Origin of the sequence: Corallococcus sp. CA041A (assembly GCF_003612075.1) — a bacterium.
Taxonomy (GTDB): Bacteria; Myxococcota; Myxococcia; order Myxococcales; family Myxococcaceae; genus Corallococcus; species Corallococcus exiguus.
On sequence record NZ_RAWF01000057.1, the window covers coordinates 1 to 40,401 of the forward strand.

Annotated in this window: 40 protein-coding genes and 1 pseudogene; 20 read left to right on the top strand and 21 right to left on the bottom strand. The window is 69.2% G+C overall.

The window, feature by feature from the left end; genetic code table 11:
• The 3 genes and pseudogenes from D7V77_RS12595 to D7V77_RS12605 all read left to right on the top strand — a co-directional run.
• Positions 1-232: pseudogene (locus tag D7V77_RS12595) on the top strand (hypothetical protein); the annotation flags it as partial.
• Position 233: 1 nt separating this feature from the next.
• Entirely contained in the window at positions 234-1,238 is a 1,005-nt protein-coding gene (locus D7V77_RS12600; protein WP_120576523.1) for a hypothetical protein, read from the top strand.
• Between the two features lie 11 nt (positions 1,239-1,249).
• Positions 1,250-2,842 (top strand): DUF1501 domain-containing protein, encoded by a 1,593-nt coding sequence (locus D7V77_RS12605; RefSeq protein ID WP_120576524.1) that lies wholly within the window; start codon positions 1,250-1,252, stop codon positions 2,840-2,842.
• Position 2,843: 1 nt separating this feature from the next.
• On the opposite strand, the gene D7V77_RS12610 is transcribed toward D7V77_RS12605, so the two are convergent.
• Positions 2,844-3,887, bottom strand: coding sequence for an NAD(P)-dependent alcohol dehydrogenase (locus D7V77_RS12610; RefSeq protein ID WP_120576525.1), 1,044 nt, complete (start codon positions 3,885-3,887; stop codon positions 2,844-2,846).
• A 146-nt stretch (positions 3,888-4,033) separates the two neighbouring features.
• Between D7V77_RS12610 and D7V77_RS12615 the strand changes: the two genes are divergently transcribed.
• A complete protein-coding gene (locus tag D7V77_RS12615; RefSeq protein WP_120576526.1) occupies positions 4,034-4,939 on the top strand; it encodes a LysR family transcriptional regulator in 906 nt (301 codons plus the stop codon).
• A 7-nt stretch (positions 4,940-4,946) separates the two neighbouring features.
• Here D7V77_RS12615 and D7V77_RS12620 read toward each other — a convergent pair whose 3' ends face one another.
• Positions 4,947-5,936, bottom strand: a complete 990-nt coding sequence (locus D7V77_RS12620) for an aldo/keto reductase (protein ID WP_120576527.1) — start codon at positions 5,934-5,936, stop codon at positions 4,947-4,949.
• 295 nt (positions 5,937-6,231) lie between these two features.
• Here D7V77_RS12620 and D7V77_RS12625 point away from each other — a divergent pair, with 295 nt between their 5' ends.
• Positions 6,232-6,528: a hypothetical protein gene (locus D7V77_RS12625; RefSeq protein ID WP_120576528.1), complete on the top strand. Its 297-nt coding sequence runs from the start codon at positions 6,232-6,234 to the stop codon at positions 6,526-6,528.
• A 46-nt stretch (positions 6,529-6,574) separates the two neighbouring features.
• On the opposite strand, the gene D7V77_RS12630 is transcribed toward D7V77_RS12625, so the two are convergent.
• The 5 genes from D7V77_RS12630 to D7V77_RS43260 form a co-directional block, all read right to left on the bottom strand.
• On the bottom strand, positions 6,575-7,258 hold the full coding sequence (locus D7V77_RS12630; RefSeq protein ID WP_120576529.1) for a tyrosine-protein phosphatase: 684 nt from the start codon (positions 7,256-7,258) through the stop codon (positions 6,575-6,577).
• Between the two features lie 66 nt (positions 7,259-7,324).
• On the bottom strand, positions 7,325-8,869 hold the full coding sequence (locus D7V77_RS12635; protein ID WP_120576530.1) for a kelch repeat-containing protein: 1,545 nt from the start codon (positions 8,867-8,869) through the stop codon (positions 7,325-7,327).
• A 137-nt stretch (positions 8,870-9,006) separates the two neighbouring features.
• Positions 9,007-9,627, bottom strand: coding sequence for a DUF1877 family protein (locus D7V77_RS12640; RefSeq protein WP_120576531.1), 621 nt, complete (start codon positions 9,625-9,627; stop codon positions 9,007-9,009).
• A gap of 37 nt (positions 9,628-9,664) precedes the next feature.
• Entirely contained in the window at positions 9,665-10,003 is a 339-nt protein-coding gene (locus D7V77_RS12645; RefSeq protein ID WP_120576532.1) for a hypothetical protein, read from the bottom strand.
• Positions 10,004-10,111: 108 nt separating this feature from the next.
• The gene (locus D7V77_RS43260; RefSeq protein WP_126932988.1) at positions 10,112-10,552 is read right to left on the bottom strand and encodes a hypothetical protein; all 441 of its coding nucleotides are present in this window, start codon (positions 10,550-10,552) and stop codon (positions 10,112-10,114) included.
• 136 nt (positions 10,553-10,688) lie between these two features.
• Here D7V77_RS43260 and D7V77_RS12655 point away from each other — a divergent pair, with 136 nt between their 5' ends.
• Entirely contained in the window at positions 10,689-11,735 is a 1,047-nt protein-coding gene (locus tag D7V77_RS12655; RefSeq protein ID WP_120576534.1) for an alpha/beta hydrolase, read from the top strand.
• On the opposite strand, the gene D7V77_RS12660 is transcribed toward D7V77_RS12655, so the two are convergent.
• Together D7V77_RS12660 and D7V77_RS12665 are read right to left on the bottom strand one after the other, a co-directional pair.
• A complete protein-coding gene (locus D7V77_RS12660; protein ID WP_120576535.1) occupies positions 11,736-12,158 on the bottom strand; it encodes a DUF4326 domain-containing protein in 423 nt (140 codons plus the stop codon). It abuts the gene before it with no gap.
• Positions 12,159-12,229: 71 nt separating this feature from the next.
• Entirely contained in the window at positions 12,230-12,619 is a 390-nt protein-coding gene (locus D7V77_RS12665; RefSeq protein ID WP_120576536.1) for a hypothetical protein, read from the bottom strand.
• A 219-nt stretch (positions 12,620-12,838) separates the two neighbouring features.
• On the opposite strand from D7V77_RS12665, the gene D7V77_RS12670 reads away from it, so the two are divergent.
• The 4 genes from D7V77_RS12670 to D7V77_RS12685 all read left to right on the top strand — a co-directional run bounded on the left by D7V77_RS12670 (position 12,839) and on the right by D7V77_RS12685 (position 16,747).
• Positions 12,839-14,104 carry a CCA tRNA nucleotidyltransferase gene (locus tag D7V77_RS12670; RefSeq protein WP_120576537.1) on the top strand — a complete coding sequence of 422 codons (1,266 nt, stop codon included), beginning with the start codon at positions 12,839-12,841 and terminating at the stop codon, positions 14,102-14,104.
• A 94-nt stretch (positions 14,105-14,198) separates the two neighbouring features.
• Positions 14,199-15,245 carry a tRNA 2-thiouridine(34) synthase MnmA gene (gene mnmA / locus D7V77_RS12675; protein ID WP_120566164.1) on the top strand — a complete coding sequence of 349 codons (1,047 nt, stop codon included), beginning with the start codon at positions 14,199-14,201 and terminating at the stop codon, positions 15,243-15,245.
• Positions 15,246-15,431: 186 nt separating this feature from the next.
• The gene (locus tag D7V77_RS12680) at positions 15,432-16,355 is read left to right on the top strand and encodes an SPOR domain-containing protein (protein ID WP_120576538.1); all 924 of its coding nucleotides are present in this window, start codon (positions 15,432-15,434) and stop codon (positions 16,353-16,355) included.
• A gap of 5 nt (positions 16,356-16,360) precedes the next feature.
• Positions 16,361-16,747 carry a cupin domain-containing protein gene (locus tag D7V77_RS12685; protein ID WP_223738386.1) on the top strand — a complete coding sequence of 129 codons (387 nt, stop codon included), beginning with the start codon at positions 16,361-16,363 and terminating at the stop codon, positions 16,745-16,747.
• Positions 16,748-16,804: 57 nt separating this feature from the next.
• On the opposite strand, the gene D7V77_RS12690 is transcribed toward D7V77_RS12685, so the two are convergent.
• A complete protein-coding gene (locus D7V77_RS12690) occupies positions 16,805-17,404 on the bottom strand; it encodes a hypothetical protein (protein WP_120576539.1) in 600 nt (199 codons plus the stop codon).
• A 93-nt stretch (positions 17,405-17,497) separates the two neighbouring features.
• Between D7V77_RS12690 and D7V77_RS12695 the strand changes: the two genes are divergently transcribed.
• The 9 genes from D7V77_RS12695 (at position 17,498) to D7V77_RS12735 (ending at position 26,991) form a co-directional block, all read left to right on the top strand.
• On the top strand, positions 17,498-17,680 hold the full coding sequence (locus D7V77_RS12695) for a ribbon-helix-helix domain-containing protein (RefSeq protein WP_120576540.1): 183 nt from the start codon (positions 17,498-17,500) through the stop codon (positions 17,678-17,680).
• A 24-nt stretch (positions 17,681-17,704) separates the two neighbouring features.
• Positions 17,705-18,664, top strand: a complete 960-nt coding sequence (locus D7V77_RS12700) for a UDP-glucuronic acid decarboxylase family protein (protein ID WP_014397341.1) — start codon at positions 17,705-17,707, stop codon at positions 18,662-18,664.
• Between the two features lie 71 nt (positions 18,665-18,735).
• On the top strand, positions 18,736-19,680 hold the full coding sequence (locus D7V77_RS12705; protein WP_120576541.1) for an NAD-dependent epimerase/dehydratase family protein: 945 nt from the start codon (positions 18,736-18,738) through the stop codon (positions 19,678-19,680).
• A gap of 166 nt (positions 19,681-19,846) precedes the next feature.
• Entirely contained in the window at positions 19,847-21,658 is a 1,812-nt protein-coding gene (gene lepA / locus D7V77_RS12710) for a translation elongation factor 4 (RefSeq protein ID WP_120576542.1), read from the top strand.
• A gap of 26 nt (positions 21,659-21,684) precedes the next feature.
• Entirely contained in the window at positions 21,685-22,911 is a 1,227-nt protein-coding gene (lepB, locus tag D7V77_RS12715) for a signal peptidase I (RefSeq protein ID WP_233596924.1), read from the top strand.
• Positions 22,912-22,987: 76 nt separating this feature from the next.
• Entirely contained in the window at positions 22,988-23,881 is an 894-nt protein-coding gene (locus D7V77_RS12720; protein WP_120576544.1) for an aspartate carbamoyltransferase catalytic subunit, read from the top strand.
• Positions 23,878-25,179, top strand: coding sequence for a dihydroorotase (locus D7V77_RS12725; protein WP_172809769.1), 1,302 nt, complete (start codon positions 23,878-23,880; stop codon positions 25,177-25,179). Before D7V77_RS12720 ends, D7V77_RS12725 begins: the two co-directional genes overlap by 4 nt.
• The gene (gene carA / locus D7V77_RS12730; RefSeq protein ID WP_120576545.1) at positions 25,179-26,306 is read left to right on the top strand and encodes a glutamine-hydrolyzing carbamoyl-phosphate synthase small subunit; all 1,128 of its coding nucleotides are present in this window, start codon (positions 25,179-25,181) and stop codon (positions 26,304-26,306) included. Before D7V77_RS12725 ends, carA begins: the two co-directional genes overlap by 1 nt.
• A 19-nt stretch (positions 26,307-26,325) precedes the next feature.
• Positions 26,326-26,991: a hypothetical protein gene (locus D7V77_RS12735; RefSeq protein ID WP_120576546.1), complete on the top strand. Its 666-nt coding sequence runs from the start codon at positions 26,326-26,328 to the stop codon at positions 26,989-26,991.
• A 34-nt stretch (positions 26,992-27,025) separates the two neighbouring features.
• Here the strand turns inward: D7V77_RS12735 and pyk are convergent, their stop codons facing one another.
• From pyk to D7V77_RS12750, 3 genes are all read right to left on the bottom strand, one after another.
• On the bottom strand, positions 27,026-28,426 hold the full coding sequence (gene pyk / locus D7V77_RS12740) for a pyruvate kinase (RefSeq protein WP_120576547.1): 1,401 nt from the start codon (positions 28,424-28,426) through the stop codon (positions 27,026-27,028).
• Between the two features lie 216 nt (positions 28,427-28,642).
• Entirely contained in the window at positions 28,643-29,437 is a 795-nt protein-coding gene (locus tag D7V77_RS12745; RefSeq protein WP_169820390.1) for a bifunctional nuclease family protein, read from the bottom strand.
• Between the two features lie 129 nt (positions 29,438-29,566).
• Entirely contained in the window at positions 29,567-29,932 is a 366-nt protein-coding gene (locus tag D7V77_RS12750) for a hypothetical protein (protein WP_172810996.1), read from the bottom strand.
• A gap of 95 nt (positions 29,933-30,027) precedes the next feature.
• On the opposite strand from D7V77_RS12750, the gene D7V77_RS12755 reads away from it, so the two are divergent.
• Entirely contained in the window at positions 30,028-31,848 is a 1,821-nt protein-coding gene (locus D7V77_RS12755) for a long-chain fatty acid--CoA ligase (RefSeq protein ID WP_172810997.1), read from the top strand.
• Positions 31,849-31,928: 80 nt separating this feature from the next.
• On the opposite strand, the gene D7V77_RS12760 is transcribed toward D7V77_RS12755, so the two are convergent.
• The 8 genes from D7V77_RS12760 to aroF all read right to left on the bottom strand — a co-directional run bounded on the left by D7V77_RS12760 (position 31,929) and on the right by aroF (position 40,107).
• On the bottom strand, positions 31,929-33,236 hold the full coding sequence (locus D7V77_RS12760; RefSeq protein ID WP_120576549.1) for a citrate synthase: 1,308 nt from the start codon (positions 33,234-33,236) through the stop codon (positions 31,929-31,931).
• Between the two features lie 86 nt (positions 33,237-33,322).
• Positions 33,323-34,618 (bottom strand): 3-phosphoshikimate 1-carboxyvinyltransferase, encoded by a 1,296-nt coding sequence (locus D7V77_RS12765; RefSeq protein ID WP_120576559.1) that lies wholly within the window; start codon positions 34,616-34,618, stop codon positions 33,323-33,325.
• On the bottom strand, positions 34,615-35,685 hold the full coding sequence (locus D7V77_RS12770) for a 3-dehydroquinate synthase family protein (protein ID WP_120576550.1): 1,071 nt from the start codon (positions 35,683-35,685) through the stop codon (positions 34,615-34,617). The genes D7V77_RS12765 and D7V77_RS12770 overlap by 4 nt, the downstream gene beginning before the upstream one ends.
• A complete protein-coding gene (aroC, locus tag D7V77_RS12775; RefSeq protein WP_120576551.1) occupies positions 35,682-36,701 on the bottom strand; it encodes a chorismate synthase in 1,020 nt (339 codons plus the stop codon). The genes D7V77_RS12770 and aroC overlap by 4 nt, the downstream gene beginning before the upstream one ends.
• The gene (locus tag D7V77_RS12780; RefSeq protein WP_120576552.1) at positions 36,698-37,948 is read right to left on the bottom strand and encodes a shikimate dehydrogenase; all 1,251 of its coding nucleotides are present in this window, start codon (positions 37,946-37,948) and stop codon (positions 36,698-36,700) included. Before D7V77_RS12780 ends, aroC begins: the two co-directional genes overlap by 4 nt.
• The gene (locus D7V77_RS12785; protein WP_233596925.1) at positions 37,945-38,421 is read right to left on the bottom strand and encodes a shikimate kinase; all 477 of its coding nucleotides are present in this window, start codon (positions 38,419-38,421) and stop codon (positions 37,945-37,947) included. Before D7V77_RS12785 ends, D7V77_RS12780 begins: the two co-directional genes overlap by 4 nt.
• A gap of 103 nt (positions 38,422-38,524) precedes the next feature.
• The gene (ubiE, locus tag D7V77_RS12790; RefSeq protein WP_120576554.1) at positions 38,525-39,214 is read right to left on the bottom strand and encodes a bifunctional demethylmenaquinone methyltransferase/2-methoxy-6-polyprenyl-1,4-benzoquinol methylase UbiE; all 690 of its coding nucleotides are present in this window, start codon (positions 39,212-39,214) and stop codon (positions 38,525-38,527) included.
• Positions 39,211-40,107, bottom strand: a complete 897-nt coding sequence (gene aroF / locus D7V77_RS12795; RefSeq protein WP_120576555.1) for a 3-deoxy-7-phosphoheptulonate synthase — start codon at positions 40,105-40,107, stop codon at positions 39,211-39,213. The genes ubiE and aroF overlap by 4 nt, the downstream gene beginning before the upstream one ends.
• Between the last annotated feature and the right edge of the window lie 294 nt (positions 40,108-40,401).

Consider the following 40,401-nt stretch of genomic DNA (forward strand, 5'->3'; position numbering starts at 1 on the left):
GGACGGGACGGTGGGCCCGCTCGGCTTCGCCAAGCTCATCGTCGCGGCGGGGGCGTTCGATCGCTGCGTGGTGCGGCACCTCCATGCGCAGGTGCTGGGACGCGACATCGACCCGGCGCGGGAGGCGGGCTACCTGGACGCGCAGGTGGCGCGCTTCATCGCGCAAGGCCGCAAGGTCCGCCCGTTCGTCAAATCCCTCACGCAGTCCAACCTCTTCCAGCGGGGGCGCTGACATGAACCGCTTCGCACTCCTCCTGCTCGTGCTTCCCGTGGCGCTCGCGTGCGGCAGGGACGGCACCGCGTCCAATCCCACCACCCAGGCCCAGAACGCCTGCGGCACCCCAGCCAGCTCCGAAACCGTGCGCATCATGCAGGGCCTCAAGCCGCACTGTGAGGGCTGCCACGCGCAGGGCGCGCGCGGGTACTTCGCTTCCACGGACGCGTTCCAGAGCCTCCTGGTCTCCGATGCCCGGCTGGTGAAGGCGGGCAGCCCGGATGACAGCGAGCTGATCCGCCTGCTGGAAGGCCGGGGCAATGCCGCCTTCAAGCAGATGCCCATCGGGGAGAAGTCCTACGCCCAGCTCGTCTCGGAAGGCACGGCGACGCTGACCGTGGCGGAGGTCCGCGCGTGGGTGCAGGGGCTCGCCGCGCAGCAGCGCGATGAGCGCCCCGACCCCGATGCGTCGCGCATCACCCGCATGAACGCGACCCAGGTGCAGCGGGCGCTGTACCAGCAGCTGGGACTCGGCCACGACGACTTCTTCAGCTCCGCGACGGAGTTCGGCATCCCGATGGCGGAGCAGCGCAGTGACGACCTCTACCCGCTGCAGCCGCCGGACGCCGTGCCGGCCCCGCGGCAGCAGCCCCCCGCCGAGCGCTTCTATGGGCTGGGCGGAGGCTCGGTGATGAACCAGACCTCGTCGGACCGGAGCGCCTCCCCCACGTTCGCGCTCACGCTGACGCAGGTGTCCCAGCGGTGGTGCCGTCTGGCGCTGGCCAAGACGGGCAACGTGGCGCTCTTCCCGGCGGGCACGCAGCGCACCGCGGACCCCGTGGAGGTGAAGGCCACGCTGCGCCGCTGGTCCCTGCACTTCCTGGGCGAGCGCTTCTCCGACGCGCAGGTGGACGCGCTCTACGCGGATGTCTTCGTGCCGCTCTCGACACCGACGGACACCGAGCCCGCCTGGGTGGGCGTGTGCTCGTACTTCATCCGTCACCCGCACTGGATCTTCTACTGAAGGGGCACCCCATGAAGCTCTCTCGCCGCAAGCTGTTCGAGCTGGCCCTCGGGGCCACGCAACTGGGACTCATGGCGCGCTTCGGGCTGTCCACGGCCTCGGCCGCGCCCGCTTCGGGACGCCCCACCAAGCTCCTAGGCATCTGGCTGGACGGAGGTCTGCACTGGGAGAGCTTCTTCTCCCCGCTGTCCCGCGCCGGCATCAACAAGTTCATTCCCCCCGCGCAGGGCGGCGTCATTCCCGTGGGCTACCTGCCGGAGCAGGTGGAGAACTTCGACCGCTCGCCGGTGGACCTGGATGCGCCCGGGCCGGTGCGCAGGCTGCGCGGGCCCATCTACTGGAACTGGGCGAACCCCGCCGACGCGCGGGGCACGAACCCTGTCGTGAACAACCAGCAGATCTACCGGCCGTGGGGCTATGCGTGGGCGGACCCCACGTACAAGCTCTATGAGAAGGCCGCGCTGCTCGTGGGCGCGGATCAGAACACGGCCGCGCACACGAGCGGCATCGTCGCCAGCATGTGCGGCGTGGCGGGCGCGAGCTTCCGAGCCCCGGCGGTGCAAGCCGTCATCGCGAACGCCATGGCTCAGCGCTTCCCGGACCGACCCATCCCCAACGTCAGCCTGGGCGGTCAACTTCCGAGCGCGTTGGGACTGCCCGCGCTGGCGAACCCGACGGTGCTGCGCTCCGCGGCGTCGGTGGAGCCGACGCTGTCCGACAAGCGCGACAGCGCCTGGAAGGGGCTCCGCGCCCGCAGCGATATGCCGGATGTGGCCTTCGACGGTTCGGCGCTTCCGGGGACGGTGCCTGTCACGGCGGTGGATGCGGCGCTCATGAAGGCGCTGCGCGCGGAGCGGGGCGTGTCCACGAGCGGCACGGACGCGATGCTCGAGGAGCTCTATGACACCTACAAGGGCGCGAGCCGGACGATCCGCCGCGACATCCTCTCCGTGCTGGGCAACACCCTGGCGTGGGAGAAGCTCAATGCGGACCCGAGCTACCCGGTGGATTGGACGGCGTGCATCGGCTACGCGGATGCCTGCGGCACGGGTCCGTCGATGGGATCCTATGACTTCGCCTTGCGGCTGCTGAAGTCCGACCTGGTCACGTCGGTGAACCTGCGGGCCACGAGCTTCAGCAACAACTCCTTCGACACCCACAGTGCGAACGGCGTGCAGATGCACACCAACCACCTGCGCATCGCGCTGGAGATGGTGGGTCGGCTGTGCATCGAGATGAGCCTCACCCCCAGCAGGTCCGACCCGTCCCGGTCGCTGCTGGATGAGACGCTCGTGTATGTCTACAGCGACTTCGGGCGGACGTTCCCGAAGCAGGGGAGCGATCACCATCCGGCGACCTGCGCGCTGCTCGTCGGCGGAGGCATCCAGGGCAACCAGATGCTCGGCGGCTACGACGAGACGATGAACGGCTCGCCGATGGGGGCACCGGTGGATCTGGTGGAGGAGGACGGGAGCCGCGGCTCCCGTGCGCCACGCTCGCAGGACATCGCGGCGACGGTGATGAACGCCTTCGGCCTGGAGCCAGGGAAGGACTTCTTCATCCCCGGCGGCTACGGCGTCTTCGACGGCGTCGTGAGGTCCTGAGCTACTTCAGCGTCGACGTGTCGATGACGAACCGGTACCGGACGTCGGAGGCGAGCACGCGCTCGTAGGCGTCGTTGATCTTGCTGGCGGGGATGACCTCGATGTCCGCGCCGATGTGGTGCTGGGCGCAGAAGTCCAACATCTCCTGCGTCTGGGGGATGCCGCCGATGAGCGACCCGGTGAACACGCGGCGGGGCATGAAGAGCGAGAACGCGTTGAGGGAGAGCGGCTCCGGAGGCGCGCCCACGCTGACCAGGGCGCCGTCCAGGGCCAGCAGGGACAGGTAGGCGTCCACGTCGATCTTCGCGCTCACCGTGTTCACGATGAGGTCGAACGTGCCCGCGAGCTTCTGGAACGTCTCCGGGTCCTTGGTGGCGTAGTAGTGGTGCGCGCCCAGCCGCAGGCCGTCTTCCTTCTTGCTCAGCGACTGCGACAGGACGGTCACCTCCGCGCCCATCGCGCGAGCGAGCTTCACGCCCATGTGCCCCAGGCCGCCCAGGCCCACGATGGCCACCTTCTTGCCCGGGCCCGCGCCCCAGCGGCGCAGCGGCGAGTACGTCGTGATGCCCGCGCACAGCAGCGGCGCGGCGGCGTCGAGCGGGATGCCCTCGGGAATCTTGAGGACGAAGTCCTCGGTCACGACGATGTGGGTGGAGTAGCCGCCCTGCGTGAGCTGGCCGTCCCGCCCGGTGGCGCCGTAGGTGCCGACCATGCCCTTGAGGCAGTGCTGCTCCTCTCCCTTGCGGCAGGACGAGCAGTCGCCGCACGAGTCCACCATGCAGCCCACGCCGACGCGGTCGCCGACGGCGTGCTTCTTCACCTCGGCGCCGACGCTGGCGACGATGCCGGCGATCTCATGGCCGGGGACCAGGGGGTAGGTCGCCGCGCCCCACTCGTCGCGGACGGTGTGGATGTCGGAGTGGCAGATGCCGCAGAACTTGATCTCGATGAGCACGTCGCGAGGGCCGAGCTCCCGGCGCTGGATGGCCAGGGGACCGAGCGGTGACTTCGCGGAGGTTGCGGCATAGGCGTGGGCGGTAGGCATGAGTCTTCTCTCCAGGAGCAATAGGGCCGGTGAGCCCCGTTCACGTGCGGAGAGAGATACGCGCCAGCCCCGTGCATGACTACGCGCGAGGAGCCAATAGGCTATTAACGCGTGCTTAACAGTGGCTTCGGATACGGTCCTCGCGAATGAATACGGCGCCCTTCACCCAGCTCCAGGTGTTCCTCGTCGTGGCGCGCCTGAGCAGCTTCAGCGGCGCGGCGCGCGAGCTGGGCGTCTCCACGGCGGCTGTGAGTCATTCGGTGCGGCAGCTGGAGGAGCAGCTGCGCGTGGTGCTGCTCACCCGCACGACTCGCAGCGTGGCGCTGACGGACGCGGGCCGGCGGCTCGTGGAGACCGCGGGACCCGCGATGGGGCAGGCGATCGCCGCGCTGGGGGAGGTGGCCGCGCGGCCGGGAGAGACGGTGGGCCGGGTCCGGCTGTCCGTGCCGCGGGCGGCGGTGCCCTACATCATCACCCCGGTGGTCCCCACCTTCCGCGCGCGTCACCCGCGCATCGAGGTGGAGGTCGTCATCGAGGAGCGCTTCGTGGACATCGTGGCGGAGGGCTACGACGCGGGTGTGCGGCTGAGCGAAGCTATCGAGCGCGACATGGTCCAGGTGCGCCTCACGGGAGAGTTCCGCTTCGTGGTGGTGGGCGCCCCCAGCTACCTCGAGCGCCACGGCACGCCCCAGCGCCCGGAGGATCTGCTGAAGCATGAGTGCATCACGTTCCGCATGCGCTCCACCGGGGCGCTCTACGCATGGGAGCTGGAGCGGGGCCGCAGGAACTGGCGCGTTCCGGTGCGAGGGGGCGTGGTCAGCAATGACAGTCACCTGACGTTGGACCTTGCGGAGCAGGGCCTGGGGCTGGCGTATGCCATGGAGCCCCTGGTGGCGGAGCGGCTCCGCACGCGACGGCTCGTGCGGGTGCTGGAGGCCTACGCGCCCACCGTGCCCGGCTTCTTCCTCTACTATCCCAGCCGTGCGCAGCGCTCCGCGCCGCTGCGACTCTTCGTCGAGGCGGCGCGCGAGCTGGCGCTCAAGGCCGTGTGAAAGCGAATCAGCGGCCAGTCAGCTTCTCCAGGGCCTCGGGATAGCGGGCTCCCTGCGCAGTGAGCTTCGCGGCGGCATCCGTGAGCTCGCGGACCTCGTCCGCCGTCAGCTCCACCCGGGCCGCGCCCAGGTTCTCCTCCAGCCGGTGCGGCTTCGTGGTTCCCGGGATGGGGACCATCCACGGCTTGCGCGCCAGGACCCAGGCGAGCGCGAGCTGCGCCGGCGTCACCTTCTTCCGGGCCGCGACGCTGCCCAGCAGATCGACGAAGACCTGGTTCGCCGTGCGTGCCTCCGGCGTGAAGCGCGGAAGGATGTTGCGGAAGTCGTTCTTGTCGAGCTGGGAGGTGTCGGGCAGCTTGCCCGTCAGGAAGCCCTTGCCCAGCGGGCTGAACGGAACGAACCCGATGCCCAGCTCTTCGAGGGTCGGGAGGATCTCCTTCTCCGGTTCACGCCACCACAGGGAGTATTCGCTCTGGAGGGCTGTCACGGGTTGGACCGCGTGCGCGCGGCGAATCGTCTTCGCGCCCGCTTCGGACAGGCCAAAGTGCCGGACCTTGCCTGCCTGGATGAGTTCCTTCACGGCGCCCGCGACGTCCTCGATGGGCACGTCCGGGTCCACGCGGTGCTGGTAGAACAGGTCGATGACGTCAGTCTTGAGCCGCTTGAGTGAGGCCTCGGCGACCTGCTTGATGTGCTCGGGCCGGCTGTCCAGGCCCTCCTGCTTGCCGTCGCTGCTCAGCTTGAAGCCGAACTTCGTGGCGATGACCACCTGAGCGCGAACCGGGGCGAGGGCCTCACCGACAAGCGCCTCGTTCGTCCAGGGGCCGTAGACCTCGGCGGTGTCGAAGAAGGTGACGCCCTGGTCCACGGCCGACCGGATGAGGGCAATCATCTCCGTCTTGTCCGCGGGAGGGCCGTAGCCATGGCTCATGCCCATGCAGCCGAGCCCGATGGCCGAGACCTCCAGGCTGCTGTTTCCGAGTCTGCGCTTCTGCATCGTGTTCTCTCCTTCGTGAAGTTCGTCGCACGAAGGAGATACGGCCCGGACCCGGATGGGACTAGACGCACTGGAGGCAACGGCCTGTTAAACCCACGTTGAAAGTGAAGGGTGGGCATGGGCATCGTGGATTGCCACGATTGACTCGCGTCAGACATGCACCGCTGGTGGGTGTAAGCGTTTGGTTGCCGACGGTCGTGGGCGTGGATGTCTGTTATGGGTGGCAGCCGTGGCGTCTGCTGACGGGCGTGCCTGCCTTTCGCGCGGGCACATCCCCCTCACACCAGGAGTGCTGATGAACGCGCTGAGGAAGTCCCTGATGGCCGTGTCCGCCGTCCTCGCCGTGGCCCCCGCCGCCGCGTTTGCCTATCCGCCGCAGTGCGATGAGGTCTGCCTGGTCCACTGCGCCGGACCCTGTTACGAGGGGACCTACCGCACCAGTTGTGAGGAGTCGGGCTGGTGCTTCGCGCCCGCGCCTTCCGAGGAGACCGCGTCCGTCTCCTCGGAGCAGAGCCAGCGGTCCGAGGACGCCGCGCCGGTCTGCGACTCCGCCCATCCGAACGTGGAGCAGACTCCGTCCGCGGAGAGCTGAGCAGTCCTGGGCATCCGCGGGGCCTGCCCTGTCCAGGCCTCGCGGTTCAGACGCTTCCGGAGCGGAGCGCCGCGGACAACGCGTCGAGCGCACGGTCCTGCAAGGCGGAGAGACGCACCCCGGGCCGAGCCTGACGTACCCGAGCGAGTGCCGCCTTCGCATCCGGAGCATCCCCCCGCGCCACGAGGAGCGCGGCGGCGATCATCCCGGTGCGCCCATGTCCCTGCGCGCAATGGACGTAGAGAGACCCGGGGAGGGCGGCCAGCTCGCGAAGAACCGGGACCACGTGCTCCACGGGCAACGTCGATGCGTCCAGGATGGGCAGGGACACGTACCGGCCAGCGGCGCGGATGGCTTCCGGTTCGATGAACTCGGAGGTCAGGTCCAGCACGGCCGTGACACCCGAGGGCAGCTCGCCGGCGAGCAATCGGCGTCCCACCAGGACCCCAGGCACCACTTCGTCAAAGGCTCGCTCCCGCGAGGAGCGCCGCGCCAGATGCCAGGTGCCCCACGTGAGCAGCAGATAGGGCAGGAGTGCGAACACGGCCCACGGCCGCATGCGTCCATCCGGCTGCTTCCCGAAGGCCCTCGCGCCTGGTCCGGCGTAGGCGAGCGCCACGACCGCGAAGCTCAGTGCGGGCCACATCAGCAGCCAGCCGAAGCCCTGGAGCCGCTGCGCCAGGAAGGTGAGGAGAGCCGCCGCGGTGGTGAAGACGAACGTGTATTTCATGCGCGGCGCAGCGTAGCGGAAACCCGGGTGGCCTCCATGCGGCGGAGGCCGACCCGGAAGTGGCGGCTACTGACTCACGACACAGCCCGGCTGCGCGATGGCACACCAGGAGGAGGCCTCGCTGACGCAGATGCTGTCCCAGGCCGTGGTGCAGCAGTACGGGTCGCGGTTGCACACCGAAAACGTGCAGGAGTTGCAGTCCTTGTTCATCGACGAGCCCGTCGTACAGACGTTGTGGGTGCACGCCGCGGCGGTACAGACGTTGCTGCTGGAGCAGGCCTGTCCGGCGCCGCAGGTACCGCAGGCGAGGGTGCCACCACAGCCGTCGGAGATGGTTCCGCAGGTCTTGCCCTGAGCCGCGCACGTCGTCGGGGTGCAGGCGGCGGTACAGACGTTGTTGCTGGAGCAGACCTGTCCGGCGCCACAGGTGCCGCAGGCGAGGGTGCCACCACAGCCGTCGGAGATGGTTCCGCAGGTCTTGCCCTGGGCCGCGCACGTCGTCGGGGTGCAGGTGGCGGAGGCGTCGAAGACCTCGATGCTCGCCACCGCCTGCATGTTGCCCTGGGCGTTGTAGGTCGTCCCTCCGAGGAACAGGACGCGGCCGTTCGGCAGCGCGACCGTGGGGTGGTCCACGCGGGACTGGGTCAGCATTCCCACCGTGCTCCAGGTGCTGGTCGTGGGGGAGAACAGCTCCACCTGCATCGTGTTGTAGGAGCCACCGGCCATCAGGATGGTGCCATCCGGCCGCGTCACTGACGGCGCGGAGAAGTGCTGGACGGCCGTGGCGCCAGTGTTCGTCCAGGTGTTGGCGGCCGGGTCATACAGCTCCGCCGCGGTGGCATAGCCCGTCAGCAGCACCTTGCCACTGGAGAGCAGCTGCAGGGTGTGGCCATTGCGGCCCGTGTTCATCGACGCGACGGTGGTCCACGTCCCCGTGGTGGGGCTCCAGATCTCCGCGTGGTTGCTGGAGGACGTCGTGCCATTGCTACCGCCCGCCACGAGCACGCGGCCGTCCGCGAGCCGCACCGCGGCCTGGCTCATCATCCCGGCGTTGAGCGAGCCCGTGGCCGCCCAGGTGTTCGTGGACGGCGTGTAGACATAGGTCGAGGTGACGATGCTCACGCCGCCCGCTACCAGCACGCGGCCGTCCGTGAGCAGCGTGGCGGTGTGGCCATAGCTGATGCGGGGCAGGGGAGCGGCGGCGCTCCAGGTGTTCGTGGTGGGGTCGTAGCGCTCGGCGGACGAGAGCACGCTCGAGTTGATGCCGCCCACGACCAGGACGCTGCCGTCCTGCAACCGCGTGGCGGTGTGAGCGCGGCGCGCGGTGAGCATCGACGGGCCGCTGACGGAAGTGGCCGTCGCCGGGTCATACAGCTCCGTGGAGGAGTACGAGCCAGAAGGCGTCCCTCCGCCCGCGACCAGCACCTTGCCGTTGGCGAGCAGCGTGGCGGTGTGCTGGTAGCGCGCGGACAGCATCGAACCACCGGACACGACGAGCGCGGACGACTGGGAGGACACGACGTCGTCCCCGGGTAGCTCACTCTCGGGACTGCACGCGAGACACAACAGCAGGGGGACGACGGCCAAGGACATCCAAGACGAGGTGCGCATGTGGGCTCCCGGGAAATGGGCCCGCGACCATGGCACGCGGTGTCTGGATTCCTTTCATGAAACATGAACACAAATCGGGTGTCTCAAGACACCCGGACTTGTCTCAGGAGACGGGAAAAGCCGGTCCTGAGCTGGAGTCAGTCCACGCAGACGAGGACGCCGTCTCCGCGTTTCGCGGCCGTGACGTAGAAGGCGCGGAAGCGGTCGAAGTGCTCGGTGAGCCACTGCCAGGCCTCGTCGATGGACTCCTCGTGCGGGCATTTGTAGACGCCCGCCTCGCTCATGCTTGCGAAGGTGAAGTGCAAACGAAGGGTGTCGAACCGCACGGCCTCCAGCATTCGGGCGATCCGCTCCACCGCCTCCGGCCGCGTGTAGCGCAGGGGCACGCCCTGACCCGCCACCACGTGCGGGGCGATCTTCGCCTCGCCATGGATTGCGATTCCGGCCAGGGAGTCGTCCTCGGCTCCCGGCTCGTTCCGGCGGCGGTCGGAGAGGACGAAGTGCAGATGATCCCACCTCCGGTCGAGCTCCACGTGTTGCATCACCAGGTCCGGGCGGGTGCGCAACAGCTCTTTCACGGCCCCCAGGAGCTGGAGTTCGCCGGGATCCGGGCCGCCCGGTGCCAGCCGCTCCTCTCGGGGATCCTGGAGCAACCGGGTGACGGAGCACAGCCATTCACCCACGCCGATGTTTTGCCGCGCCAGTTCCAGAAGCGGGGAACCGCTGGGAAGGGCCTGGTAGCTCGCATCGAGTCCCATGGGCCCCGTCCTAGCAGCTCCGACGCCAGCGCAGCAGCTAGCTCGCGCGGTTCACCTGTTCGGTGGTGACAGGCGGCACCGCTGCGAGCGCTGCCTCCGCGGCCCTCCGCGTATTGGCTTCCGTGGCGACCTGACACAGCGCCACCTGCGCTTGAAGCTGGAGCGCGAAGGCCCGGCCCCGGCCGAACATGACGCCGATCAACGCCGCAACCAGACCGCCGATCAGGACGAAGAGGCCTTGCGCGTTCATCGCCTTTGTCACCACCACACCCACGATGAAGGCCATGAAGCCCCACGCGAAGATGATGCCGGCGGCCCGGTCGTACAGCGCCTGGGCATGTTTCGTGATGATGCTGGGATCGTAATGCACTGCCATGGTGGCTCCGCGGTCGGGGGATGAAGGGCCCGTGGATCAGGCCCGCGCGGCTCCATCCCATTGCGCGAAGCGCCCGGGCATCCCCCATGAGAGGAATGCCCGGCGGCATCAGGCCCGTGCTACTTCGGCACCCAGACCGCGACCCAGTCGATCTGCACGTTGCCGGCGGCGCTGTTGCTCGGAGGCGTGCCGCTCAGGTCGGTCTCCGTCTGGATGACCCAGTTGCCCTTGCGGCGCGTTCGGGATGCCGCTCTGCGCGCCGTCCAACGAGTACATCGTCGCCGCCCCGCTGACCGTGACGCGCCCGACGTACTGCCCATCCGGAGCTCCGGTGCGCGCCTCCCGCGTCAGCGTTCCCTGCCAGCCGGACCAGCCGCGGGTGTTCGTCTCGAAGGACGTGTTGGTGATGACGGACGCCAGGTTCGACGTGGCCTGGACCGGAGCGTCGGCTTCAGGCTCCGGGTTGCATGCGGACGCCAGGGGGAGGGCCAGCAACAGCGCCAGGGCAGTGCGGAAGCGCGGCCTGCGAAGCACAGCGGACTCACTCATGACACTCTCTGTGAAAAACTAGAAATACCTGCATAATTGTAAATAGCAAATGCGGCGCATCGGACAAGCCCACCGTGTGCCTGCGTCTCCCACTCCTGTCGTGCATGGCCATTCTCGGCCCAGGAGGAGAGACGCCATGCCCACCGACACGAAGCAGCCTTCCGACTCCGGATTGGATCCCCACGCCCGTGCCTTCCTGGAGCAGCTGAAGAAGGCGGGCGGGCCCGCGCTCGAAACCCTGCCTCCCGCGGAGGCGCGCGCCGTGCTCCGGAGCGTGCAAGCAGGAAAGAGCGCGCGGAAGCCGGCCCGCATCGAGGACCGCTCCCTGCCGGTGGGCCCTGACGGCCAGGTCTCCGTCCGCATCGTGCGGCCCGCGGACGCGTCGGAGACGCTCCCGGTGGTGCTCTACCTCCACGGCGGTGGCTGGGTGCTGGGCGACAAGGACACGCACGACCGGTTGATCCGTGAGCTGGCCGTGGGCGCGCGGTGCGCGGTCGTGTTCGTCAACTACACGCCTGCTCCGGAAGGGCAGTACCCCACGCAGATCGAACAGGCCTACGCCGCGCTGCAATGGGTCGCGAAGAACGGCGGCGAAGCGGACCTGGATGGACAGCGGATCGCCGTGGTGGGAGACAGCGCTGGCGGGACCCTGGCGGCGGCGCTCACGCTGGTGGCGAAGGAACGCGGCGGTCCGCGCATCCTGCAGCAGGTGCTGTTCTATCCCGTCACGGATGCCCGCTTCGACACGGGGTCCTACGCGCGCTACGCGGACGGCTACTTCCTCACCCGCAGCGGCATGCAGTGGTTCTGGGACAACTACGTACCGGATTCCACCGTCCGCACGGAGCCCACCGTCAGCCCCCTGCGCGCGACCGACGCGCAGCTGCGAGGCCTGCCCCCGGCGCTGATCCTCAATGGAGAGTGCGACGTGCTCCGCGACGAAGGCCAGGCCTACGCGCGCAGGCTCGTGGACGCGGGCGTCCCCGCGCTGGCCCTCCAGTACGATGGGATGATCCACGACTTCGTGATGCTGGATCCGCTGGCGGACTCACTCGCCGCGCGCAACGCCATCGCCCAGGCCTGCGTGACGCTGTCGGAAGCCCTGGGCACGCGGAGGCAGGTGGACGCGACGCTCACATCCCAGCCCGCGCAGGTTCGCGAGCGGGAGAGCGCGCGTCACTGATCAATCCCCTGAGTCCAGCCACGCGGCCAACACATCCGCGTGGCACGGGCCCGGCTTGCACCAGCAGCCCAGCCGCTTGCCGCGCAACGTCCGCACGTCGCGCAGGAAGTCCGGGTCGTGCTTCGTGCGCAGCTCCAGGTACCAGCGGAAGGACTCGAACGCGTCCGGGCCGGGCGCCATGCGCCGCTGCGCCTCGTCGCGGATCCGCTCGGCTTCGTCCGCGGGCAGCTTCGCCAGCCACGGTTCGAAGTACGTGCGGATCATCGCCTTCCATGTCTTCACACCCCCGGGCTTGAACGGGTTGCCGAAGCGGCCCGGCACGGGGTTGAGCGGCCCGGGCTTCGCCCAGGCGCGGAAGGCACGGCCTACGTACACCTCGCAGGCGTCGTGGACGTGCACCGCGGTGGTTCGGGATTCGGACATGGCGGGTGCATCGTTAACAGATGCACCCGTCAGACGCCGTGCGTGAAGCCCGGCCCGTCAGCAGGCAGGGGTCACCAGGGGTCGATGCCCTGCTTCTCGTGCGGCGTCGGCGTGTACGTGGACTTGAACCCCGAGGCCGCGGCGTTGAGCCCGGAGCCGAGCGCCTCCACCGCGCCCTGCTTGAACTGGCCCTTGCTGAAGCTCACGAAGGCGTCGCGGCCGAAGTTCAGCGCCTCGCGCTGGTGCGCGTTGACCTCGCTGCGCGCGCCCGTCTCCACCTTCTTGACGTTGTCGATGACGCTGTTCTTGGAGCGGTCGGAGATGCCGAAATTGCCCTTGTCGAGGATCTGGTTCACGCCGCTGACCGCGTGGCTGTAGTCGCTCGTCTTGCCCTGCGTCGTCTGATCAATCTGCAGGCGGGAGGGGTTCTTGAACGTGTGGTTGCTGGTGACCTTGAACATGGTTTGCCTCGCTGGGGGCGGCGGCCCGTTGGCCCCTGCCCGCGGTAGGTGATGCGTTGAAATGATTGTCGGGGCATGTGGGCTGGAGTTTCCTGAAGACTTTCATTTGCACACGTATACGTCATTTGTCGTATGCCGGCCTTCGCCAGGGCCATCGCAGTGGCAAGGCCCGCCGGAAGACGGCAACGTACGCGCCCGTCTCCTCCCACCCTCGCGGACATGATCGCCAACCTCCACGACGCCGACATTCCGAAGCCCGTGCTCGAAGTCATCACCCGCCTGCGCGAGCTGGGCCACCCCACATACCTGGTGGGCGGCTGCGTGCGGGACATGGTCCGCAAGGTCCACCCGAAGGACTTCGACGTCGCCACCAGCGCGCTGCCGGAAGAGGTCCAGCGCGCCTTCCGCAAGGTCATCCCCACCGGCATCCAGCACGGCACCGTCACCGTCGTCACCGGCGGCAACCACGTGGAGGTGACGACGTTCCGTTCGGAAGGGGACTATCTGGATGGCCGGCGCCCCAGCTCCGTGTCCTTCGAGCGGGACATCGTGAAGGACCTGTCGCGGCGCGACTTCACCATCAACGCCATGGCGTACAACCCGCTGGACCGCGAGCTGGTGGATCCGTTCGGCGGCCAGGTGGACCTGCCCGCGAAGTTGATCCGCTGCGTGGGCTCCGCGCAGGAGCGCTTCTCCGAGGACGGACTGCGCCCCCTGCGCGCCGTGCGCTTCGCCGCCGTGCTGGGCTTCACGCTGGACCCCGACACCCGCGACGCCATCCCCGCGACCCTGGCCGTGTTCCGCAAGGTCGCGCTGGAGCGCGTGCGCGAGGAGCTGCTCAAGCTGCTCCTGTCCCCTCGCGCGGAGATGGGGCTGCACTTGCTGGCGGACACGGGGCTGATGGAGGTCTTCCTTCCGGAGGTGGCCCACGCGGACGAGGAGGCCGCCCGGCTCGCCCGCGCCGCCGTGCAGGCCGCGCCGCTGGACGCGGACCTGCGCGTGGCCACGCTGCTCGCGGACATCGACACCGCGACGCAGGCCCGTGAGCTGTGTCTGCGTTTGAAGTTCCCCAACAAGTCCGCGGACCTCATCGGCATGCTCGTCGAGCACGCGAAGCTGGAGACGCGCGTGGACGACGCGGACCCCGCGCTGCGCCGGCTGCTCGCCCGGGTGGGCCTGGTGAACCTGCCCGCGCTCCTCTCCGTGGCGAAGGCCCGCGTCCAGGTCCGGGCCCCGGAGCGCCTGCCCGCGGTGGAGGCGTTGGCCGGAAGGCTGGAGGCGCTGGCCGCCGCGAAGCCCCCCTTGTCCGCGAAGGAGCTGGCGCTCACCGGGGGCGACATCATGAAGACGCTGGGCATCGGCCCCTCGCCGAAGGTGGGCGAGGCGACCCGGTACCTTGTCGAATCCGTGCTCGATGACCCGTCGCTGAACACCGCGGACGCGCTCCGCTCCCTGCTCACGGCCTGGGCGGCGCGCGGTTCATGACACGGGGGCCTCTTCCCGGCCGGAGGGCAGGGGAGGGGGCCCGGAGCGCCTCCGGCCGTGCGTCGCGGCCTGGGGGCGTGTAGGAAGGAGCCCCATGCGAGTCGTCGTTGCAATGAGTGGCGGAGTGGATTCCTCGGCCGCCGCCGCCCTGCTCAAGGAGCAGGGCCACGAGGTCATCGGCATCACCCTGCGCGTCTGGTCCTACGAGGGCGCCGCGAAGTGTGGCAGCTGCTGCAGTCCGGACGACATCGACGATGCCCGCGCGGTGGCCCAGACGCTGGGCATCCCGTTCTACGTGGCCAACGCCGAGGAGATCTTCCAGGACCGGGTCGTCAACCCGTTCGTCCAGTCGTACCTGGGCGGCAAGACGCCCATCCCGTGCGTGAGCTGCAACCGCGACGTGAAGTTCAACTTCCTCCTCAAGCGCGCGCGCGCCCTGGGCGCCCGGCTCGCCACGGGCCACTACGCCCAGGTGGAGGAGGTGGACGGCCGCTTCCACCTGCGCCGCGCCGTGGACGCCGCCAAGGACCAGAGCTACTTCCTCTTCACCCTGGGCCAGGAGGAGCTGAAGGACGTCCTCTTCCCCGTGGGCCACCTCACCAAGCCGGAGGTGCGCGCCGTCGCCGAGCGCCACAACCTGCCCACCACCCACAAGCCGGAGAGCATGGAGATCTGCTTCGTGCCGGACGGCGACTACGCCGGGTTCGTGGAGAAGGTCGCCGGCCCCCAGCCGTCCGGTGAGGTCGTGGATCCGGAGGGCAAGGTGCTGGGCACGCACAACGGCATCCACCGCTTCACGGTGGGGCAGCGCAAGGGCCTCAACCTGGGCGGCGGCGAAGTGCGCTACGTGCAGCGCCTGGAGCCGGAGACGAACCGCGTCGTCGTGGGCCCCGCGGAGGGCACCGGCCGCGCGCAGTTTGGCCTGCTCCAGCCGCACTGGGTGGACGGTCCGCCTCCGCCCGAACAGGCCGTGGAGGTCCGGATCCGTCACCGCCACGCGGGCGCACCGGGACGGATCCACATCTCGCAGCACGGGCTGGTGTCCGTGAAGCTCGACGAGCCCGCGCGCGCCGTCACGCCGGGGCAGGCCGCGGTGGTCTACGACCGGGATCGCGTGCTCGGCGGCGGGTGGATCGTCTGAGCCGACCTGACGCGTCCTCCGTCATCCACTGATGCAGCCGGGGCCGGACTTCCGGCCTCGCGCGCGCCGCGTGTTCCACTGCCTCCGCGAATTTGACCCGCCTGGGGGTGGGGCGTAGCTTGCGCGCACGCTGTCGCTACAGGCCGTTACACGGGCCGTGAGCGCGCGATCGAGGTCTGCCCCGCCATGCGTGACGCCCATCGGATGAAGGAGAAGTTCGACGTCTCGCTGGACAACCGGCAGATCGTCAGCCTGTTGATCGCCGGCATCGTCGTGATGGGCGCCGTGTTCGTGCTGGGCGTGGTGGTGGGCAAGAAGCTCTCCAGCGACGCGCAGACGGCCGAGGCCCCGGACCTGCTCTCCGCGCTGGACGCCAACGCGCAGGTCCTCAACGACGCGCGCCAGGATCCGCCGCTCACCTTCCCGGACGAGCTCACCCGCAAGACGGGCTCGGAGCCCCTGCCGCCGATGCCCAAGCCCGCCGCGAAGCCGGAGGCCCCCAAGGTCGCCGCCGCCGCGAAGCCCGAGGTGAAGCCGGAGCCCAAGCCCGCGGCGAAGCCCGCCGCCCTGGCCCCCACGCCGGACCCCGACACGGGCGAGCTGCCCGCGATGGACGCCGCCGAGGAGGACGCCATCGCCAACGGCAAGCCGCTCGCGAAGCCGGAGCCGAAGCCGGAGCCCAAGGTCGAAGAGCCCGCCAAGGTCGCCGCCGCGAAGCCGGAGCCCAAGGTGGTGGAGCCGGTGAAGGGAAAGGTGGAGGAGACGCCGGTCGCCACCCGCACCGCCGCGCGTGACGGAGGCATGAAGGAGGCCATCGCCCGGGCCCAGGCGCTCCCCGCGGAGCCGCCGCGTCCGTCCGAGGCCGTGAAGGGTGGGGCGTTCACGCTCCAGCTCTCCGCCTTCCAGAGCCGCCAGGACGCCGACCGTTTCGCCGCGCGGTTGCGCGACAAGGGCTATGCCCCCTATATCCTGACGGCGGAGGTGCCCGGAAAGGGCACCTGGTACCGCGTCCGGATGGGCAGCTTCGCCAGCAAGGAAGCCGCGGGTCGGTACCTGACGGACTTCAAGCGCGAGACCCAGCTCGACGCGTACGTGGCCGGCACGAACTAGCGCTGCTGGGCAAGGAAGAGACGAAGCAAATGACGACGACGAAGCGGGTGGAGAAGCCCTGGGGCCACGAGCTCATCTGGGCCCACACGGAGCGCTACGTGGGCAAGCTCCTGCACGTGAAGGCCGGCCACAAGCTGAGCCTCCAGTTCCACAACGTGAAGGACGAGACCATCCACGTCCAGAGCGGCAAGCTCCTCTTCGTCGTGGACGAGGGCCAGGGCCTCATCGAGAAGGAGATGAACCCCGGTGAGAGCTACCACATCAAGCCGCTGACCAAGCACCGCATGGTCGCCATCACCGACTGCGACATCCTCGAGGTCAGCACCCCCGAGCTGAATGACGTGGTGCGCCTGGAGGACTCCTACGGGCGCACGGGCACCAGCGCCCCGTAGTCCCCGCCGTGAAGCCCGCTGGCGCGCCTTCACGGTGCGCCGGCCGGGCCTCCGACGTCACTCCTTGGACTTCGCCGCCGCGTTCGGATTGCGGGTCCACTGGTCCACGGTGCCGTCGCCGTCCAGGTCCTCGCCAATGCGATCCACCTGGCCGTTCTCCCAGTACTCCCAGTAGTCCACCCGGCCATCGTGGTTCGCGTCGCGCTCCTTCCGCACGAGCGTGTCGTTCTCGTAGTACAGCCACGAGTCCGGCCGGCCGTCGCCGTCCAGGTCGCGCTCGCCCTTCGTGCGCTTGCCCTCGGCGTAGTGGTACGTGGCGTCCACCTTGCCGTCGTAGTCCAGGTCCATCACCTCACGGACCTTCGCGCCCTGCGGATCCAGGTACTGGGTGACGTCCACGCGGCCGTCCCAGTTCAGGTCCAGCTCCTTGCGCACCAGCACGTCCTTGAGCCGGTACTCCCAGACGTCCGTGCGGCCGTCGCCGTTGGCGTCCAGCTCCGTGACGGTCTCCCCCGGGTCCTGTTTCCCTCGGACGCCCTCCGCCTCCGGGCGCTTACGCGCTGCGTCAGGAGTCTCCGCGGCCTTCTGGGAGGCGCAGCCGGAGAGCGCACCCACTGCCAGGAAGCCCAGGAAAATCAAACGGTTGCTAGAAGCCAAGATGCCTCCCGAGCAGGTGGGGCGCCATGTTCGCGCCGCTTCACTTCCGTGCTTTCGCAGGCCACGTCATTCCATATATTTTCACGTATCGCCATGGCCCGAAAGAAAGTCAGCACCACCATCTACATCACTCCGGAGCAGAACGAACTGCTCAAGGCGCTGAACCAGAAGTCGAAGGTGCCCGTGGCCGAGTACATCCGGCAGGGCATCGACCTGGTGCTGGAGAAGTACAAAGCGCAGCTGCCGGGCCAGGCAACCTTCGACGAACTCTCCTGACGAACGAGGCGTGACGTGACGAGCATGCGTGGCAAGCGGGCGGTGGTGTTGGGTGGGGCCGGATTCGTGGGCTCGCATCTGTGTGAGCGGCTGCTGGACGACGGCGCGGAGTCCGTCCTCGCGGTGGACAACCTCATCACGGGCAATGAGGCGAACGTCCGCACGCTCAAGCCGCGCGCGGGCTTCCAGTTCGTGAACCAGGACATCACCGAGGGCCTGGAGGTGGACGGGCCGGTGGACTTCGTCCTCAACCTGGCCTCGCCCGCTTCGCCCATCGACTACGCGAACCTCCCCATCGAAACCCTGCGCGTGGGCTCCATCGGCACGGAGAACGCGCTGAAGCTGGCGGAGAAGAAGAAGGCCGTGTTCCTCATGGCCTCCACGTCGGAAGTGTACGGCGACCCGCTGGTGCACCCCCAGAAGGAGGATTACTGGGGCAACGTGAATCCCATTGGCCCGCGCTCGGTGTACGACGAGGCCAAGCGCTACTCGGAGGCCATCAGCGCCGCGTACGAGCGCAGCCGCGGCGTGAACGTCCGCATCGTGCGCATCTTCAACACCTACGGCCCGCGCATGCGCCTCAACGACGGCCGCGTGGTGCCCGCCTTCGTGGGCCAGGCGCTCAAGGGCGAGGACTTCAGCGTCTTCGGGGACGGCAGCCAGACGCGCTCGTTCTGCTACGTGAAGGACCTGGTGGACGGCCTGGTGCGGCTGGTGCTGTCGGACGTCCGGGGCCCGGTGAACATCGGCAACCCGCGCGAGATGACCATCAAGCAGTTCGCGGAGGCCGTGCGCGAAGCGGCCGGTGGGGGTAGGCAGATCGTCTACCACCCGCTGCCCAAGGATGATCCGAAGCAGCGTCAGCCGGACATCACCCGCGCGCGAACGCTGCTGGGGTGGGAGCCCAAGGTGAAGTTGGAAGATGGTCTGCGGGACACCATCGCCTACTTCCGTGAGGTTGCCGCTCGCCCCTCTGGGACTTAGGTTGGCCGCGCGCGAGTGAACGCGAGGTAGTCGGCCCGGCCCTCGTGGCGGCCGGGCCTGGGGAGAACGGCGTGAAAGTCCTGGTAACGGGCGGCGCGGGCTTCATCGGCTCGCACGTGTGCGATGAGTTCCTGCGCAATGGCCACGAGGTCATCGCGCTGGACAACCTGTCGAGCGGCAAGAAGGAGAACCTGGATCCGCGCGTACGGCTGGCCGTGCACGACATCCGGAGCCCGGAAGCCGCGGAGCTCATCCGCACGGAGAAGCCCCAGGTGCTCTGTCACCTGGCCGCCCAGATGGACGTGCGCCGCAGCGTGGAGGACCCCGGCTTCGACGCGGACGTGAACATCCGCGGCATGACGAACCTGCTGGAGGCCGCGCGCCAGTCCGGCGTGAAGAAGGTCATCTTCAGCTCCACCGGCGGCGCCATCTACGGCGAGCAGGATTACTTCCCCGCCCGGGAAGACCACCCCCAGCGGCCGGTGTCGCCCTACGGCGTCTCCAAGGCGGCGGGCGAGCTGTACCTGGGTTACTACCGCGCGCAGTACGGCCTGCCGTACGTCGCCCTGCGGTACGCCAACGTGTACGGCCCCCGGCAGAACCCGCACGGCGAGGCCGGCGTGGTGGCCATCTTCAGCCAGCGCGTCATCGCGGGGCAGGGCTGCACCATCTACGGCGAGGGCAAGCAGACGCGTGACTTCGTCTTCGGCCCGGACGTGGCCCGCGCCAACTACCTGGCCTTCCAGAGCGACTACGTGGGCGCCGCGAACATCGGCACCGGCGTGGAGACGGACATCAACCGGCTCTACGAGCTCATCGCGGAGGCCGGCGGCAGCTCGCTGAAGGCCGCGCACGCGCCGGGCAAGCCGGGCGAGCAGCTGCGCTCCTGCATCGACGCGGCGCACGCGAAGAAGGTGCTGGGCTGGGAGCCGTCCGTGCAGCTGGCGGAGGGCCTGCGCCACACGCTCCAGTTCTTCCGCGACCAGGCCGCGGGTCCCGTCCGCGTCCGGGGCTGAGTCCGGGCCGTCGTCGCGCCGCTCAAGTCCCCCCGGCCTGGATGCCGGGGGGAATGCGGGGCGTCAGGCGGGTGGAGTGCCCGGCGGGCAGGTGTGCGCCGGTCGTGGATTTTCAGGCGGTTCGGTGTTACCTACGCCCGCTTCGCGACCGACGAGCGCCCTGACCATGCCGGCTGAAAACGCGCACATCCGCAACTTCTGCATCATCGCCCACATCGACCATGGAAAGTCGACGCTGGCCGACCGCCTCCTGGAGAAGACAGGCACGCTGACCAAGCGTGAGGCGCAGGCCCAGTTCCTCGACAACATGGACATCGAGCGAGAGCGGGGCATCACCATCAAGGCCCAGTCCGTGCGGATGACGTACACCGCCAAGGACGGCCAGAACTACGTCCTCAACCTCATCGACACGCCGGGACACGTGGACTTCGCCTACGAGGTGAGCCGCAGCCTCGCCGCGTGCGAGGGCGCGCTGCTCGTCGTGGACGCGACGCAGGGCGTGGAGGCGCAGACGCTCGCCAACGTCTACATGGCGTTGGAACACGAGCTGGAGATCATCCCGGTCATCAACAAGATCGACCTGCCCTCCGCGGACGTGGAGCGCACGCGCGGGGAGATTGAAGACGTCATCGGCATCGACGCGTCCGTCGCGGTGCCGGCCTCCGCGAAGGAGGGCATCGGCATCCACGACATCCTGGAGTCGGTGGTCAAGCGCGTGCCGCCGCCCACGGGTTCGCCGTCCGCGCCGCTCAAGGCGCTCATCTTCGACTCCTGGTACGACAACTACCGGGGCGTGGTGACGCTGGTGCGCGTGCTGGAAGGCACGCTGAAGCTGAAGCAGAAGATCAAGATGTTCAGCAACAACAAGGTCTTCGAGGTGCAGGAGCTGGGCGTGTTCAGCCCGTTCTCGCGCCCGGTGACGCAGCTCATGGCGGGCGAGGTGGGTGTCCTCGTCGCGAACGTGAAGGAGCTGCAGGACGCGAAGGTCGGCGACACCGTGACGGAGGAGGCGCGGCCCACCGAGCAGCCCTTCCCGGGCTTCAAGGAAGTCAAGCCGATGGTGTTCTCCGGCATCTTCCCGGTGGACTCGTCCGACTACGAGAACCTGCGCGACGCGCTGGCGAAGCTCACGCTCAACGACTCCGCCTTCACCTACGAGCCGGAGTCGTCCACGGCGCTGGGGTTCGGCTTCCGCTGCGGCTACCTGGGCCTGCTCCACATGGAGATCGTCCAGGAGCGCCTGGAGCGCGAGTACAACCTCAACCTGATCACGACGGCCCCGTCGGTGGTCTACCGCATCACCACCACCAAGGATGAAGTGCTCCTGGTGGACAACCCGGCGAAGCTGCCGCCGACGCAGAACATCACCAAGTTCGAGGAGCCCATCCTCACCTGTCACATCCACGTGCCCAACGAGCACCTGGGCGCCATCCTGAAGCTGTGCCAGGACCGGCGTGGCGTGCAGAAGGACATGAAGTACCTGGGCTCCAGCGGCACCCGCGTGCAGGTGACGTACGAGATGCCCATGGCGGAAGTCGTCTTCGACTTCTTCGACCGCCTGAAGAGCGTGTCGCGCGGCTACGCGAGCCTGGACTATGAGCTGTCCTCCTACGCGGAGGCGGACCTCGCGAAGCTGGACATCCTCATCAACGGGGAGCCGGTGGATGCGCTCTCCGTCATCGTGCACCGCGAGCGCGCGTACCTGCGTGGCCGCGAGGTCTGCGAGAAGCTCAAGGAAGTGATTCCCAAGCAGATGTACGAGGTGGCCATCCAGGCCGCCATCGGCGCGAAGATCATCTCCCGCGAGACGATCTCCGCCATGCGCAAGAACGTCCTTGCCAAGTGCTACGGCGGCGACATCAGCCGCAAGCGCAAGCTCCTGGAGAAGCAGAAGGAGGGCAAGAAGCGCATGAAGCAGGTGGGCACGGTGGAGATTCCGCAGGAAGCCTTCCTCGCGGTCCTCAAGACGGAGCAGTAAGCCCTATGAGCACGGCCAGTCCTTCCATGAAGCTGGGAGCGGCCATGGCCGCGCGCCGCACTCCGGAGCAGCTCAAGGCTCGCCGCCAGCTGATGTGGCGCGAGCTGCTCACCAGCCTCTGGGCTCCGCTGTGCGGTGTGGGCCTGGCGTTCATCCCCTACGTCACGTTGATTGAGATGGCGCCCGGCACCGCGTCCTGGGCCCAGCCGCTGATCAAGGGCTTCGGCCTGCTGATGGTGCTGGCCTTCGTGGGCCTGCTGGTGTGGCGCAACGCCTCCCGGAAGGAATCGCTGCTGCGCACGCTGCGCCACGAGGCGCACGAGCTCATCTCCGAGGACGAGCGCATCCTCGCGCGCCTGGGGACGAAGGTGTCCCCGGCCGTGGCGGAGCGCATCACCGAGCAGGCCCTGCGCGTGGAGTCCGCGTCCGTGGCGGCCAACGCGGAGCTGCTGCGCACGGAGACGCAGGCGCTGGAGAAGCTCACCCAGGAGCACCTGGGCGCGTACCGCAAGCAGTCCGTGTGGGACTTCCTGGGCGGCTTCGGCAAGGCGCTGCTCATCGCGGTGATCATCCGCACGGTGCTGATCGAGCCGTACCGCATCCCGTCCGGCTCCATGCTGCCCACGCTGCAGATTGGCGATCAGGTCTTCGTGAACAAGTTCATCTACGGGGTGCGCATCCCGTACACGAACTTCGTCCCGTTCCGCATCGTGCGGGAGCCCATGCGCGGGGACGTCATCGTCTTCAACAACCCGGTGGACGAGTCCAAGGACTTCATCAAGCGCGTCATCGGCATCCCCGGCGACACGGTGGAGATCGTCGACGGGGTGGTGCGCATCAACGGCGAGCCGCAGCCGCGCACGCTGGTGACGCCGGACTACGTGGTGCACAACCAGGACGACCTGACGGGCCGCTGGTTCGACCAGGAAGAGGTGCTCTACCGCGAGAACCTGGGCGGCGTGGTGCACTCGTCGCTCCAGCACCCCATGCGCCTGCCGGGCCGCGAGCACGAGGGCCCCTACACGGTGCCCGCCAACAGCGTCTTCGTGATGGGCGACAACCGGGACAACAGCGCGGACAGCCGCTACAACCTGGGCGGCCCGGGCGGCGCCGAGGTCGCCTACGTGCCGTACGGCCACATCAAGGGCAAGGCCATGGTCGTCTGGCTGTCGCTCGGTTGGGGCGGCCTGCTGGGCAATCTGTTCGGCGGCACGGGCCTGAGGGTCGACCGCTTCTTCGAACCGGTGCGCTGACGGACGCTGGACGGGTCGCCGCCACGCGCCGTGCTTGACGCAACGTGCGGCGCGCGGTACGCGGCGGCCCCGGCCCATGAGACATCTTCTCGGAATCGCAGGCTGGCGGCGGGACGAGCTGGAAGCACTGCTCGACCGCGCCCAGGCTCACCTGCCCGGCGGACCGGATGCCTCGCACGTTCTGCGGGGCCGCGTCGTGGCGAACCTCTTCTTCGAGGACTCCACCCGGACGCGCTCCTCCTTCGAGGTGGCCGCGCGGAAGCTGGGCGCGGACGTCCTCAACTGGAGCTACGCGGGCTCCTCCGTGTCCAAGGGGGAGACGCTCCTGGACACCGCGCGCAACATCGAAGCCATGGGGCCGGCGGTCATCGTCATCCGCCACCGCTCCTCCGGCGCGCCGGGGCTCGTGGCCCGCCACGTGAAGTGCGCGGTGGTCAACGCGGGCGACGGCGCGCATGAGCACCCGTCCCAGGCCCTGCTGGACGCCTTCACCCTGCGCCAGCGCTGGGGCCGCCTGGACGGGCGTACGGTGCTGATTGTCGGTGACGTGCTGCACAGCCGCGTGGCGCGCTCCAACCTCCTGTGCCTGAAGGCGCTGGGGGCCCGGGTCGTGCTCTGCGGACCGCCCACCCTCCTGCCGCCAGGGCTGGAGGAGATGGGCGGAGAGGTGACGCATCAGCTGGACGCCGTGCTGCCCCAGGCGGACGCGGTGATGTGCCTGAGGCTGCAGACGGAGCGCATGTCGGAAGCCTTCCTGCCGTCCCAGCGGGAGTACTCGCGGCTGTTCGGTATCACGCCCGCCCGCGCGGAGCGGATGAGGCCGGAAGCCCTCGTGCTGCACCCGGGCCCCATCAACCGCGGCGTGGAGTTGTCGCCGGTGGTGGCGGACGGGCCTCGCAGCGTCATCCTGGAGCAGGTGGCCAACGGCGTCGCGGTGCGCCGGGCCGTCCTGGAGGCGTGCGCATCATGACCACGGTGCTCTTCCAGCGGGCGCGCGTCATCGACCCGCGCAATGGCGTGGACGGCGTTCGTGACGTCCTCGTGACGGACGGCCGGGTGGCCCAGGTGTCAGAAGGCCCGCTGCCCGCGCCCAAGGACGCGCGGGTGGTGGACGCCACCGACAAGTGGCTGGTGCCGGGCTTCATCGACCTGCACGTGCACCTGCGCGAGCCGGGAGAAGAGGGCAAGGAGACGGTCCTCACCGGCTGCCGCGCGGCGGTGGCGGGCGGCTTCACCGGCGTGGTGGCCATGCCCAACACCAAGGTGGTGAACGACAGCGCGCTCGTCACGGAGCTGGTGCTGTCGCGCGCCCGGGACGCGGACCTGTGCCACGTGTACCCGGCCGGCGCCATCACCAAGGGGCTCAAGGGCGAGGAGCTGTCGGAGGCAGGCGAGCTGATTGGCGCCGGCTGCGTGGCCCTCACCGACGACGGCCGCCCGGTGATGAACGCGAGCCTGATGCGCCGGGTGCTCCAGTACGCCACCCAGTTCGACGTGCCGGTGATGGTGCACGAGGAGGACCTCACCCTGTCCGCCGGCGGTGCCATGCACGAGGGCGCCACGTCCACGCGGCTGGGCCTGCGCGGGATTCCGTCCTCCGCGGAGGTGGCCATGGTGGCGCGCGACCTGGTGCTCCTGGAGGAGACGAAGGGGCGGCTGCACGTGGCGCACGTGTCCTGTGAGGGCAGCGTGCGGCTCATCCGCGAGGCGAAGAAGCGCGGCCTGCGCGTCACCTGCGAGGTGGCGCCGCACCACTTCACCCTGGATGACCGGGCGGTGGGGGATTACGACACCCACGCGAAGATGGCGCCGCCCCTGCGCAGTGACGTGGACGTGAAGGCGCTGCGCGAGGCGCTGGTGGACGGCACGGTGGACGCCATCGCCACGGACCACGCGCCGCACGGTGTGTCCGACAAGCTGGTGGAGTTCGAGAAGGGCATCAACGGCATCGTCGGGCTGGAGACGGCCCTGGGGCTCACGCTGGCGCTGGTGCACGAGGGCGTGCTCACCCCGCGCCGGGCGGTGGAGCTCCTGTCGGACGGGCCGGCGAGGGTATTCGGCCTGCCGGGCGGTCACCTGGCGCCTGGTGCCCCGGCGGACATCACTCTTTTGTCCCCTTCGGAGGAGTGGACGGTGGATGCCCACCGGTTCTATTCCCGCAGTCGCAACACGCCCTTCCACGGGCGCACGCTGAAGGGTCGCGTGACGCAGACGTGGGTGGGCGGCCGGTGTGTGTTCGAGGACGGTCAGCTCAAGGAGTCGCGGTGATGACGAAGCGGGCGGTGCTCGCACTGGCGGATGGCACCACGTTCGAGGGACGCGCCTTTGGCGCTTCCGGCGAGACGGTGGGCGAAGTGGTCTTCAACACGTCCATGTACGGCTACCAGGAGATCCTCACGGATCCCTCGTACGTGGGGCAGATCGTCACCATGGCGTACCCGGAGATGGGCAACATCGGGGCGAACGCGGCGGACGAGGAGGCGGGACTGCCGCACGCGGTGGGCATGGTGGTGCGCTCGCTGACGAAGACGCCCTCCAACTGGCGCTCGCAGGAGACGCTGGACGCGTACCTCGCGCGCCACGGCCGCGTGGGCATTGAAGGAGTGGACACCCGCCGGCTGGTGCGCCACCTGCGCACGCACGGCGCGCAGACGGGCATCATCTCCACGGAGAACGTGACCGCCGCCGCCCTGTCCGAGCGCGCGCGCACCGCCGTGGGCATGGAGGGCCTGGACCTGGCCACGGGCGTGTCCTGCAAGGAGCCCTACCTCTTCACCACGCCGTCGCCGGACGTGTTCCTGGCCACCGGTGACAAGCGCCCGGAGCCGGAGCTGAAGTTCGACGTCGTCGCGTACGACTACGGCCTCAAGCGCTCCATGCTCCAGTACCTGGTGGACGTGGGCTGCCGCGTGACGGTGGTGCCCTCCCACTTCACGGCGGAGCAGGTGCTGGCGAAGAAGCCGCACGGCGTCTTCCTGGCCAACGGCCCGGGCGACCCGGCCGCGGTGAAGGGCGCGGACCGCACGGTGGCGGCGCTGCTGGGCAAGGTGCCGGTGTTCGGCATCTGCCTGGGGCATCAGATCATGGCGCTGGCCCTGGGCGGCCGGACGTACAAGATGAAGTTCGGCCACCGCGGCGGCAACCAGCCCGTGAAGGACCTCACGACGGGCAAGGTGGAGATCACCGCGCAGAACCACGGCTTCGCGGTGGACGACGCCAGCCTCAAGGGCAAGGCCGTCGTCACGCACATCAACCTGAATGACGGCACGGTGGAGGGCCTGGCCGTTCCGGACGCGCGGGCCTTCAGCGTGCAGTACCACCCCGAGGCTTCGCCCGGCCCTCACGACGCGCGCTACCTGTTCAGCCGCTTCGCGACGCTGATGGCGGGTTCGTAGGAAGAGGCACGCACCGGCCATGGACACCGCGCTGACCCCGATGTCGTACCAGCCCTACCTGGACCAGCTCATCGCCTTCGGCAGCTCGGAGGCGCGCAAGCCGGACCTCCTGGAGGCCAAGGCGGAGTACTTCCGTCTCACCGGAGAAGTCTTCGAGGACGACAAGCTCTTCGAGCTGCGGATGGCGTCGTTCCTGGACTACTACCTCTACGACCGCGTCTCGCCGCTCACGGGCAAGACGCCGGCCGCGGAGCTGTACGAGCAGCGCCTGCAGTCCGCTCCGCCCGAGGAGGCCAACGCCTTCCGCAGCTTCACGGAGACGGTCCACGGCCTCTTCGAGGTGCGCAAGCTGGCCAAGGGCATGGTGCGCCTGCGCGAGCTCTTCTCCGGCAAGGACTTCGACGTGACGGAGCGCCGCCACATCGCGGGCCTGGAGACGGGGGACGTGCTGGAGGCGCGCCTGGTGCCCTTCGGCGGCCACCTGCTGTTCTCCTCCGCCTTCTGCTACCACCCGGCGCTGGCCCTCAAGTCCATCAAGGCCGAGGTGAAGCGCCGCAAGAAGAAGGAGCCGGAGCGCCCCGCCAAGGACCTGGTGTGGGAGTGCGCCCGCCGGGCCCTCAACGTGGAGCGCTACCGCCAGCTGTCCGTGGAGAAGATCTACGACTTCGAGCAGAAGGTCCTGTAGGCCTGCTGCCCGGAAGCCTCCACCGCGGGCTCTTTCAGATGCGGTGGATGCTCATCATGTTGGTGTTGCCCGGCACGTTGAGCGGCACGCCGGCCACCAGGATGAAGGGCGCGCCCGGTTCGCAGAAGCGCAGCTCCTGGCAGAGCCGGCGCACCTGCTTGAGCATGGCCTCCGTGGTGCTGACGCGCTTCACCATGTGGCCCGTCACGCCCCAGTACAGCGCCATCCGGTTCACCGTGTCCGCGTTGGGTGTCAGGCCGAGGATGCGCGCGCCGGGACGGAACTCGGAGATGAGCCGCGCGGAGTGGCCGCTCTCCGTGTACGCGATGATGGTCCCGATGTTCAGCTGCCGGGACGCGGCCACCGCCGCCGCGGCGACGCCGGTGCCCAGGTCCTCGGAGCGCTCGAAGGGGGAGTGGGGCAGGGTGATGACGCCGGTGCGCTCCGTCTCCTCCACGATGCGCGCCATGGTGGCCACCGCGTCCACGGGGTAGCGGCCCGCGGCCGTTTCCCCGGAGAGCATCACCGCGTCCGCGCCGTCGAGGATGGCGTTGGCCACGTCCGACACCTCCGCGCGCGTGGGCCGGGCGTTGAGCACCATGCTCTCCAGCATCTCCGTGGCGACGATGACGATGCCGCCCATGCGGTTGACCTCCCGCACGGTGCGCTTCTGGATGGCCGGCAGCTGCTCCAGTGGCATCTCCACGCCCAGGTCGCCGCGGGCCACCATCACCCCGTCCGACTCCGCGGCGATGGACTCCAGGTTCTCCACTGCCTGGGGCTTTTCAATCTTGGAGATGATGGGCGTCTTGCCCTTCGCCACCAGCGTCCGCGCCTGGCGCACGTCCTGGGCGGAGCGCACGAAGGACAGCGCCACGTAGTCCACGCCCACCTCCTGGCCGAACGCCAGGTCCACCTTGTCCTTCTCCGTCAGCGTGGGCACCGACATGGCGGTACCGGGCAGGTTGAGCCCCTTGTGGTCCTTGAGCAGGCCACCCACCTCCACGCGGCAGGACACGTCCTGGCCGCTCACCTTCAGCACGCGCAGGCGCACCCGGCCGTCGTCCAGGAGCACCTCGTGGCCCTTCTCCACGTCCCGGGGCAGCGTGCGCACCGGGGTGGGGATGACTTTCCCCTGGCCCAGCACCGCGCGCGTCGTCACCGTCACCGTGTCGCCGGCCGCCACCATCAGCTGGCCGCCCTCGAAGCGCCCCAGGCGCACCTTGGGGCCCTGCACGTCCTGGAGGATGGCCACCGGCACGCCCAGCTTCTTCGACACCGCGCGGATGCGCTGGACGCGCTGGCGGTGCTCGTCGTGCGTTCCGTGGGAGAAGTTGAGCCGGGCCACGTTCATGCCCGCCTTCACCAGCCCCTCGATGACTTCCTTGGAGTCCGAAGCCGGACCCAGCGTGCAGATGATCTTCGCCTTGCGCATAAGGCGGCCCATCCTAGCGCCACGGGGTGGGCGTCTTGACAGGCTTGCGCCCGAAGGACTAACTCTTCGCTTCACGCGCTGGACGGAAAGTTACCGCAGGCCGGCGTACGCCATTCGTGGCTCTCAGACGCTTGAGACGAAGAAAGCCCGGCTACCCTGGGAGGGGGGGCCGGGCTTTTTTCGTTCCAGGTTCCAGGCAGGCCTTTTCGCGGACGCCTACAGGTCGATCTCCTGGCCCTTGCCCATGGGCTCCATCAGCGGGCGCGTGGAGTGGTCCATGCCGATGTCCTCCGAGTGAGGCTTCGGGTTGCCGGCGCTGGGGCCCATGGGAGGCGGCGGGGGCAGGGGACCCATGTCCTCTTCACCCAGGCCGCCGCTGCCGCCCACGCCCAGGTCCTGCTGCTTCTGGAGGGCTTCAATCTCCGAGCGGGTGATGCCCGCCATGGTCAGCACCTTGCGCGTCACGCGGATGCGGGCCTGGCTGTGCATGGCCATGGCGATGGAGTCCGAAGGGCGCGCGTCCAGCGCCAGCTCCTTCTTGCCCTGCTGGAGGAAGACGCGGCCGGAGTAGACGTTGTCGCGCAGGTCGTCGATGCGGACCTCGGTCACCTTGCCGCCCAGCTTGTTCACCACGTCGTCCAGCAGGTCCTGCGACAAGGGCTGCGGGGGCGGACGCTCCGCGAGGCGGAAGGCGATGGAGACCGCCGCGCCCTCGTCCACGAAGAGGGGCAGCACCGTCTCCCCGTCCTTGGTGGTCAGCACGACGGCGTGCGTCTGCGCCTCCATCAAGGGCACCACGTCCTTCACTTCCAGCTCCACCAGCTCCGAGCAGGCCTTGGGGTCGCTGCCCTTCTCCGTGATGCAGGGCCTCTCTTTGCCTGCCGCCGCTGAGTCTGCGGCGGCGTTGGCGCCGGGGATCCCGAACGCGGGGAGGAACAACGCTCCCCCCAGCGCCAGCACCACAGCCGTGAACGGAGCGACGAAGAAGTTGGCGCGGTTGGACGTTTTCACATCCCTAAGCTACGCACCTCCCCCTTCACCGGGAGGGCACCGCCCCCACGCCGTCGCGAGCAGCCCCCGGGCCCTGGCCCACCCGGTTGGAGGGCGGGCGGGCAGCCGGGAACAAGGGGCGCCAGGCGACTAGCGGTCGCCGTCCTCGGGCTCTTCGTCGTCGTAGTCCTCGTCGTCCTCGGACTCTTCGTCGTCCTCGTCCTCGTCCTCGTCGTCATCCTCGTCGTCGTCGGACTCTTCCTCGTCTTCGTCCTCGTCGTCGAGTTCGTCCTCGAGCTCCTCGGCTTCGAGCGTCATCGTCACCGCGAACTTCTTGCTCAGGATGGCGATCTGCGCGCGCATCTCCGTGAGCGCGGCGACGAAGTCCTCGGAGAGGTTGGCGGGCGCCTTCGCGTCGCAGTGGGGGCAGACAATCTTCTCCGTCCCCTCGATGAGGTCCTGGGCTTCCAACTCGAAGCTGGCCTCGCACTTCTGACAGGTGAAGTCGATGCTCATGGTCGGGCGCGGCATACAAAGCTGGTGAACATGCTGTCAACGCCTGAGACGCGGGGACGTGGAACGGGCGGGGAGCTTCCACTACGTTTCGCCAGATGGACCTGCCCAAGACGATGCTGCATGCGCTCCATGACCAGGCCGCGCGGCTGGAACACCGCCCGGCGCTCTGGTCTCGCCATGGAGGCGCCTATGTCCCCACCTCGTGGTTCGACTATGCCCAGCGCGTCAAGCGCTTCGCCCTGGGGCTGCACGCGCTGGGGTTTCAGGAAGGCGACCCGCTGGGCATCCTGAGCTTCAACCGCGAGGCGTGGCACGTCGCGGACCTGGGGGCCATGTCCCTGGGCGGCATCCCGGTGGGGCTCTACACCACCAGCAGTGTGGACCAGCTCGTCTACATCCTGGGCCACTGCGAGGCGCGCTTCCTCCTGGTGGAGAACGCGAAGCACCTGGCCACCGGCCTGGAGGTCCAGAAGCGGCTGCCCGCGCTCCAGCACCTCATCGTGATGGACGCGCCCACGCCGCTGCCCGAAGGCGTGCTGCGCTACGCGGACGTGCTGGCCTCTGGCGCGAAGGCGGATGAAGCCCCCTACTGGGACGGCGTCCACGCGCTCCACCCGGACGCGTTGGCCACGCTCATCTACACGTCCGGTACCACCGGCCAGCCCAAGGGCGTGGCGCTCAGCCACCGCAACCTCGCCTGGACGTCGAAGCAGCTGGGCGACACCATGGGCTTCCATGACATGGAGGACGAGCGGCTGGTGTCGTACCTGCCGCTGTCCCACATCGCGGAGCAGATCGTCTCCCTGCACAGCCCGCTGCTCATGGGCACGCAGGTGTACTTCGCGGACTCGCTGGACGCCCTGGGCAAGAACCTCACGGAGGTGCGCCCCACCGTCTTCTTCGCGGTGCCGCGCGTCTGGGAGAAGTTCAAGACGAAGGCGGAGGAGGGCCTGGCCGCGCAGCCACCCCTGAAGCGCCGGCTGGTGGAGTGGGCCCGCGCCACGGCGCTGGAGCGCAACACGCGCGTCCTGAGCCAGGAGCGCGTCCCGTCGTTCATGGAGGCCAAGTTCGCGCTGGCCAAGCGGCTGGTGTTCGAGCCGTTGAAGACGCGCATCGGCCTGGAGAAGGCGAAGCTGTTCTCCACCTCCGCGGCGCCCATTGGCCGGGACGTGCTGGACTTCTTCGCCTCCATCGACGTCGTCCTCTTGGAAGTGTGGGGCATGACGGAGGTGTCCGGCCCCGCCACGGTGAGCACCGCCGAGTGCGCCCGGATGGGCACGGTGGGCCGCCCCATGCTGGGCGTGGAGGTGCGCATCGCACAGGACGGGGAGATCCTCGTCCAGGGCGGCAACGTGTGCCTGGGCTACCACCGCAACCCGGAGGCCACGCAGGAGCTGCTGGCGGACGGGTGGCTGCACACGGGCGACGTGGGGCAGCTGGATTCCGAGGGCTTCCTGCGCATCACCGGGCGCAAGAAGGAGATCATCGTCACCTCCGGCGGCAAGAAGACGTCGCCCGCCAATATCGAAGAGCTGCTCAAGGGCGTGTCCCCCGTGGGGCACGCGCTGGTGGTGGGGGACCGGCGCAACTACCTGGTGGCGCTGGTGACGCTGGATCCGGACCGGGTGCGGAAGCTGGCGCGGGAGAAGGGCTGGCCGGAGGACGTGGCCACGCTGGTGAAGGACGCGCGCCTCCAGCAGCACCTGTACGAGGCCTTCGAGCGGGACGTGAACCCGAAGCTGTCGCGCTTCGAGACCATCAAGCGCTTCCGCGTGCTGCCGGGGGAGTTCTCCATCGACGGTGGCGAGCTCACGCCCAGCATGAAGATGCGCCGCAAGGTGGTGGAGCAGAAGTACGCGGACGCCATCGAAGCGCTCTACAACGAGCCAGGCGCGCCTGGCGTCGCCCACGGCTAGGCAAAGCGAAAGGGGCGGGGGACTCAAGCTTCGAGTCCCGCGCCCCTTCGTGCTTCAGTGGCTGCTACCGCCCGCGGTGACTACTTGCCGCCGGGGGTGCGCTTGTCCTGGGCCACGTAGTCGCGGCGCGCGGCGCCGGTGAAGACCTGACGGGGACGGGCGATCTTCTGCTCGTTGTCCGTCACCATCTCCTCCCACTGCGCGCACCAGCCCACCGTGCGGGGGATGGCGAACAGGACGGGGAACATCTCCGCCTGGAAGCCCATCGCCTCGTAGATGAGGCCCGAGTAGAAGTCGACGTTCGGGTACAGCTTGCGCTTCACGAAGTACTCGTCCTCGAGCGCGATGCGCTCCAGTTCGAGCGCGATCTCCAGCAGCGGGTTCTTGCCCGTCACGTCGAAGACCTCGTCCGCCACGCGCTTGATGACCTTCGCGCGCGGGTCGTAGGACTTGTAGACGCGGTGGCCGAAGCCCATCAGCTTCTTCTCGCCCTCGCCGCCCTTCACCTGCTTGATGAACTCCGGGATGTTGGACTTGCTGCCAATCTCGCGGAGCATGCGGAGCACCGCCTCGTTGGCGCCGCCGTGCAGCGGGCCGTAGAGCGCGCCCACGCCCGCGGCGACCGCGGAGTAGGGGTCCACCTGCGAGGAGCCCACCGTGCGCACGGACGTGGTGGAGCAGTTCTGCTCGTGGTCCGCGTGCAGGATGAAGAGCACGTCCAGCGCCTTCTCCAGCGTGGGGTGCACCTTGAAGGCGCTCGTGCCGATGCGCTTGATCATCGCCAGGAAGTTGGCGACGTAGGACAGGTCGTTGTCCGGGTAGACGAACGGCAGGCCCATGGCGTGGCGGTACGAGAACGCGGCCAGGGTGGGCATCTTCGCGATGAGGCGCGTGATCTGGATCTCACGGCTGCGCGCGTCCTTGATGTTCTTCGCGTCCGGGTAGAACGCGGACAGCGCCGCCACCGTGGAGCCCAGCATGGCCATGGGGTGCGCGTCGTAGCGGAACCCGTCGATGAAGGACTTGATGTTCTCGTGCACCAGCGTGTGGTGGGTCACGTTGAACGTGAAGTTCTCCAGCTCCTTCTGCGTGGGCAGCTCGCCCTTCAGCAGCAGGTAGGCCACCTCCAGGAAGGAGGACTTCTCCGCGAGCTGCTCGATGGGGTACCCGCGGTACTCGAGGATGCCCTTGTCGCCGTCGATGAAGGTGATGGCGCTCTTACAGTTCGCCGTGTTCAGGAACGCGGGGTCGTAACCCATCAGACCGAAGTCATCGCTGCCGGTCTTGATCTGGCGCAGGTCGGGGGTGCGGATACAGCCGTTCTCGATCGGGATCTCGTACGTCTTCCCGGTCCGATTGTCGGTGACGGTCAGCGTGTCCTTGGGCATGGGCGGAGATTTCACAGGGCGGCGGACGCTTTCAACAAAAAAGATCGATAAGTCTTAGAGGCGAAGTTTCCGGTCCGCGCGCCCGCTCAGGAATAGCGGACGCCGACCCGCGCGAGCTGCCGCCAGAATCCGGGGAAGCTCTTCTCCACGCACTCCGGCCCCGTCAGATCCAGAGGCACCCCGGACAGCACACACAGGGTGGCCGCTGACATCGCCAGGCGGTGGTCACCCCGGCTGTCCATGGCGAAGCGCGTGGGCTTCACCTTGGGCGGGAGGATTCGCAGCGTCTCACTGTCGGCTCCGGCCGACAGTTCCGTGGTGCCGCCGTAGGCCGCCACCAACGTGCGGATGCCCTCCAGCCGGTCGCTCTCCTTGACCCGCAGGATGCCCACGTCGCTGAGCGTGGTGGGCCGGGGCAGCACGCACGCGAGCGCCGCCAGCGTGGGCAGCAGGTCCGGGCACTCCTTGCCGGTCGCGCGCAGCTCGCCCGTGGCTTCACCCTCGACGCGCCAGGTGTTGGGCGCGCCCGACGGGAGCATCTTCAGACCCACTTCAGCGGCCAGCCGGAGGATCGCCTGGTCCGGGTGGGCGCTCTGGGGCTCCGCGCGCTCCACCGTGCCGCCCGTGCGCCAGGCGATGAGCACCAGGTAACCCAATGAAGACCAGTCGCCCGGCAGTGATGGGACGGATTCGGGCGCCTGATAACCCGTGACGGAATAGTGTCCTTCGGACTGTTCCACGGTGAAGCCGAAGCGGCGCAGCCACGCCACCGTGAGGTCCATGTAGCCAGCGCTGGTGAGCGCGCCTTCAATCTCCACGCTCCACGCGCGCTTCTCCCGGAGGAAGCGCTCGGCGCAGCCCAGCAGCAGGCTGGAGGCGTACTGGCTGCTCTGCGCACCCGGCACGCGGAACACCGGCGCGACCTTCGTGGTGTCCTGGGGCGCGTGCAGCTCCACCGGCCACGGGGTGCCTTCGGTGAGCGTCAGACCCGTGGGGCCCAGGGCCTGCTTCAACGACGTGAAGAGCGGGCCGTGCGGGCGCTCACCCAGGCGGGGCGTGCCGGTGAAGCGTACGCGCACGTCGGGAGTCACCGCGGCCTGCGTGACGAGGATACGGAAGGGGGCGCCGCCATCCGCGCAGTCCACGTCGCGCACGGGGCCGGCGGGAAGGCGCAGGGCCTCCACGCCCCGGCGCAGCACGCGCACGTCGGCGGGAAGGTCCTCGTCCGATTCCGCCTGCACCGACGGCAGCGGCCAGGCGCCGGTGAGGTGTCCCAACACCAGGGCTCGCTGGGCGTCCGACTTCGACACGGGCGGGGTGAGCGGTGAGGCGCTCAAGGCGCTCGGGTCGACGGTGAGACAGCTCGGCGAGGCGTGGCTCAAGGGCGGGCTCCACGGGTCCAGGCGGGCCACAGGGCCCGCCACGTCTTCGGCAGCACATCCACGACTTCGGAGGCGCCCACGGCGGTGAGCAGCACCATGCGCAGCTCGCCGTTGGCACCGGCCTTCTTGTCTGCGTCCAGGAGCGCGACCACGTCCTTCAGCGGCGCGCGCCGGGCAATCTCCGCGGCGCGGTCGCGGCCGAGCACGCCCGGGCCTCGGGCCAGCGCGCGCTCCACCTCGTGCGCCACGGGCTCCGGGGTGATGCCCAGGTGCCGGCCCACGTCCAGGGCCCAGAGGATGCCCAGGCCCACCGCGTCGCCGTGCGACAGCTTGAAGCGGGAAAGGCTCTCCAGCACGTGACCGAAGGTGTGGCCGAAGTTGAGCACGCGGCGCAGGCCCTGGTGCTCGTACGGGTCCTTCGCGCAGATGCCTTCCTTCAGGCCGCGCGCGTCCTTCACCAGCTTCTCCAGCTTCGGCGGCGTGCGCACGTAGCGCTTGAAGAGGGACGCATCCAGCGACGCGACCATCTTCCACGCCTCCATGGAGCCCTCGCGCACCTGCGCGTCGGACAGCGTGGCGTACAGCTCCGGGCACAGCCACGTCTCATCCGCGTAGTGGAAGACGCCCGCGGGGTTCTTCACCACGCGGCCGCGCACGACGAGGTCCACCGCGCCCTTGCCGCCCAGGCTGCTGTCCACCGCCGCGAGCAGCGTGGTGGGCACCTGCAACAGCCGCACGCCGCGCTTGAGCAGGTGCGCGGCCACGGTGGCCACGTCGCCCACGGTGCCACCGCCCACGGCGACGAGCGTGCCGGAGCGCGGCAGCGTGATGCCGCCCGCGAGCACCTTCTGGAGCGAGATGAGGCTCTTGGCGCGCTCACCGCCGAGCAACTGGATGATGGCGCGCGGCTTGCGGGCCTCCAGTGCGGGGATGAGCGTGGGGTGGAAGCGCGCGACGGTGCGGTCCACCACGGCGACACTGCCCTCGGGCAGCTTCGCGGCGAGCTTGGTGAAGGAACCCCAACGGTCGTTCGGGGGGCGGTAGGAACCGGGAGGAAGCGAGCTCATGCGGAGTGGGGGCGGGCGTTGAGTTGCTGGACGAGGTCGGCGATGACGAGCGACACCATGGCCTCCAGCACCGGGACGGCGCGGGGCATGATGCACGGGTCGTGACGGCCGCCCTTGGCGTGATCCGCCAGCGTCGCGGGCGGCTTGAAGAAGGCGCGCACCTGCATGGGCTCACCGTTGGCGAGCCCACCCTGGATGCCACCGTACGCGTCCTTCACGGCGTGGAACTTCGTGCCGGGCTGGCCGAGGCGCTGGATCAGATCCGGCGGGCCCCACACGACACCGGTGACGGCGCCAATGCTGCCCAGCGCCTGCGCGATGAGCGCCTTCAGCTTGCCGAAGATGGGCTCGCCCAGACCGACGGGCAGGCCCTCCACGCGCACGTCGATGGAGCCGCCCAGGCTGTCCCCGGCCTCCTTCGCGGCGAGGATCTGGCGGGCCATCTCCTCGCGCACGGCGGCGTCGGGGCAGCGGGTGGGGTGCGCGTCCACCATGGCGCGCGTGAGTCCCGGCGACGGAACGGGGGCGACCAGCTCACCCACCTGGGAGACGTAGGCCACGGTGCTGATGGAGGGCAGGTCGCGCGCGAGGTACGCCTCCGCGATGGCGCCCCCGATGACGCGGCAGAGCGTCTCACGTCCGCTGGTACGGCCGCCGCCCCGGTGGTCGCGGTGCTTGTAGCGCTCCCTCCACACGGCGTCCGCGTGGCCCGGCCGGTCCACGCTGGCCAGCTGGTTGTAGTCCTGCGAGCGCTGGTTCGCGTTGCGCACGATGGCCGCGATGGGCGTGCCCAGCGTCTTGTCCTCGAAGACGCCGGAGAGGATTTCAACGGTGTCGGGCTCGTTGCGCGGGGTCACCAGGGCGGACTGACCGGGACGCCGGCGGTCCAGGGCCGCCTGGATCATCTCGCGCGTCAGAGGAACGCCCGCGGGGCAGCCGTCGATGACGGAGCCCAGCGCGGGACCGTGGCTTTCGCCGAACGTGGTCAACCGGAAGAGGGTGCCAAAGGTATTCATGTCGCCGTTTCCCAGAGTTGTCGCTGCCGCCGGGCCTGGGCGACAAACCACGCCGCACCTAGCAGGAGAGGGGTGCCCCCGCGGCGAACGATCTCCGCGGCGACGCGCCGGCCGGGCGCACCGTATGCGATCACCGCCACGCGTGCCCCCTGGAATCTCAGGTTTTCGGGGGCGGCCACGCGGTCCGGCCACGTCCAGACCCAATCCCCGGACAGCGGTGCATGAATCTCCGCGCGCTTGACGACCCGCAGGGCGAGTCCTTGTTCAGCGGACACCAGCCGCAGGGCCTGCGTGGAACCGCCGTCACCCAGCACCGCCACGTCCTTCGTGCCCAGGCGCTCCAGCACGGCGCGCGCGCCTTCCGTGTCGGTGTTGAAGGACTCCCACCGAGAGCCCCGGCGCACCAGCGTGTTGATGGCGTCCAGCTGCGAGCCCGTGTGCTTCGCGAGCCGCATCTTGAACGGGCTCGTCACGGCGAAGCCCGCGTAGTGCGGCAGGAGCGCGTCCACCACCGCCTCCACCGGCGCGTCCTCGGCCAGGTCGATGCGGTCGAACGGCTGACGGTGGATGCGCGGCGAGCGCGAGTGCGGAATGGCCGTGCCCAGGATGCCCAGGCGCAACGAGTGCGGATCCTTCGCCTTGCGGTGCTCGCGCACCACGTCGTCCAGGAGACGCTGTCCCGGGGCCGCCGTCCACGGGCCGCCCATGGCCACGTACTCCAGGCCGTTCCCGCGAGAGAGCACCGCGCGCGCCGGGATGGCGACGGGCCCCATGCCCAGGACGGTGACGCGCTCGGCGCCGAAGCGCTGCGACAGCGCGGCCTGCGTCTCCAGCAGCACGTCCAGGTGCGCGGGCCCGTCCATGGGCTCCACGTGTTTCACCAGCGCGTCCGGCGGAATGGGACGGGACCAGCGCTTGAGCGCCTCAGTCGTCGTCAGCGGCCCTTCCGCGTGGTGCGACGCGAGCAGCTTCCCCGGCGGCGCGTCCATGTCCTGCGCGCGCTCCACGTCTCGGTCCACGCGCCACGCGGCCTGGACCCACGGCGCGGGCACCGGCTTGCCCCGCTCGGAGACGAGCAGCGGCATCACGCGGGCGAGGGCGTCCGGATCGATGTCACCGGGCGCGTGCAAGTCGGTCCGCACCTCGATGACGTCCGCGCCACGCTTGAGGCCGTCGCGCGCGAACGCAACGGCGTCCGCGCCGGTGAGGGTGGGGGGCAGGGTGATGATGCGCCGGGTGGCCATCACGCGGGCTCCTGGGCAAGGCAGCCCCGGAGGAAGTCCGCCAGGGAGATGGTGGGGACGCGGGCGTGCATCGCCTCGCGTTCATGGAACAGCGAGTGGAGCTCTTCCTCCAGCGACACATCAGCACGCAGCCGCGGGCGCGTGGTGTCCGCCATCAGCCGCTCGCGGTACGTGTCGAAGGTGACGGGGACGACGAGCGTGAAGTGTCCCGCGAGCACTTCCGGATGGTGCGACAGGAAGCCGCCGCCCACCGCCACCACGCTGCCCGAGGGCAACAGGCCCAGCGTCTCGCGCTCGGCGGCGCGGAAGGTGGTGGGGGACTCCGCGACCCAGGAGCGGAGCGGGCGCCCATGCCGGCGCTCCAGCTCCGCGTCCAGGTCCAGGCCAGAACGCCCGAGCAACTTCGAGACGAGCGGCAACAGGCGCGTCTTGCCGGCCGCGCGGTGTCCCGCGATGACGACGGTCTGCGCGCCCACGGGGCGAGGGCAGGGCCCCGGGGACGTAAGGGCCCCCTGGAGCACCTGCTGGAGTCTGGGATCTACCGACGCGACGACTTGCGAGACAAGGAGGCGCCGGGCCTCAACGGACGGTTCCGACATAGACGTAGGCGGTTCCAAACAGCAGGGGGTGGGCGGCGCGCTCAGCGTAGGCGCCGGCCTGGTCCATCAGGGAGAGGAAGCGATCGCCAGCGGGGAAGGCCGCGGCGGTGCGGGGCAGGTACTGGTACGCCGCGCGGTTGCCCGTCAGCAGTCCGCCAATCGCCGGCATCACCGTCTTGCTGTAGAAGCGGAACAGCGCGCCGTACGGGCCCGTGGGCTGGCCGAACTCCAGCACCACCACGCGGCCTCCGGGGCGCACCACGCGCGCCATCTCCTGGAGGCACTTCACCGGATCATCCACGTTGCGGATGCCGAAGGAGATGGACGCCACGTCGAAGCTGTTGTCCGGAAGGGTGAGCGCCATGGCGTCCTGCACCTGGAACTCCACGTCCAGGCCCGCCTTGGCCGCCTTGGCCGGCGCGCTCTCCAGCATCTCCGGGCAGAAGTCCGTGCCCACCACGCGGCCCGTGGAGCCCACCTTGCGCTTGAACGACAGCGCCAGGTCGCCCGTGCCGGTGGCGCAGTCGAGCACCTGACTGCCTTCCTTCGCGCCACTGAGCTTCACCGCCGTGCGCCGCCACAGCCGGTGGATGCCGAAGGAGAGGACTTCGTTCGTCACGTCGTAGCGCGTGGCGATGGAGGAGAACATCTGACGGACTTCGGTGCTCATCGCGCCCCCGCGATCTGTGCCGGCCCCGCCGGCGTCCAAAGGTGACGGTCCACCGCGGCGAGCACGCCCGGCAGCCGTTGCATCAACGTAGCGAAATCCCCGGGCGACATCGCCTGCTGCCCGTCGCACAATGCCTGCTCCGGCCGGGGGTGGACTTCAATCAACAATCCATCCGCCCCGCAGGCCGCGGCAGCCAGCGACATGGGAGTGATAAGCGACGGGATGCCCGTCGCATGCGAAGGATCCACGATGACCGGCAGGTGCGTGCGCTCCTTCGCCCACGCCACCGCGGCCAGGTCCAGCGTGTTGCGCATCGCGGTCTCGAAGGTGCGGATGCCGCGCTCGCAGAGCATCACCTGTTCGTTGCCGCCCGCGAGGATGTACTCGGCGGCGTTGAGCCACTCCTGCACCGTGGCGGACAGCCCGCGCTTGAGCAGCACCGGCTTGCGCAGCTTCCCCAGCGCGCGCAGCAGCCCGAAGTTCTGCATGTTCCGCGCGCCCACCTGGAGGATGTCCGCGTGCTGCGCCATGAGGGGCAGTTGCTCGGTCTCCATCACCTCGCTGATGATGGGCAGTCCGTGGCGCCGTCCGGCGTCCACCAGCAGCTTCAGCCCCGGCTCCCCCATGCCCTGGAACGCGTACGGACTGGTGCGCGGCTTGAACACGCCTCCGCGCAGCAGGTGCGCCCCCGCCTGCGCCACCGCGCGGGCCGCCAGTTCCAGCTGCTCCGTGCCCTCCACCGCGCACGGCCCCGCCATCACCACGAAGCCGGGCCCGCCCACCTCCACGGTCCCCACCTGGACGCGCGTGCCTGCTGGACGCGCTGCGCGAAGGACGCGGTGTGCACCCGGGTCACGCCGCCCGGCTGGGTCGTCTGGTTGCTGGCCTCCCACGGCGGCTCCCTCGCTGGAGTTACTGGAATTCGGATTCCATGGAGTTCAAGCGGTTTTGAACTCCTTGGTGCATGTATAGCCGAGATCGCTTAGAAGACAATCGAAGGTGATGTCACTCGCCTCCCCCGAGGTGCAGGAGAATGGCTGATGACGCCGCTCAGTCCCGCTGAGGATCCGCGATGGGTCGCCGGGATGATGCCCCTGCCTGGAGTGGATCCATTGGCTGGGGCGGGCAGCCTCGGCGTTCCCTCCGTGTACTGGGAGCGGCCGGTGGCGCGCGAGGCGGTGGCGGGG

Excerpts from the sequence above, each read along its gene's own strand:
- D7V77_RS12630 (WP_120576529.1), bottom strand. The coding sequence starts at position 7,258 with ATGAAATACACGTTCGTCTTCACCACCGCGGCGGCTCTCCTCACCTTC.
- D7V77_RS12720 (WP_120576544.1), top strand. The coding sequence starts at position 22,988 with ATGAGACATCTTCTCGGAATCGCAGGCTGGCGGCGGGACGAGCTGGAA.
- D7V77_RS12750 (WP_172810996.1), bottom strand. The coding sequence starts at position 29,932 with ATGAGCATCGACTTCACCTGTCAGAAGTGCGAGGCCAGCTTCGAGTTG.
- D7V77_RS12635 (WP_120576530.1), bottom strand. The coding sequence starts at position 8,869 with ATGCGCACCTCGTCTTGGATGTCCTTGGCCGTCGTCCCCCTGCTGTTG.
- D7V77_RS12725 (WP_172809769.1), top strand. The coding sequence starts at position 23,878 with ATGACCACGGTGCTCTTCCAGCGGGCGCGCGTCATCGACCCGCGCAAT.
- D7V77_RS12600 (WP_120576523.1), top strand. The coding sequence starts at position 234 with ATGAACCGCTTCGCACTCCTCCTGCTCGTGCTTCCCGTGGCGCTCGCG.
- D7V77_RS12700 (WP_014397341.1), top strand. The coding sequence starts at position 17,705 with ATGCGTGGCAAGCGGGCGGTGGTGTTGGGTGGGGCCGGATTCGTGGGC.
- D7V77_RS12610 (WP_120576525.1), bottom strand. The coding sequence starts at position 3,887 with ATGCCTACCGCCCACGCCTATGCCGCAACCTCCGCGAAGTCACCGCTC.
- D7V77_RS12655 (WP_120576534.1), top strand. The coding sequence starts at position 10,689 with ATGCCCACCGACACGAAGCAGCCTTCCGACTCCGGATTGGATCCCCAC.
- D7V77_RS12695 (WP_120576540.1), top strand. The coding sequence starts at position 17,498 with ATGGCCCGAAAGAAAGTCAGCACCACCATCTACATCACTCCGGAGCAG.
- ubiE (WP_120576554.1), bottom strand. The coding sequence starts at position 39,214 with ATGAGCACCGAAGTCCGTCAGATGTTCTCCTCCATCGCCACGCGCTAC.
- D7V77_RS12735 (WP_120576546.1), top strand. The coding sequence starts at position 26,326 with ATGGACACCGCGCTGACCCCGATGTCGTACCAGCCCTACCTGGACCAG.
- D7V77_RS12640 (WP_120576531.1), bottom strand. The coding sequence starts at position 9,627 with ATGGGACTCGATGCGAGCTACCAGGCCCTTCCCAGCGGTTCCCCGCTT.
- D7V77_RS12760 (WP_120576549.1), bottom strand. The coding sequence starts at position 33,236 with ATGCCCAAGGACACGCTGACCGTCACCGACAATCGGACCGGGAAGACG.
- D7V77_RS12620 (WP_120576527.1), bottom strand. The coding sequence starts at position 5,936 with ATGCAGAAGCGCAGACTCGGAAACAGCAGCCTGGAGGTCTCGGCCATC.
- D7V77_RS12625 (WP_120576528.1), top strand. The coding sequence starts at position 6,232 with ATGAACGCGCTGAGGAAGTCCCTGATGGCCGTGTCCGCCGTCCTCGCC.
- D7V77_RS12670 (WP_120576537.1), top strand. The coding sequence starts at position 12,839 with ATGATCGCCAACCTCCACGACGCCGACATTCCGAAGCCCGTGCTCGAA.
- D7V77_RS12680 (WP_120576538.1), top strand. The coding sequence starts at position 15,432 with ATGCGTGACGCCCATCGGATGAAGGAGAAGTTCGACGTCTCGCTGGAC.
- lepB (WP_233596924.1), top strand. The coding sequence starts at position 21,685 with ATGAAGCTGGGAGCGGCCATGGCCGCGCGCCGCACTCCGGAGCAGCTC.
- D7V77_RS12755 (WP_172810997.1), top strand. The coding sequence starts at position 30,028 with ATGGACCTGCCCAAGACGATGCTGCATGCGCTCCATGACCAGGCCGCG.
- D7V77_RS43260 (WP_126932988.1), bottom strand. The coding sequence starts at position 10,552 with ATGAGTGAGTCCGCTGTGCTTCGCAGGCCGCGCTTCCGCACTGCCCTG.
- lepA (WP_120576542.1), top strand. The coding sequence starts at position 19,847 with ATGCCGGCTGAAAACGCGCACATCCGCAACTTCTGCATCATCGCCCAC.
- carA (WP_120576545.1), top strand. The coding sequence starts at position 25,179 with ATGACGAAGCGGGCGGTGCTCGCACTGGCGGATGGCACCACGTTCGAG.
- D7V77_RS12665 (WP_120576536.1), bottom strand. The coding sequence starts at position 12,619 with ATGTTCAAGGTCACCAGCAACCACACGTTCAAGAACCCCTCCCGCCTG.
- pyk (WP_120576547.1), bottom strand. The coding sequence starts at position 28,426 with ATGCGCAAGGCGAAGATCATCTGCACGCTGGGTCCGGCTTCGGACTCC.
- D7V77_RS12645 (WP_120576532.1), bottom strand. The coding sequence starts at position 10,003 with ATGGCAGTGCATTACGATCCCAGCATCATCACGAAACATGCCCAGGCG.
- D7V77_RS12605 (WP_120576524.1), top strand. The coding sequence starts at position 1,250 with ATGAAGCTCTCTCGCCGCAAGCTGTTCGAGCTGGCCCTCGGGGCCACG.
- mnmA (WP_120566164.1), top strand. The coding sequence starts at position 14,199 with ATGCGAGTCGTCGTTGCAATGAGTGGCGGAGTGGATTCCTCGGCCGCC.
- aroC (WP_120576551.1), bottom strand. The coding sequence starts at position 36,701 with ATGAATACCTTTGGCACCCTCTTCCGGTTGACCACGTTCGGCGAAAGC.
- D7V77_RS12615 (WP_120576526.1), top strand. The coding sequence starts at position 4,034 with ATGAATACGGCGCCCTTCACCCAGCTCCAGGTGTTCCTCGTCGTGGCG.
- D7V77_RS12770 (WP_120576550.1), bottom strand. The coding sequence starts at position 35,685 with ATGAGCTCGCTTCCTCCCGGTTCCTACCGCCCCCCGAACGACCGTTGG.
- D7V77_RS12660 (WP_120576535.1), bottom strand. The coding sequence starts at position 12,158 with ATGTCCGAATCCCGAACCACCGCGGTGCACGTCCACGACGCCTGCGAG.